At 70.5% G+C, this 56,222-nt stretch carries 48 protein-coding genes and 3 tRNA genes (1 of these 51 cut by a window edge); 28 read left to right on the top strand and 23 right to left on the bottom strand.

Going from position 1 to position 56,222, the window contains the following annotated elements:
* Positions 1 to 34 precede the first annotated feature (34 nt).
* Both asnB and AB3X07_RS08640 read left to right on the top strand, forming a co-directional pair.
* On the top strand, positions 35 to 1,726 hold the full coding sequence (gene asnB, locus AB3X07_RS08635; RefSeq protein WP_369944046.1) for an asparagine synthase B: 1,692 nt from the start codon (positions 35 to 37) through the stop codon (positions 1,724 to 1,726).
* The gene (locus AB3X07_RS08640) at positions 1,723 to 1,869 is read left to right on the top strand and encodes a hypothetical protein (RefSeq protein WP_369944047.1); all 147 of its coding nucleotides are present in this window, start codon (positions 1,723 to 1,725) and stop codon (positions 1,867 to 1,869) included. The genes asnB and AB3X07_RS08640 overlap by 4 nt, the downstream gene beginning before the upstream one ends.
* Positions 1,870 to 1,947: 78 nt before the next feature.
* Here AB3X07_RS08640 and AB3X07_RS08645 read toward each other — a convergent pair whose 3' ends face one another.
* The 4 genes from AB3X07_RS08645 to AB3X07_RS08660 form a co-directional block, all read right to left on the bottom strand.
* Positions 1,948 to 3,018 (bottom strand): sensor domain-containing diguanylate cyclase, encoded by a 1,071-nt coding sequence (locus AB3X07_RS08645; protein WP_369944049.1) that lies wholly within the window; start codon positions 3,016 to 3,018, stop codon positions 1,948 to 1,950.
* A 214-nt stretch (positions 3,019 to 3,232) separates the two neighbouring features.
* Entirely contained in the window at positions 3,233 to 4,327 is a 1,095-nt protein-coding gene (locus AB3X07_RS08650; protein WP_369944050.1) for a GGDEF domain-containing protein, read from the bottom strand.
* Between the two features lie 136 nt (positions 4,328 to 4,463).
* On the bottom strand, positions 4,464 to 5,507 hold the full coding sequence (locus AB3X07_RS08655; RefSeq protein ID WP_369944052.1) for a right-handed parallel beta-helix repeat-containing protein: 1,044 nt from the start codon (positions 5,505 to 5,507) through the stop codon (positions 4,464 to 4,466).
* A gap of 97 nt (positions 5,508 to 5,604) precedes the next feature.
* Positions 5,605 to 7,983, bottom strand: a complete 2,379-nt coding sequence (locus AB3X07_RS08660; protein WP_369944054.1) for a penicillin acylase family protein — start codon at positions 7,981 to 7,983, stop codon at positions 5,605 to 5,607.
* 215 nt (positions 7,984 to 8,198) lie between these two features.
* On the opposite strand from AB3X07_RS08660, the gene bfr reads away from it, so the two are divergent.
* From bfr to AB3X07_RS08710, 10 genes are all read left to right on the top strand, one after another.
* Positions 8,199 to 8,690, top strand: coding sequence for a bacterioferritin (bfr, locus tag AB3X07_RS08665; protein ID WP_369944055.1), 492 nt, complete (start codon positions 8,199 to 8,201; stop codon positions 8,688 to 8,690).
* Positions 8,691 to 9,332: 642 nt separating this feature from the next.
* Entirely contained in the window at positions 9,333 to 9,758 is a 426-nt protein-coding gene (locus AB3X07_RS08670) for a DUF2147 domain-containing protein (protein WP_369944057.1), read from the top strand.
* 118 nt (positions 9,759 to 9,876) lie between these two features.
* Positions 9,877 to 10,770 carry a TorF family putative porin gene (locus tag AB3X07_RS08675; protein ID WP_369944058.1) on the top strand — a complete coding sequence of 298 codons (894 nt, stop codon included), beginning with the start codon at positions 9,877 to 9,879 and terminating at the stop codon, positions 10,768 to 10,770.
* Between the two features lie 3 nt (positions 10,771 to 10,773).
* Positions 10,774 to 12,417 (top strand): xylulokinase, encoded by a 1,644-nt coding sequence (locus AB3X07_RS08680; RefSeq protein WP_369944059.1) that lies wholly within the window; start codon positions 10,774 to 10,776, stop codon positions 12,415 to 12,417.
* Complete coding sequence (locus tag AB3X07_RS08685) at positions 12,404 to 13,045, top strand: class II aldolase/adducin family protein (RefSeq protein ID WP_369944060.1); 642 nt, start codon at positions 12,404 to 12,406, stop codon at positions 13,043 to 13,045. Before AB3X07_RS08680 ends, AB3X07_RS08685 begins: the two co-directional genes overlap by 14 nt.
* Positions 13,046 to 13,094: 49 nt before the next feature.
* The gene (locus AB3X07_RS08690; protein ID WP_369944061.1) at positions 13,095 to 14,543 is read left to right on the top strand and encodes an aspartate aminotransferase family protein; all 1,449 of its coding nucleotides are present in this window, start codon (positions 13,095 to 13,097) and stop codon (positions 14,541 to 14,543) included.
* Between the two features lie 3 nt (positions 14,544 to 14,546).
* Positions 14,547 to 15,185, top strand: coding sequence for a hypothetical protein (locus AB3X07_RS08695; protein ID WP_369944063.1), 639 nt, complete (start codon positions 14,547 to 14,549; stop codon positions 15,183 to 15,185).
* An 84-nt stretch (positions 15,186 to 15,269) separates the two neighbouring features.
* A complete protein-coding gene (locus AB3X07_RS08700; protein WP_369944698.1) occupies positions 15,270 to 16,424 on the top strand; it encodes an MFS transporter in 1,155 nt (384 codons plus the stop codon).
* 122 nt (positions 16,425 to 16,546) lie between these two features.
* Complete coding sequence (locus AB3X07_RS08705) at positions 16,547 to 17,989, top strand: aldehyde dehydrogenase family protein (protein ID WP_369944065.1); 1,443 nt, start codon at positions 16,547 to 16,549, stop codon at positions 17,987 to 17,989.
* A gap of 165 nt (positions 17,990 to 18,154) precedes the next feature.
* Complete coding sequence (locus AB3X07_RS08710; protein ID WP_369944066.1) at positions 18,155 to 18,826, top strand: TetR/AcrR family transcriptional regulator; 672 nt, start codon at positions 18,155 to 18,157, stop codon at positions 18,824 to 18,826.
* Positions 18,827 to 19,020: 194 nt separating this feature from the next.
* Here the strand turns inward: AB3X07_RS08710 and AB3X07_RS08715 are convergent, their stop codons facing one another.
* Entirely contained in the window at positions 19,021 to 19,917 is an 897-nt protein-coding gene (locus tag AB3X07_RS08715) for an SDR family oxidoreductase (protein ID WP_369944067.1), read from the bottom strand.
* Between the two features lie 97 nt (positions 19,918 to 20,014).
* Between AB3X07_RS08715 and AB3X07_RS08720 the strand changes: the two genes are divergently transcribed.
* On the top strand, positions 20,015 to 20,881 hold the full coding sequence (locus AB3X07_RS08720) for a helix-turn-helix transcriptional regulator (protein ID WP_369944069.1): 867 nt from the start codon (positions 20,015 to 20,017) through the stop codon (positions 20,879 to 20,881).
* A 224-nt stretch (positions 20,882 to 21,105) separates the two neighbouring features.
* Here AB3X07_RS08720 and parC read toward each other — a convergent pair whose 3' ends face one another.
* The gene (gene parC, locus AB3X07_RS08725) at positions 21,106 to 23,349 is read right to left on the bottom strand and encodes a DNA topoisomerase IV subunit A (protein ID WP_369944070.1); all 2,244 of its coding nucleotides are present in this window, start codon (positions 23,347 to 23,349) and stop codon (positions 21,106 to 21,108) included.
* A gap of 58 nt (positions 23,350 to 23,407) precedes the next feature.
* Positions 23,408 to 24,292 (bottom strand): helix-turn-helix domain-containing protein, encoded by an 885-nt coding sequence (locus tag AB3X07_RS08730; protein WP_369944071.1) that lies wholly within the window; start codon positions 24,290 to 24,292, stop codon positions 23,408 to 23,410.
* Positions 24,293 to 24,433: 141 nt separating this feature from the next.
* On the opposite strand from AB3X07_RS08730, the gene AB3X07_RS08735 reads away from it, so the two are divergent.
* The 5 genes from AB3X07_RS08735 (at position 24,434) to AB3X07_RS08755 (ending at position 30,853) form a co-directional block, all read left to right on the top strand.
* Positions 24,434 to 24,883, top strand: a complete 450-nt coding sequence (locus AB3X07_RS08735; protein ID WP_369944073.1) for a MarR family winged helix-turn-helix transcriptional regulator — start codon at positions 24,434 to 24,436, stop codon at positions 24,881 to 24,883.
* On the top strand, positions 24,880 to 26,376 hold the full coding sequence (locus tag AB3X07_RS08740) for an efflux transporter outer membrane subunit (protein WP_369944074.1): 1,497 nt from the start codon (positions 24,880 to 24,882) through the stop codon (positions 26,374 to 26,376). Before AB3X07_RS08735 ends, AB3X07_RS08740 begins: the two co-directional genes overlap by 4 nt.
* Before the next feature lie 10 nt (positions 26,377 to 26,386).
* A complete protein-coding gene (locus AB3X07_RS08745; protein WP_369944076.1) occupies positions 26,387 to 27,568 on the top strand; it encodes an efflux RND transporter periplasmic adaptor subunit in 1,182 nt (393 codons plus the stop codon).
* An 8-nt stretch (positions 27,569 to 27,576) separates the two neighbouring features.
* Positions 27,577 to 29,154, top strand: a complete 1,578-nt coding sequence (locus AB3X07_RS08750) for a DHA2 family efflux MFS transporter permease subunit (RefSeq protein WP_369944077.1) — start codon at positions 27,577 to 27,579, stop codon at positions 29,152 to 29,154.
* 151 nt (positions 29,155 to 29,305) lie between these two features.
* Complete coding sequence (locus tag AB3X07_RS08755) at positions 29,306 to 30,853, top strand: GDSL-type esterase/lipase family protein (protein ID WP_369944079.1); 1,548 nt, start codon at positions 29,306 to 29,308, stop codon at positions 30,851 to 30,853.
* A 132-nt stretch (positions 30,854 to 30,985) separates the two neighbouring features.
* Here AB3X07_RS08755 and AB3X07_RS08760 read toward each other — a convergent pair whose 3' ends face one another.
* On the bottom strand, positions 30,986 to 31,336 hold the full coding sequence (locus AB3X07_RS08760; protein WP_369944080.1) for a helix-turn-helix domain-containing protein: 351 nt from the start codon (positions 31,334 to 31,336) through the stop codon (positions 30,986 to 30,988).
* Between the two features lie 281 nt (positions 31,337 to 31,617).
* Here AB3X07_RS08760 and AB3X07_RS08765 point away from each other — a divergent pair, with 281 nt between their 5' ends.
* Positions 31,618 to 31,815 (top strand): hypothetical protein, encoded by a 198-nt coding sequence (locus AB3X07_RS08765; protein WP_369944081.1) that lies wholly within the window; start codon positions 31,618 to 31,620, stop codon positions 31,813 to 31,815.
* Positions 31,816 to 32,002: 187 nt separating this feature from the next.
* On the opposite strand, the gene AB3X07_RS08770 is transcribed toward AB3X07_RS08765, so the two are convergent.
* Positions 32,003 to 32,087: transfer RNA gene (locus AB3X07_RS08770), tRNA-Leu, on the bottom strand.
* 200 nt (positions 32,088 to 32,287) lie between these two features.
* Between AB3X07_RS08770 and AB3X07_RS08775 the strand changes: the two genes are divergently transcribed.
* Positions 32,288 to 32,800: a DUF6265 family protein gene (locus AB3X07_RS08775; RefSeq protein ID WP_369944082.1), complete on the top strand. Its 513-nt coding sequence runs from the start codon at positions 32,288 to 32,290 to the stop codon at positions 32,798 to 32,800.
* Positions 32,801 to 33,017: 217 nt separating this feature from the next.
* Here the strand turns inward: AB3X07_RS08775 and AB3X07_RS08780 are convergent.
* Positions 33,018 to 33,104: transfer RNA gene (locus AB3X07_RS08780), tRNA-Leu, on the bottom strand.
* Positions 33,105 to 33,523: 419 nt separating this feature from the next.
* On the opposite strand from AB3X07_RS08780, the gene AB3X07_RS08785 reads away from it, so the two are divergent.
* The 5 genes from AB3X07_RS08785 (at position 33,524) to AB3X07_RS08805 (ending at position 41,609) form a co-directional block, all read left to right on the top strand.
* Positions 33,524 to 33,610, top strand: a tRNA-Leu gene (locus AB3X07_RS08785).
* 139 nt (positions 33,611 to 33,749) lie between these two features.
* Positions 33,750 to 36,212 carry a ribonuclease R gene (gene rnr, locus AB3X07_RS08790; RefSeq protein WP_369944084.1) on the top strand — a complete coding sequence of 821 codons (2,463 nt, stop codon included), beginning with the start codon at positions 33,750 to 33,752 and terminating at the stop codon, positions 36,210 to 36,212.
* A 272-nt stretch (positions 36,213 to 36,484) separates the two neighbouring features.
* On the top strand, positions 36,485 to 36,955 hold the full coding sequence (locus AB3X07_RS08795; protein WP_369944085.1) for a GFA family protein: 471 nt from the start codon (positions 36,485 to 36,487) through the stop codon (positions 36,953 to 36,955).
* Positions 36,956 to 37,390: 435 nt separating this feature from the next.
* A complete protein-coding gene (gene rlmB / locus AB3X07_RS08800) occupies positions 37,391 to 38,137 on the top strand; it encodes a 23S rRNA (guanosine(2251)-2'-O)-methyltransferase RlmB (protein ID WP_369944086.1) in 747 nt (248 codons plus the stop codon).
* A 475-nt stretch (positions 38,138 to 38,612) separates the two neighbouring features.
* Positions 38,613 to 41,609: a diguanylate cyclase gene (locus AB3X07_RS08805; RefSeq protein ID WP_369944087.1), complete on the top strand. Its 2,997-nt coding sequence runs from the start codon at positions 38,613 to 38,615 to the stop codon at positions 41,607 to 41,609.
* 88 nt (positions 41,610 to 41,697) lie between these two features.
* Here AB3X07_RS08805 and AB3X07_RS08810 read toward each other — a convergent pair whose 3' ends face one another.
* From AB3X07_RS08810 to AB3X07_RS08870, 13 genes are all read right to left on the bottom strand, one after another.
* Positions 41,698 to 42,195 (bottom strand): hypothetical protein, encoded by a 498-nt coding sequence (locus tag AB3X07_RS08810; protein WP_369944088.1) that lies wholly within the window; start codon positions 42,193 to 42,195, stop codon positions 41,698 to 41,700.
* Between the two features lie 228 nt (positions 42,196 to 42,423).
* Complete coding sequence (gene gvpU, locus AB3X07_RS08815; protein ID WP_369944089.1) at positions 42,424 to 42,885, bottom strand: gas vesicle accessory protein GvpU; 462 nt, start codon at positions 42,883 to 42,885, stop codon at positions 42,424 to 42,426.
* A 326-nt stretch (positions 42,886 to 43,211) separates the two neighbouring features.
* Positions 43,212 to 43,856: a ribonuclease T gene (gene rnt, locus AB3X07_RS08820; protein ID WP_369944090.1), complete on the bottom strand. Its 645-nt coding sequence runs from the start codon at positions 43,854 to 43,856 to the stop codon at positions 43,212 to 43,214.
* 155 nt (positions 43,857 to 44,011) lie between these two features.
* Entirely contained in the window at positions 44,012 to 44,758 is a 747-nt protein-coding gene (locus AB3X07_RS08825; protein WP_369944091.1) for a DNA-binding domain-containing protein, read from the bottom strand.
* On the bottom strand, positions 44,751 to 45,608 hold the full coding sequence (locus AB3X07_RS08830) for a DUF692 domain-containing protein (RefSeq protein ID WP_369944092.1): 858 nt from the start codon (positions 45,606 to 45,608) through the stop codon (positions 44,751 to 44,753). Before AB3X07_RS08830 ends, AB3X07_RS08825 begins: the two co-directional genes overlap by 8 nt.
* On the bottom strand, positions 45,595 to 45,957 hold the full coding sequence (locus AB3X07_RS08835) for a hypothetical protein (protein WP_369944094.1): 363 nt from the start codon (positions 45,955 to 45,957) through the stop codon (positions 45,595 to 45,597). The genes AB3X07_RS08830 and AB3X07_RS08835 overlap by 14 nt, the downstream gene beginning before the upstream one ends.
* A gap of 176 nt (positions 45,958 to 46,133) precedes the next feature.
* Positions 46,134 to 46,841, bottom strand: coding sequence for a phosphate signaling complex protein PhoU (gene phoU / locus AB3X07_RS08840; RefSeq protein ID WP_369944095.1), 708 nt, complete (start codon positions 46,839 to 46,841; stop codon positions 46,134 to 46,136).
* Positions 46,842 to 46,981: 140 nt separating this feature from the next.
* Positions 46,982 to 47,809 (bottom strand): phosphate ABC transporter ATP-binding protein PstB, encoded by an 828-nt coding sequence (gene pstB, locus AB3X07_RS08845; RefSeq protein WP_369944096.1) that lies wholly within the window; start codon positions 47,807 to 47,809, stop codon positions 46,982 to 46,984.
* A 19-nt stretch (positions 47,810 to 47,828) separates the two neighbouring features.
* A complete protein-coding gene (gene pstA / locus AB3X07_RS08850; protein WP_369944098.1) occupies positions 47,829 to 48,695 on the bottom strand; it encodes a phosphate ABC transporter permease PstA in 867 nt (288 codons plus the stop codon).
* Positions 48,695 to 49,669 (bottom strand): phosphate ABC transporter permease subunit PstC, encoded by a 975-nt coding sequence (gene pstC / locus AB3X07_RS08855; protein WP_369944100.1) that lies wholly within the window; start codon positions 49,667 to 49,669, stop codon positions 48,695 to 48,697. The genes pstA and pstC overlap by 1 nt, the downstream gene beginning before the upstream one ends.
* Before the next feature lie 239 nt (positions 49,670 to 49,908).
* A complete protein-coding gene (gene pstS / locus AB3X07_RS08860; protein ID WP_369944102.1) occupies positions 49,909 to 51,009 on the bottom strand; it encodes a phosphate ABC transporter substrate-binding protein PstS in 1,101 nt (366 codons plus the stop codon).
* 415 nt (positions 51,010 to 51,424) lie between these two features.
* Positions 51,425 to 52,444: a phosphate ABC transporter substrate-binding protein PstS gene (gene pstS, locus AB3X07_RS08865; RefSeq protein ID WP_369944103.1), complete on the bottom strand. Its 1,020-nt coding sequence runs from the start codon at positions 52,442 to 52,444 to the stop codon at positions 51,425 to 51,427.
* Positions 52,445 to 52,606: 162 nt separating this feature from the next.
* The gene (locus tag AB3X07_RS08870) at positions 52,607 to 53,857 is read right to left on the bottom strand and encodes an OprO/OprP family phosphate-selective porin (protein ID WP_369944104.1); all 1,251 of its coding nucleotides are present in this window, start codon (positions 53,855 to 53,857) and stop codon (positions 52,607 to 52,609) included.
* A gap of 287 nt (positions 53,858 to 54,144) precedes the next feature.
* On the opposite strand from AB3X07_RS08870, the gene AB3X07_RS08875 reads away from it, so the two are divergent.
* The 3 genes from AB3X07_RS08875 to AB3X07_RS08885 form a co-directional block, all read left to right on the top strand.
* Positions 54,145 to 54,480: a hypothetical protein gene (locus tag AB3X07_RS08875; RefSeq protein ID WP_369944106.1), complete on the top strand. Its 336-nt coding sequence runs from the start codon at positions 54,145 to 54,147 to the stop codon at positions 54,478 to 54,480.
* Positions 54,481 to 54,663: 183 nt separating this feature from the next.
* Complete coding sequence (locus tag AB3X07_RS08880) at positions 54,664 to 55,353, top strand: carbonic anhydrase (RefSeq protein WP_369944108.1); 690 nt, start codon at positions 54,664 to 54,666, stop codon at positions 55,351 to 55,353.
* Positions 55,354 to 55,364: 11 nt separating this feature from the next.
* A protein-coding gene (locus tag AB3X07_RS08885; protein ID WP_369944109.1) for a SulP family inorganic anion transporter crosses the window boundary here: on the top strand, positions 55,365 to 56,222 show its 5' portion. 714 nt of this gene lie beyond the right edge of the window; the window shows 858 of its 1,572 coding nt (coding positions 1-858); it begins with the start codon at positions 55,365 to 55,367; the stop codon falls past the right edge of the window.

The following is a 56,222-nucleotide window of genomic DNA, read 5'->3' on the forward strand; positions in this document are numbered from 1 at the left end:
TTGAAACACCATCCCCACGATCAGGAGCTTTTCCATGTGTTCGATCTTCGGCATCTTCGGCCTGCAACCGGGCGACGACCTGCAGGCATTGCGGCGGCAGGCGCTGGACTGCTCGCAGCGGCAACGCCACCGTGGCCCGGACTGGAGCGGCGTGTATGTCGACGACGGCGCGATCCTGGTCCACGAGCGCTTGGCCATCGTCGACCCGGCCGGTGGCTCGCAGCCGCTGCTGTCGGACGACGGGCAACTGGCGCTGGCGGTCAACGGCGAGATCTACAACCACCGCGAACTGAAGCAGCGACTCGCCCAGCCCTACGCCTTCCAGACCGGATCGGATTGCGAGGTGATCAATGCGCTGTATCGCGAAGCCACGCCGACTGAGTTGCTGAACCGCCTCAACGGTATCTTCGCGTTCGCGCTATGGGACAAGGCCGCCGGCCGCGTGCTGATCGCGCGCGATCCGATGGGCGTGTGCCCGCTGTACTGGGGCCACGACACGCAGGGCCGGCTGCGGGTGGCCTCGGAAATGAAGTCGCTGGCCGACACCTGCGCCGACGTCGCCCAGTTCCCGCCGGGCCACTATTACGACAGCGCCAGCGGCGAGCTGGTGCAGTACTACCGCAAGCCGTGGCGCGACTACGCGGCGGTGCAGGGCGTGGAGGTGAGCAAGCAGGAACTGCGCGAGGCGTTCGAGCGCGCCGTGCATCGCCAACTGATGACCGACGTGCCGTATGGCGTGCTGCTGTCCGGCGGGCTGGATTCGTCGCTGGTCGCGGCGGTGGCCGCGCGCTTCGCGCGCAAGCGCATCGAGGAGAACGACGAGGCCGAGGCCTGGTGGCCGCGCCTGCACTCGTTCGCGATCGGCCTGAAGGGCTCGCCGGACCTGGCGGCCGCGGCGATCGCCGCCGAGGCGCTGGGCACCGTGCATCACGGCTTCGAATACACCTTCGAGGAAGGCCTGGACGCGCTGCCGGAGGTGATCCGGCACATCGAGACCTACGACGTCACCACCATCCGCGCCTCCACGCCGATGTTCCTGCTGGCGCGGCGGATCAAGGCGATGGGGGTGAAGATGGTGCTCTCCGGCGAGGGCAGCGACGAGATCTTCGGCGGCTACCTGTATTTCCACAAGGCGCCGAACGCGCGCGAGTTCCACGAGGAACTGATCCGCAAGCTCGACGCGCTTTACAACTACGACTGCCTGCGCGCCAACAAGTCGATGATGGCCTGGGGCGTGGAGCCGCGTGTGCCGTTCCTGGACGTGGAATTCCTGGACGTGGCCATGCGCATGGACGCCCAGTACAAGATGATCGACAAGGCCAGCGGCGGCGCGGCGCGCATGGAGAAAGGCGTGCTGCGCGACGCCTTCGAAGGCTATCTGCCCGAGTCGATCCTGTGGCGGCAGAAGGAGCAGTTCAGCGACGGCGTCGGCTATGGCTGGATCGATGGGCTGAAGGCGCACGCCGAGGCGCAGGTCAGCGACCGCGAACTGGCCGCGGCCAACAAGCGTTTCCCGGTGAACCCGCCGCAGACCAAGGAGGCGTACTACTACCGCAGCCTGTTCGAGCGCGCGTTCCCGAGCCCGGCCGCGGCCGAGACCGTGCCCGGCGGCAAGTCGATCGCGTGCTCGTCGCCAGCGGCGATCGCCTGGGACGCGAGCTTCGCGGCCATGGCCGATCCTTCCGGCCGCGCGGTGGCCGGGGTGCACGCGCAGGCATTGGCATGAGCGCCGCCAGCCTGCCGGTGATCGCCGGCAGGCTGGCGCTCGGCGCGATCAGCTCCGGCGCTGCGGCGCTGGCACGCACGCAGGGCCGTCGACCGGTTCAGCGCAGCGCTGCTGTGGGCATGCGCTTTTGTGGCGAACCGTAGAGCGGCTCGCGCGGTCACCCCTGCGGCGATGCGCGACCGGCGCGCGCGCGTCTGCCGCAGCGCGACGGCGACGCGCCGCTACGGCAGATCCGCCGCCGTGGTGCCGTGGGCGCCGTGCAGGCCCGCCGGCGACTGGCCGCCGTCCACGCGGATGCGGCTCTTGCCGTCGCGCTTGGCCGCGTACAGCGCGCGGTCGGCGCGTTCGAGCAGGTCCGCGACCTCGCCACCCGGCCGCATGCGCGCGACCCCGGCGCTGAAGGTGAAGGTCACGCCCTTGGCGCGGATCCGCTGCACGCGGTCCAGCAGTCGTTGCAGCAGCGCCCCGGTCTGCGCGTCGCTCATGCCCTCGAACAGGATGCCGAATTCTTCGCCGCCGAGCCGGCCGACCCGGCAGCCGTGCTCCGGTCGCGCCAGTTCCGCGGCCAGCGCCAGCAGCACGGCGTCGCCGACATCGTGGCCGTGGGTGTCGTTGACCTGTTTGAAATCGTCGATGTCCAGCATCGCGAAATGCACGGCGCCGGCGTGGCCGCGTTCGGCGGCCAGCGCGTGCAGTTGCGCCATCAGCGCGCGGCGGTTGGCCAGCCCGGTGAGCGCATCGGTCTCGGACATGCGCCGGTAGTCCTCCTTCAGCCGGTAGCTGCTCAGCATGCTGCGCGCGAAGGCCAGGTTCATCGCCACGCCGATCAGTGATACCGCTACCACCAGCAGGCCCAGCAGCGCCGGATCGCCGTGGGCCGCCAGCCGCAACGGTTGCCCGGTCAGCATGATCGTCCAGGTGTAGGCCAGCGCCAGCAGGTAGTCGCGCGTGAACGGGAACAGCAGGTTGATGCCCAGGCACAGGGTGACCGCGACCGGCAGCCGCCAGAAGGCGCTGTGCGTGCCCATCTGCTGCAGTTCGATCTGGTAGGCCAGCGCCAGCGCCAGCACGTACAGCGCGCTGCTCAGCCGCCATTGCCAGAAGCCGCGCGCCAGCAGGGTACTGGCCGCGGCGCCGCACATGACGGCCAACAGCGTCGCGTTGACCAGGTCCCAGGGTTGCGGCAGATAGGGGTTGAACAGCAGCGTCGCGACCCAGATCGACAGGGTCAGGGCGTGGATGGCGGTGGTCGAACGGCCCAGCAGGTGGCGAATGTGCTCCCTGTACGTCATGTCCTGCCCAACGGCGCGTACCGGCCGGTTCGTGATGTGCGGGCGTGGCTGTGCCTGCACGGAGGCGCGCCCTGGATCGATGCGAGGTTATCGGCACGCAGGGGCGTGGACTTGAGCGGTGGTTGCCACGCAAGACGTTGCTGGTGGCGCGCGGCGATGACGTGGCGCGTCGTGCCGCCGCGGCGATGGCAACGCGGCCCGCGCCGCTGCCGGTTCAGGCGTCGTGCGTACCGTCCCGGTGGTCGAGATGGATCCGGCCCTTGCCGTCGCGCTTGGCCGCGTACAGCGCCTGGTCGGCACGCTTGAGCAGGTCGGTGGTCTCGCCGCTGGCGCCCAGCCGCGCGGCGCCGGCGCTGAACGCGAACGCCACGCCCTCCACGCGCAGGCCGCGGACCCGCTCCAGCAGGCCCTGCAACGCCGCGGCGACCTGCGCGTCGCGCATGTCCTCGAACACCACGCCGAATTCCTCGCCGCCCAGCCGGCCGATCCTGCAGCGCGGGCCCAGTTCGCCCAGTGCGGTGGCCAGCGCCAGCAGCACCGCATCGCCGACATGGTGGCCATGGGTGTCGTTGACCTGCTTGAAATCGTCGACGTCGAGCATCGCGAAGTGCACCGTGCCGTGCCTGCGCGCGGCGGCCGCGCGCAGCTGCGTCATCAGCGCGCGGCGGTTGGCGATGCCGGTCAACGGATCGGTCTCGGCCAGGCGCCGGTAGTCCTCCTGCAGCGTGTAGGCGGTGCGCATGGCGCCGACGAACATGCGGTTGATGGCGATGCCGAGCAAGGCCACCACCGTCAGCAGGATCGCCAGCAGCGGCAGGTCCACCGCGGCCGGAACCAGTTGTGCTTGTCCTGCGAACATGAGGGTCCAGATGCAGGCCATCGCCACCAGGTAGTCGCGCGAGAACGAGAACAGCAGGCTGGCGCCCAGGCAGATGATGGCGGTCACCGGCAGCAGCCAGAACAGGCCGTGCTCGCCCATGGCGTGGAGTTCGACCCGGAACGCGGTGGTCAGCGCGATCACGAACAGGAAGCCGCTCTGCCGCCATTGCCAGAAGCGCTTGGCCAGGCTCATGTTGGCCGAGGCGATCAGCAGGGCGACGAAGACCAGCGCGTAGCGGGCGTCGAGCGGCTGCTGCAGATGCGGATTGCACAGGACCGACGCCGGCCACGCCACCAGGGTCAGCAACTGGATGGTGGCGATGGAACCGCCGAGCATGCGCCGGATGTAGTTCCGGTAGGTCGTCTCGTCGGCCGCAGACGCGGCCGCGTCGCGGCGGCGGTCTGCGAGGGAAACGCCATCTGGCTCCATGGATGCGCCTCGGCTGCCCTGATCGCCCGGTCGCTAGCGCCGCGGCCCGTTGCCGCCCGCGCGCACGGCGTGGGTCGGCGCACGCGCCGCAGCCGGCGGCGGCGCGCCCGCGCGCGCCCGTGCGTGGCGCGGCGGCCTATTCAAAGCGCATGCAGCGCCCGTAGCGCTCGGGTTGGATGTCCACGCCGGAGGCGTCGGCCCGGTTGTTCTTGCGCCACAGGTTCTGGCGGAACTCCGCGCCGCTGCAGTTGGCCGCGCGGTCCACGCCGATCGTGTAGGTATAGGGATTGCTCTGGAAGGTGTTGTTCTCGAAGGTGTTGTCCTGGCTCATGCTGTTGTCCCAGCACAGGATCTCCGGGGTGCGCTGGCGGATCGAGCAGGCCAGGTAGATGCCGGCGCCCTTGTTGCCGATGAACTGGTTGCCGACGAACAGGTTGCGCCGCGCATCGGCCAGGTACACGCCCTGGCTGCCGTTGCGCTCCAGACGGTTGTTGCGGATCTCGCTGTCTTCCAGGTGCTCGGTGGTGATGCCGGCGGCGACGTTGTCGTGGATGTAGTTGTCGACCAGCTTGACCTTGGCGGTGCGGTTGAACGAGACCCCGTCCCAGATCGCGCCGGAGACGTCGTTGCGCTCGATCAGCAGGTCGCGGCTGTCGTATTCGCTGAGCAGGCAGGCGCTGCGGCACTTGCTCACGCGCAGCCCGGACAGGCGGATGTTCTGGCCGGCGCGCACCACCACCAGGCTGTTGCTCAGGTAGGGGCGCTCGGGCATGAACTCCTTCTCGGCGCTGCCGCCGACGATCTGCAGCTGTTCGATGCTGACGTCCCGGATCGGCCGTTGCGGGCGCTCGTTCTGGTAGTCGCCGAGCACGATGACCGGCTGCTGCACGCCATCCTGCATGCGCAGCACGGTGGCGTCGCCCTGGCCGCGCAGGCGCAGGCCGTCGCGCTGGATCGACAGCAGCTTGGTGACGTGGAAGTCGCCGGCGGTCAGGCAGACCGTGGCCGGCTTGCCGTCGTTGGGCACGCGGTCGACCGCGGCCTGCAGGTCGTCGCCGGGTTCGGCGCGCACGTTGCACGCGGTGGCCGCGGTGGCCGCGGGCGCCGCCGCGCCGGCGTCGCCGCCGTACAGGCCGGCGGCGAGTGGCAACAACAGGGCGAGCAGGGGGCGTAGCGTCATCGGATACGGGCTCGGCTGGGGAGGGAAGGGCGCAACGCGGTCGCGCGGCCGCCGTGGCGGGCCGCGCGGCGCCGGCAGGCAGCGGCTGTGCGCGATGTCATTGTCGCGCAGGCGGTCGTAACGTCAGCGTAAAGCGCGGCGGACCCGGCAGGAACGGCACGGCACGGCCCTGCACCCAGTCGGCGTGTCCGGCGCCCCAGAACGGCGACAGCGGGTGTTCGCTCTGCCCGCCGGGCATGTGCGCCAGGCCGTCGGCCTCGTGGCCGGGCGCCACCACCATGCGCTCGGAAGCGCCGAAGTCCGGACGTTGTACCCGCGGCATGTCGTTGTCGCCGGGCAGCGCTTGCGCCGGCATGCACAGCGGGCGCTTCAATGGGCCCGGCAGCGCGCCGGCCAGCGGATGGCAGATCGCGGCGATGTTCGCCTCGCCCCAGCGGCGCTGCGGCAGCGGCGTGTCCACGCCCGGCTGGTCGCGCACCTCGGCGGCGGCATCCTCCAGCAGCGCCTGCCAACTGCGGTAGCGGCGCGGCAGCAGGTGCGGCGGCTGCTGTTGCAGCAGCGGCCAGGCCACGCCCTCCAACTGCGGCAGCGGTGGCATCGCGTAGTCGGCGCCCAGGTTGGCGCGCGCCGGCGCGATCAGACCGTCGCGGATCCGGGTCAGCAGCGCCAGACGCCAGGCGCGCACCAGCCGGTAGCTCACCGACTCGGTGCTGGCACGCCCTTCCCAGTGCTTGCTGGCCTGGGCAAGCGCGTGCAGCGCGGGCGTGGCATCGCCGCCGTCGCGTTGCTGCAGCAGCGTCCACCAGCGCTGCAGCAGCAGCGCACGGTCGTCGAGCTGGATCGCCAGCAGCTGGCGCTCGTCCAACCGCGGATGCAGGCGCAGGTCGTCGCGGATCTGCTGCGCGCGCGCGCCCAGCACGTAGCCGCCATCGCCGAGGCGGTCCAGTTCCTCGCCACCGACCACGCGCGCATTGGCGGTCCACAACTGGCCGTCGGCCGGATCGAGGCGCTGCGGCGACTGCGCGGTAGAGACCGGCCAGGGCGCACAACGTTGCGCCGCCGGCACCGCCGCGCTGACGTCGTGGACCAGCGTCGCGCTGGAGCACCCGGGGCCACGCACCGGCAGCGCGCCCAGCACGCGCCAGCCGATGCGCCCGCCGCTGTCGGCCAGCACCATGTTCTGCGCCGGGGTGGCGATGGACCGCGCGCTGGCGAAGGCGCTGTCCAGGGAGTCGGCGCGCGCCAGGTCGGCCAGGCCCAGGTTCAGCGCGCCGGGCAACTGCGCCACCCAGCGCTGCGCCAGCGCGGTGCCGTCCGGCTCGTGCTGCAGGATCGGGCCGTAGACCGTGTCCTCCACGTCCAGCGCGATATCGGGCGCGCCGTCCACCGCGATTCGTTCGCGGTGGTGGACCACGGCGGTGCAGCCGGGTTGCGGGGTGGCCGCGCAGGGCGTCAGCCGGTACCAGTCGCTGGTGTCGGCATAGCTGTTGGTGAAGCCCCAGGCGACGTGGCCGTTGCTGCCGACGATCACCGCCGGCAGGCCCGGCAGCGAAAACCCGCTGACGTCCACGCGGCCGCCCGGCGCCCGCGCGTCGGCGTAGCGCAGGCGCACCCGGAACCAGAGGCTGGGCGCGCCCAGTTGCAGGTGCATGTCGTTGGCGACGATGGCGCGGCCGTCGGCGCTGCGGCTGCCGGCGATGGCCCAGTTGTTGCTGCCGGACGCGGCGTGGTCGGCCGTGCCGCCGTCGGCCGTCGCATCGGGCAGGGTGCGCAGATCGACCTGGCCGGCGCCGGGCAGCGAGGCGTCGCCGCGCGCCGGCGCATCCAGGGCGGCGTCCCAGCTGCTGCCGTCGTGGCGCAGCAGCGCGAACAGCGGTGCCGGCAGATGTTGTTGCAACCGGTACAGCGACAGTTCGCGGTCGCCCTGGCGGCCCTGCAGGTCGAAGTACATCGCATCGCCGGCCAGCAGCGAGTCCACCGGCTGCCAGTCGCGCGGTGCCTTGAACAGCAGCAGGTAGGGCCACGGCCGCACCCGCAGCGCGTGCAGGCCATCGTTGACGCCGGCGCTGTAGGCGTCCAGCGCCGCGGCGTGGCTGCCGCCGAAGCCGGCCAGTTGCGCGCCGGCGCGCGCGCGCAGGCGGTGCGGGCGACGGCCCTTGTCCACGCCCAGCGCGGCGCGGCCGACCAGTTCGGCCAGTTCGCCGGCGGCGGCGCGACGCATCAGGTCCATCTGGAAGTAGCGTTCCTGCGCGTGCACGTAGCCGAGCGCGCGCATCGCGTCGGCCTCGCTGCCGGCGTCGATGGTGACCACGCCCAGGGCGTCGCGCTCGACGCGCACCGGGCCGGCCAGCCCCTCCAGGTCGGCCTGGCCGTCGAGCGTGGCCAGGCTGCCGCGCAACAGCAGCCACCCCAGCAGCAACGCACCGAGCGCCAGCACCGTCAGCCACAGCATTCCCTGTTTCCACTTGCTCCGCATGCGTACATCTCCTGGCCGATGCCCAATTCTAGACAAGGCCGCATGTCGTTTCGGTGCAACCCCCGCTGGCGCGCCTCCGAATCGCGCGCGATGCAGTCGCACGCGGACACGCAGTGCGGATATCGGCTGGAATCGGGATGGTAATGATTCCGATTGGAACGTCGTGCGCGCGGCTCGGGCACTATGGCGGCCTCAGATGCCACGGAGCCCGCCCCATGAAGGGACATCCTGAAGTTGTGCAATGCCTCAAGGAACTGCTGCGCGGCGAACTCGCCGCGCGCGACCAGTATTTCATCCACTCGCGGCGCTACGAGGACCAGGGCCTGCAGGCGCTGTACGCGCGCATCAACCACGAGATGGAAGAGGAGACCGAGCACGCCGATGCGCTGCTGCGACGCATCCTGTTCCTGGAGGGCGATCCGGACATGCGCCCGCATGCGTTCGAGCCGGGGCGCACGGTCGAGGAGATGCTGGAGAAGGACCTGAAGGTCGAATACGAAGTGCGCGCCAATCTGGCCGCGGGCATGAAGCTGTGCGAGCAGCACGGCGACTACGTCAGCCGCGACGTGCTGCTCAAGCAGTTGCAGGACACCGAAGAAGACCATGCCTGGTGGCTGGAGCAGCAGTTGGGCCTGATCAAGCGCATCGGCATGGCGCTGTACCAGACCTCGAAGATCGACGGGCACGTGTCCGGCAAGGACGCCTGAGGCCTGCGCCTCCCGTGCGGGAGGCATGCATCGCGGGGCAGGCATCCCCACGATGGTGGCCGCGCCGGCGCCGCTCGCCCGCGACCGGTCGATCTTGCCGGTTGCTGCGGCAACCGCAGGCGTCATGCCTGCGTCCTTCGTCGATATCCGGCCCTCCACGCGGCGACGTTCGCCGCGTGTGCCCGCCGGGCCATCTACATCACGATGACCTCTTCCTCCCGGCGCGCCCTCGGTCCGAGTCTGCGGGCCGGGTTGGACGCGAGCGCAGGGCGTCTTCCTGAAGCGCGATCTGCGACATCCCTGAGCGCGTTCGCCTGGGCCCGACGCGGGCCAGGCCTCCTTTCCTGATCGCGTCTCGATCCGCCCGCGTCGCCGGTGGCTGGCGCTGCCCGCGCGTTGATCTGGATGGATCCGCGTGTCGTCGCGATCGCCGGGCGCTGCTGCGCCGCCGCAAAACGCGGCCGCCACCGGCCTGAACTCCGTTGCGAAAACCCTTTGATTCCAGGCCCTTGCGCAACGCGCGGCGCGCGCGCCCCGCGCCGTGATGGCAATGCTTGCAAAACGATAGTGATCGCTATACGGTAGTTTTCACTACCTAATTGCACGATGGCGAGGGGGCGTTCGATGCAGGCAAGTGCGGAAATGAAGCGGTACGGCGCGATCGGCGTGGCCGTCGCGGGGTGGCTGCTGGCGCCGACCATTGCAGGCGCCGCGCCGGCCTCGGCGCAGGGGCTGTGGCTGGCCGCGGCCAAGGACGCGGTGGTGGAGTTCGCGCCTTGCGCGGAGGCGGCCACCGCCCTGTGCGGACGCATCGTCTGGGACAAGGACGCCGGCACCGCCACCGATACCTGCGGCGTGCAGATCGCGCGCCTGGGGCGCGAGGACGGCGACACCTGGCGCGATGGCTGGGCCTTCGATCCGCGCAGCGGCAAGCGCTACAAGGCCACGCTGCGCGCCAGCGGCAAGGCGCTGGACCTGCGCGCCTTCGTCGGCGTGGAGGTGCTCGGCGAGACCGAACGCTTCACCCGCGTGCAGGCGCTGCCCAGCACGCCGGTCTGCACCAAGTAGTCCACCCGCCGCGCGTGCAACGTGCCGGCGCCATCGACGTGCGGGGCCAGCGACGGCCGCCGCACGTCCCACCTTCCTCAGCGAACCAGGGGAGATTGAGATGACTGCAGTCCGCTTCATGGCGACCCTCGCGGGCGCACTGGCCCTGCACGGCGCGTGCTGTGCCCAGGCCCACGCCCAGCAGGCCGAACCCGATGGCATGGTCAACTACGAGTTCCAGAACCAGATCAAGCTGATGAGCGAGCAGCGCACGCGCGGCGTGTCCGATTCGCTGATGCGGCCCTCGCTGAAGTGGACCACCCAGTTCGTGCATGCCAGCGGCTTCGTCGCGCTGCTGGAGGTCGCCAAGGTCAGCAAGAAGCAGTTCCTCGACGGCGACGGACTGGGCATCACCGCGGCGGCCGGCTACCGCTTCGGCAATCCCGATGCCTGGCATGCCGGTGTCGGCCTGGCGACCGAGCGCTTCCCCGGCGCCAGCTTCCTGGCCCCGCACCAGATCGATCTGCAGACCGGCACGCCGGGGGACTTCCGCCGCACCGACTACGACAGCAACTTCGGCGTGCTCGAGCTCGGCTACGGCGCGGTCGAAGGCCGCGTGCTGTACGTGTTCTCCAAGACCTACCGCGGTGCCGACACCGGCGGCGTGTGCGCGCAGATCCTGCAGTTCGCCGCCGATCCGACGGTGGCGCTGCGTTGCTTCGCCCGCGGCGAGCACGACTCGCGTGGCACCCTGTTGGGCGATCTCAACTACCAGACCCCGCTGCTGCCGTCGCTGCTGCCGTCGACCACGCTGCGCCTGCACGCCGGCTACCAGAAGCTGCGCAACTTCAGCGAGGGCAGCTTCGCCGACTACCAGATCGGCGTCACCCACAAGCGTTGGGGCCTGGACTGGAACCTGGACTGGGTCAGCACCCGGGTCAACGCCCACGAACTGTACTGGGTGCAGGACGGCGCGCGTATCCGCAAGACCGATGGCGACACCCTGGTGGCCTCGATCGGCTACACGTTCTGACCCATGCGCAGCGAACTGCTCGATGCCGACCGGGGCGGCGACCAGCCGCTGGTGCTGGCGGTGGACCTGGGAACCTCCGGCTGCAAGTGCGCGCTGGTCACCCTGGACGGCCAGGTGATCGCCTGGGCGTTCGAGCCGGTGCCGCTGCACGTGCACGGCGTGTGCGCCGAGCAGGATCCGCGCGACTGGTGGAACGCGCTGCTGGTCACCGCCGCGGCGGTGCTGCAGGGGGGCGAGGCGCTGCGCCGGCGGGTGACTGCCGTGTGCTGCTCGACCCAGGGCGAATGCACGGTGTGCGTGGACCGCGACGGCCGCGCGCTGGGCAACGCCATGCTGTGGCTGGACATGCGCGGGCAGGCCGCGATCGCGCGACGCCTGCGCGGGCGCTTGCTCAACGTGCGCGGCTACGCGCCGCTGAAGTTGCTGCGCTGGCTGCGCCTGAGCGGCGGCGCGCCGGCCGGCAGCGGCAAGGACTGCGCCGGCCACATCGCCTATCTGCGCGACCACGAACCGCAGCGCTACCAGCGCACGCACAAGTTCCTCAACGCGCTGGACTATCTCAACCTGCGCCTGACCGGGCGCTTCTGCGCCACCGCCGATTCGGTGCTCACCACCTGGGTCACCGACAACCGCGACCCGATGCGCATCCGCTACGACGATGGCTTGCTGCGGCTGCTCGGCATCGAGCGCGACACGCTGCCGGACCTGGTGGCCTCCACCGATGTGCTGGGACCGCTGCTGCCGCAGGTGGCCGCGCAGTTGGGGCTGTCGCCGCAGACCCGGGTGATCGCCGGCGCCATCGACAACTCGGCGGTGGCGGTGGCCGCGGCGGTCGAGGACTACGCCGCGCATCTGTACCTGGGCACCTCGTCGTGGCTGGGCGCGCACGTGCCGCGGATGAAGACCGACGTGTTCAGCAACATCGCCGCGGTGCCGTGCGCGGTGCGCGGGCGCTACCTGGCCACCGCGCTGCAGTCCACCGCCGGCGCCAACCTGTCGTTCCTGCGTGACCGCATCCTGTTCCATCCCGACGAACTGCTGCGCGACGAAGAACGTCCGGACGTGTACGAGGTGCTCAACGTCATCGCCGCGCGCGTACCGGCCGGCGCCAACGGCCTGGTGTACATGCCGTGGCTGTTCGGCGAGCGCACTCCGGTGGAGGACCACAGCCTGCGCGCCGGGCTGGTCAACCTGTCGCTGATGCACACCCGCGAGGACATCATCCGCGCCTTCATGGAAGGGGTGGCGTTGAACACGCGCTGGATGATGGAGCCGTTCGCGCGCCTGCTCGGCCGCGATCCCGGCGTGATCGCCGCGGTCGGCGGCGGCGCGCAGTCGGACCTGTGGTGCCAGATCATCGCCGACGTCGGCGGTCAGCCGATCCGGCAACTGCACAACCCGATCCAGGCCAATGCGATCGGCGCCACCTTCATCGCCGCGGTGGGCCTGGGCCGGCTGCGCTTCGCCGACCTGCCGGCGCTGCAACGCGCGCGCCGCGTATACGAGCCGTCGCCGCGCAACCGCGCGCTGTACGACGACCGCTATGCGACGTTCCGCGAATTGCAGCGCACCCTGGCGCCGATCTACCGGCGCATGAATCCCGCTCCCGATTGCGTGCCGGAGGTTCCTCAGCATGTTTGCCCATGAACAACGCACGCGCGTGGTCGCGCTGTGCGTCGAGCTGTCGCGGCGCGGTTACCTGGCCGGCACCGGCGGCAACGTCGCGCTGCGCCTGGACGCCGAACGCTTCGCGGTGACGCCGTCGGCCACCGACTATCTGGCGATGCGCGCCGAGGACATCTGCGTGGTGCGCCTGGCCGACCTGCGGCAACTGGACGGCGCCGCCACGCCATCGGTGGAGACCGGCCTGCATGCGCAGGTGCTGCGCCGCCGGCCCGACGTGGCCTGCAGCATCCACACCCATCAGCCGGTGGCCAGCGCCTGCGCGCTGCTTGGCGCGGCGCTGCCGGTGGAGGACACCGCGTTGCAGGCGGTAATCGGCGCGCGAGTGCCGATGGTCGGCTACTTCCCGTCCGGCACCGGGCTGCTGGCCTGGCTGCTGGCGCGGCAACTGCGCCCGTCGAGCAACGCCTATCTGATGCGCAACCATGGCGTGCTGTGCTGCGGCCGCAGCCTGGAACAGGCGGTGGCGGCGGTCGACGCGCTGGAGCAGGTCGCGCGCACGCACCTGGCGCGCCGCATCGAACGCCGCGCGCTGCACGACACCGGCCTGGCCGCGCCGTTGCGCGCCGTCCTCACCGCACTGGAGGCCTGACCCCATGCACGCCCTTTCCGTTCCCGTTCCCCCGAACCCGGCACCGACCATGAGCCAGACCCCCGCCATTTCGCAATGGCCCGATGTGGACCAGCTGTACGCGCGTTTCCATGCACTGGTGAACCAGCCGATGCGGCCGATCGGCGCCGCCGGCATGGCCAAGGTGATGCGCTATTTCGACGAGCGCTGCCAGGGCTCCAAACGCCTGGGCGAGGCGGCCAAGCAGGTGATCCCCGGCGGCGTGCAGCACAACCTGGCGTTCAACCATCCGTTCCAGCTGGCGATGCATGGCGCCGAGGGCGCGTACCTGACCGACGTGGACGGCAACCGCTACATCGACTTCCTGCAGGCCGGCGGCCCGACCCTGCTCGGGTCCAATCCGCCGGAACTGCGCGAGCACGTGCAGGCGGTGCTGGACCAGTGCGGCCCGGTGACCGGCCTGCTGCACGAGTACGAGGTCAAGCTGGCCGAACTGGTCTGCGCCAGCATGCCGGCGGTGGAGATGCTGCGCCTGCTCGGCTCCGGCACCGAGGCGGTGATGGGCGCGGTGCGCCTGGCGCGGACCCACACCCGCAAGAAATGGATCATCAAGATCGGCGGCGCCTACCACGGCTGGAGCGACCAGTTGGTGTACGGCATGCGCCTGCCGGGCACCGGGCGCATGGAGGCGATCGGCATCCCGCGCGGCGCCACCGCCTACACCCAGGAATGCCATCCCAACGATCTGGACGCGTTGCGGCGCAAGCTGCAGTTCAATCGCCTGCGCGGCGGCACCGCGGCGGTGCTGCTGGAACCGCTGGGGCCGGAGAGTGGCACGCGGCCGGTGCACCAGGACTACAACCGGCAGGTGCGCAAGCTCTGCGACGAGTTCGGCGCGCTGCTGATCTTCGACGAAGTGGTCACGGGCTTCCGGCTCGGCCCGGGCGGCGCGCAGGGTTACTTCGGGGTCCTGCCGGACATCACCGTGCTCGGCAAATGCCTGGCCGGCGGCTACCCGATGGCCGGGGCGATCGGCGGCCGCCGCGAGGTGATGATGAGCCTGGTCGGCGGCATCGGTACCACGGCGCGACGCGCCTTCGTCGGCGGCACGCTGTCGGCCAATCCGCTGTCCTGCGTGGCCGGCTACCACGCCTTGCTGGAGGCGCAGCGCAGCGACGCCGCCGGCCAGGCCGGCCGTGCCGGCGATCGCCTGCGCCAGGGCCTGGAGGCGATCATCCGCCGTCTCGGCCTGCCGTACGTGGTCTACAACATGGGCTCGATCGTGCACCTGCAGACCTCAGGCGTGTTGCTGTTGGACACCGGCAACCTGTACAAGCTGTGGCGCGTGCGCAACGAGGCCAAGGAGCGCAAGCACATGATGGAGGAGATGGGCGCGGCGTATTCGGCGCATGGGCTGATCACCCTGGCCGGCAGCCGCATCTACACCAGCCGCGCCGATACCGACGCGGTGGTCGACGAGGCGCTGAATCGCTTCGACGACGTGTTCAAGCTGGTGTAGCGCATGCCGACCTTCCAGCAGATCGAAGCGCTCTGGCTGCACACCCGCGAGCGGCTGGTGGCCAAGCGCCTGCTCGGCGACGACGCGGCAGCGTTGGCGTTGCGCTGCCCGGGCAGCACGGCAATGTACTGCGGTGCGCTCGACGCCGAGCGGCCGCAATGGCTGGACTGGCGCGACCCGGCGCTGCCGGCGTCGGCGCAGGTGCACGCGCAGGCCTACCTGCGGCGTCCCGACGTCGGCGCCAGCGCCTGGTCGGCCGGCCTGTTCGGCCTGCGCCTGGCCGACGTCGGCGGGGTGTTGCCGCAGGTGTTCGACGAGCAGGCCCGGCATATCGGGCCGATGCCGGCGCCACTGGCGGCCGCGGACGCCTTGGCCGGTGCACCGCCGCAGATCGGCAACGCCCTGCTGCTGGGCGGGCGCCCGCTGTGCCTGGGGACCAGTGCGCAACGGCTGGCGCTGAACGTGGAACTGTTCGAGAAATGCGCCAAGGCCTATGTGCTTGCCGCGGCCACCGGCGGGCAGGTGCGGGAACTGCCATGGTGGGTGCGGCGCATCGCCAACGGGCGCTTGCGCAAGGACCAGACGCGTGCCGCCGCGGCGTTTGCCGCCGGCGAACTGCCGGCCGAAACCACCGGGTATTGAGGAATCGCCGCGATGACCGCCACGCCCTCTCCAACGTCCATCCCGCCCGCGGCCGCGCAGGCGGCGCGGCCGCTCGCCGCGGCCTTGTCGATCGGCGCCATCGCCCTGCTGATCCTCGGCGTGCAGCCGATCGTGCTCGGTGCGCTGGTCGAACAGCACCTGATCACCCTGCCCGGGGTGGGCGTGGTGGCGATGGGCGAGATCATCGCGCTGGGCATCGGGGTGGCGCTGGGCGATGCGCTGCTGCCGGTGTCCTGGCAGCGCAACACGGCCATCGTGGCGGCGCTGCTGGCGGCGCTGCTGAACCTGGCCACGGTGCAGGCGCAGGGCGATGCGGCCTTCGTCGCGCTGCGCGCGGCCGCCGGCCTGGCCGAGGGCCTGCTGGTGTGGGTGGCCACCGTCAGCATCGTGCGCGCGGCCACGCCGGACCGGATCACCGCGGTGTTCATGGTGCTGCAGGCGCTGGCGCAGATCGCGCTGGCGTCGGCGCTGGCGTTGTGGGTGTTGCCGGCGGCCGGCTGGAAGGGCGGTTTCGTCGCCATGGCCGCGGCCTGCCTGCTGGTGCTGCCGCTGGCGGCGGCGCTGCCGGCACCGGCGCGCCTGGCTCCCGCAGCCAATGCCCCCCACTGCGCGGCGACCGCCACCGCCAGATTGCGCTGGTCGCCGGCGACGCTGGCGCCGCTGCTGGTCGCCTTCCTGCAAATGTCGGCGATCGGCGCGCTGTGGGCCTACCTGGAGCCGCTGGCGCTGCGCGCCGGGCTGGACGCGCATGCGGCGCAACTGCAGACCTCGTGGGTGCTGGGCATGCAGATCGTCGGCGGGCTGGCGGCGATCTACTGGGTGCGCCGGCTGTCGGTGACGGCGACCCTGACCCTGGGCAGCGTGGCGCTGTGCCTGGTGGCCGCGGCGATGTACCGGGTTCCTGGTAATGCCGCGTTGGGTTTCGCCGCGGTGTGCGTGGCGTTCGGCTTCGCCTGGATGTTCCTGATGCCGTTCCATGTCGGCCTGGCGTTGCGCGCCGATGCGCAGGGGCGGGTGGCGGTGCTGGTGCCGGCCGCGCAGTTGATCGGATCGGCCTGCGGGCCATTGCTGGCCTCGCTGCTGCTGCACGCCGACGATCCGGCGCCGGTGCCGCTGGTCGGCCTGGGCTTCGCGCTGGCCGCGGCGCTGCTGGCGCTGTGGATCGGCCGGCGGCAACGTCGTCCGGTCGTCGTGCAGGCCGGCTCGCATGCGCGGTGATGGCGGCCGCTCGCATGCGCCGGCCGCCGCCGCGATGCGTGTCCGTGGGCCGCGCGTGGCGCAGGGCAGGGGGATGCCATGTGCAGGGCATTGGCCGACGTCCCACACGCAGGAGAGCGGCGATGGCGCCTGAGCCCGTGCAGGACACCGCGCCGGAAACCATCGCGGCGCTGTTCGCCGCGCAGCAGGCCACCGCGCTGGCCTGGCGCGGCTCCTCGGCGAACGCGCGGCGCGCACGCCTACGTGCGCTGCGCACTGCGCTGCTGGCGCGGCGGCAGGCATTGATCGCCGCCTTCGCCGCCGATTTCGCCAAGCCCGCGCTGGAAGTGGAACTGACCGAGCTGATGCCGGTGGTGGACGAGATCGCCACCGCCATCGCGCAGTTGCCGCGCTGGATGCGTCCGCGCAAGGTCGCGCCGACGTTGCTTGCGTTGGGCACGCGCGCGCGCATCGCGTTCCAGCCCAAGGGCCGCTGCCTGATCATCGGGCCGTGGAACTATCCGGTGGCCACCGTGCTGGGGCCGCTGGTGTCGGCGCTGGCCGCCGGCAACACGGCGTTGATCAAGCCCTCCGAGTTCACCCCGCGGGTCAATGCGGTGCTGCAGGCGGTGCTGGAGGATGCGTTCGCGCCGGAGGAGGTGGCCCTGGTGCAGGGCGGCGCGGCGACCGCGCAGGCCTTGCTGGCGTGTCCGTTCGACCATGTGTTCTTCACCGGCTCGGCGTCGGTGGGGCGGCAGGTGATGGCCGCGGCAGCACGGCAGTTGAGCCCGGTGACCCTTGAACTGGGCGGCAAGTCGCCGGTGATCGTCGACCGCAGCGCCGACCTGCGCCGTGCCGCCGAGGTGATCGTCTGGGCCAAGCTGGTCAACGCCGGGCAGACCTGCATCGCGCCGGACACCTTGTTCGTGCATCGCGACGTCAGCGCGCGCCTGCTCGACCACTGCCGCGCCCTGCTGGCGCAGCGCTACGGCGCCGATGCGCAGGCGGTCGCCGCCAGTCCGCACCTGGCGCGCATGATCCACCCGGCGCATGCGGCGCGCGTGGCCGCACTGATCGACGAGGCGCGCGCCGGCGGCGCGCAACTGCTGGCCGGTGGCGAGCACGACGCGGGGCGGCGCTACGTGGCGCCGACGCTGCTGGCGCAGGTGCCAGCGCAGGCACGGATCGCGCAGGAAGAGATCTTCGGTCCGGTGCTGCCGGTGATCGAGTTCGAACGTCTCGACGACGTGCTCGACCGCCTCGACGCCGAGCCCAAACCGCTGGCGCTGTATCTGTGGAGCCGCGACCGCGCCGGCATCGCGCGGGTGCTGGCGCGCACCAGTTCCGGCAGCGCGGTGGTCAATCACTGCCTGCAGCAGTTCGTGCACAGCGGTTTGCCGTTCGGCGGCGTTGGCGCCTCGGGCTTCGGCAGCGCGCACGGCGTGCACGGGTTCCGCGCGTTCTCGCACGAACGCGCGGTGCTGCATGGCGGGCGCCTGCCGATCGTCAAGGCGTTCTTTCCTCCGTACACCGCCTTGCAGCAACGGTTGGCGGCAGGACTCAGCCGTTGGTTGGCACGGCGCTGAGTGCTGCTGCCGATGCGCCAGGTGCGGGCGCGGTAAGATGCGAGGTCGGCGCGTGTGGCGACGCTGCGGCGTAGTCTGCGCCCCGATTGCCGCGGCGATGCGCGCCGTCGGGCCGGCGTAGTGCCGCCACCGCGGCGCCTGCCGCTTCACCACCATCGAGATCCCATGCCCGCCGACACGTCGCGTCCCACCGCACCGCACCGCCCGCGCCTGACCGGGAACAAGGTGCCGGCCCAGCATCGCGCGACCGAGACCTACGAACAGATCCTCTCGGTCACCGCGCAACTGCTCGGCGACGTCGGCGTGGAGCGGCTGTCCACCAACCTGGTGTGCGCGCGTGCCGGGCTGACGCCGCCGGCGCTGTACCGCTACTTCCCCAACAAGTACGCGCTGCTGTCGGAACTGGGCCGGCGGCTGATGCAGCGGCAGAACGCGCTCATCCCCAAGTGGATCACCCTGTCGGCGATGAGCGGCACGCGCGAGGAGTTGCAGCGCGCGCTGGCCGGGCTGGTGCTGGATACCTACCGCGTCACCAAGGCGACCGAGGGTGGGGTGTGGGTGTTGCGCGCGCTGCGCGCGGTGCCGGCGCTGCAGCAGGTGCGCCTGGACTCGCATGCGCAGGTCACCAAGGGCCAGGTGCGCTTCCTCAGCGAGGCCTTCCCCGACGCCGACCCGCGCCAACTGCGGCTGGTCAGCCGCATCGTGGTCGACCTGATCTACGCGACCGTGGAGTTGCTGTTCGACACCCGCCTGAGCGCCCGCGCGGTAGCCGACACGGTGGCGGCGATGATCGCCAGCCACATCGAGCAACTGCGCGATGGAGCGTCGACTGGATGAGGCCGGATTGCGGCTTCGGATGTGGAGTGCCTGCGTAGCGCACGCGCACCTGCAACGGCACCGCGAGGCGCGGCGGCCGATGACATCGCCAACCAGGCGTCGCCAAACGACCGCTTGAGGCCGGCAGCAAGCGAGGCGTCCGCGCACGAGGCGCGACGCGCGCAACGCGATGCACTTGCCGTCCGCGACCGCGATCAGAGCTCGGTGACGAACCTGCCCTCGTCGAGATCGGCGATCAGCGTGGGGCCGGTCGGCGTCCAGCCGAGCCTGGCTTGCGTCAGCGCGCTCGAGGCGGGCATGTCGAATTGCACGAACATCGCCATCCAGCCGAAATGCGCGGCCGCCTCGCCCGGCGCGATCGACAGCACCGGCAGCTTCAGCCCGCGCCCGAGCGCCTCGGCGATCGCGCGGCTGCGCACGCCTTCCTCGCCGACCGCGTGATAGCGCGCGCCCGGTTGCGCTTTCTCGATCGCATGGCGATAGAGCCGCACCGCATCGGACAGATGGCCGGCGGCCCAGCGGTTGCCGCCGTCGCCGACATAGGCCACCACGCCCTTGTCGCGCGCGATCGCCGCCAGCGGCGTGATCAGCCCTTGCCGAAACGGGTTATGGATCTGCGGCAGCCGCATCACCGAGACATTGACGCCGGCCTCGAGCAAGGCGTTGCCGGCCTGTTCGGAGCCGATGCGCGGACTGGCGTGCTTGGCGTTGAAGATGTCCTCGCTGGCCAGCCCGCCGTGCTCGCCGATGCCCACCGCGGTGCCGGAGGTGATCAGCAGCGGACGATCGGAGCCCTTCAGCGCCGCGCCGAGCGCCGCGATCGCGCGCTTGTCCTTCTCGCAGTTGGCGGCGAAGTTGCTGAAATCGTGGTCGAACGCCGCATGGATCACGGCATCGGCCTGGGCCGCACCCCGCGCCAGGCTGTCCGGATCCTCCAGCGTCCCGTGGTGGACCTCGGCGCCGGCCGCGCGCAGCGCCTGCGCGCCGGTCTCCGATCGCGTCATGCCGAGCACGCGATGGCCGGCCTGCAGCAGTTCGGGAACCAGGGCCGAGCCGATGAAGCCGGTCGCGCCCGTCAGAAAGATACGCATCGTGAACTCCCTTGGGTCGGTGCGAGCGACTCTCCGGCATCCGCGTATCCCGTTAAAGTAGTGATGTCATCCTAGTAAAGCGGCTAACAGGTTCGCCATGCATCCCGATCCGGCCCATTCCCTGGGCGACTTTCTGCGCAGCCGGCGCGCGCGGCTCGACCCCGCCAGCTTCGGCTTCGCCGGCCGCCGGCGCACGCCGGGCTTGCGCCGCGAGGAAGTCGCGCAGCGCGCCAACATCAGCCCGACCTGGTACACCTGGCTCGAACAGGGGCGCGGCGGCGCGCCGTCGGCGCAGGTACTGGAGCGGATCGCAGGCGCGCTGCTGCTGACCGACGCCGAACGCGAGCACCTGTTCATGGTCGCGCTGGGGCGGCGGCCGGAGCTGCGCTATCGCGCGGTGGCGGGCGTCAATCCGCGCCTGCAGCGCGTCCTCGATGCGCTGGAAACCAGCCCGGCCATCGTCAAGACGCCGACCTGGGACGTGGTGGCCTGGAACCGCGCGGCGGCGGTGGTGCTGACCGACTACGCACAGTTGCCCATCGGCGAGCGCAACATCCTGCGCTTCCTGTTCGGCAATCCCGCCGCGCGCGCCAAGCAGCACGACTGGGGGGCGGTGGCCCGCTTCGTGGTGGGCGCGTTTCGTGCCGACGTGGTCCGCGCGGGGCTCGCGTCGGAGGCGGCGGACCTGGTGACCGAACTGTGCGCACTCAGCACCGAGTTCGAGGCGCTATGGCACGACAACGAGGTGTTGAGTCACAGCGAGGGCGGTGGCGTGAAGCGTCTCAAGCATCCGCTGCTCGGCGCGATCGCGCTCGAGTACTCGGCCTTCGCCGTGGATGGGCGGCCGGATCTGGGCATGATCGTCTACACGCCCGTCGATGCCGGCGTGGCCGCGCGCATTCGCGCGCTCGCGTTCGCCCATGGCACGGCCCAGGCCGAGCGCCAGGACCTGCCGATGGTCTGACCAAGCGCCTGGGCATGGCGCAGTCCCCGCGCTCGAAGATCGGCGACGGCGGCGTATCCGGCAAGGACGCCCGCCGCACTGGCGCCGCTCGCGCCGCGCTGCGGCGCGGCGATTCCCGTTTCCGATCGGCATGCGCGCCGGGCTTTCCAAGCAAGCAAACCGGCGCGAAACAGCCGGTTTGCCGTTCGCTCTTTCTAGTCCCGATTCCCGATTCCCGCCTCGAATCACTCCACCGCCAGATCGTCGACCTTCTGCCAGCCGCGCGGCAGCAGCCCGCCGCGGCTGGCGCGGGCGCCGAGGTAGGCGTCCAGGTCCTTGAACGACAGCGACATGGTGCGCTGGCCGCTCTTCACCAGCAGCGTGTTGCCCGGCGCCACCGCGGCGATCGCCACCACCCGCTCGGTGCTGAGCTTGGCCTTGGGGATGTCGATGATCTTGTTGCCCTTGCCCTTGTCCAGCTCGGGCAGGTCGGCGACCGGGAACGCCAGCAGGTGGCCGGCGCTGGTGACCGCGACGATGCGGTCGCTGCCGGCGCCGCTCACCGGTGCCGGCGGCAGCACCTTGGCGTTCGGGGTCAGGTTGAGCATGGCCTTGCCGGCCTTGTTGCGGCTGGTCAGGTTCTCGAAGCGGGTGACGAAGCCGTAGCCGTGCGAGGACGCCAGCACCAGGCGGCTGTCGTTCTCGCCGCTGGCGATGGCCTGGAACGACGCGCCGGCCGCGGGCGAGAAGCGCCCGGTCAGCGGCTCGCCGTTGCCGCGCGCCGAGGGCAGGGTATGCACCAGGGTCGAATAGGCGCGGCCTTCCGAATCCAGGAATGCCACCTGTTGCGTGCTGCGCGCGCGCACCGCCGCCAGCAGGCCGTCGCCGTCGCGGTAGGACAGCGCCGCCGGGTCCACGTCGTGGCCCTTGGCCGCGCGGATCCAGCCCTTCTCCGACATCACCACGGTCATCGGCTCGCTCGGCACCAGCTCGGTCTCGTCGATGGCCTGGGCCGCGCCGCGCTGCACCAGCGGCGAACGCCGCGCATCGCCGAACTTCTTGGCGTCGGCCACCAGTTCGTCCTTGATCAGCTTCTTCAGCTTGGTCTTGCTGGCCAGCACCGCCTGCAGCTGCTCGCGTTCCTTGGCCAGCGCGTCCTGCTCGCCGCGGATCTTCATTTCTTCCAGCCGCGCCAGCTGGCGCAGGCGGGTTTCCAGGATGTAGTCGGCCTGTTCCTCGCTGAGCGCGAAGCGCGCGATCAGCGCCGGCTTCGGCTCGTCCTCGCTGCGGATGATGCGGATCACTTCGTCCAGGTTGAGGAACGCGACCAGCAGGCCTTCCAACAGGTGCAGGCGGCGCTCGACCTTCTCCAGCCGATGGTTGAGGCGGCGCACCACGGTGTCGCTGCGGAAGCGCAGCCATTCCTCCAGCAGGGTCTTGAGGTTCTTGACCTGCGGGCGGCCGTCCAGGCCGATCACGTTGAGGTTGACCCGGTAGCTGCGCTCCAGGTCGGTGGTGGCGAACAGGTGGCCCATCAGCTGCTCGGCGTCGACCCGGTTGGAGCGCGGCACCAGCACCACCCGCACCGGGTTGGCATGGTCGGACTCGTCGCGGATGTCTTCCAGCCACGGCAGCTTCTTGGCGCGCATCTGCTGCGCGATCTGCTCGATCACCTTCGACGGCGACACCTGGTAGGGCAGCGCCGTGACCACGATGTTGGCGTTTTCCTTCTGGTAGGTGGCGCGGGCGCGCACGCTGCCATGGCCGGTTTCGTAAATGGTGCGCAGGTCGGCGGCCGGGGTGATGATCTCGGCGGTGGTCGGGTAGTCCGGGCCGCGCACGTGCTCGCACAGGTCGGCGACGCTGGCGTCGGGGTCGTCGAGCAGGCGGATCAGCGCGCTGACGATCTCGTTGAGGTTGTGCGGCGGCACGTCGGTGGCCATGCCCACGGCGATGCCGGTGGTGCCGTTGAGCAGCAGGTGCGGCAGCCGCGCCGGCATCCAGGTCGGCTCGTCCAGGGTGCCGTCGAAGTTCGGCGACCAGTCCACCGTGCCCTGGCCGAGTTCGCCCAGCAGCACTTCGGCGATCGGGGTCAGCTTGGACTCGGTGTAGCGCATCGCCGCGAACGACTTGGGGTCGTCGGTGGAGCCGAAGTTGCCCTGGCCCTCGATCAGCGGGTAGCGGTAGGAGAACGGCTGCGCCATCAGCACCAGGGCTTCGTAGCAGGCGCTGTCGCCATGCGGGTGGTACTTGCCGATCACGTCGCCGACGGTGCGCGCGGACTTCTTCGGCTTGGCCGTCGCGTTCAGGCCCAACTCGCTCATCGCATAGATGATGCGCCGCTGCACCGGCTTGAGCCCGTCGCCGAGGAAGGGCAGGGCGCGGTCCAGCACCACGTACATGGAGTAGTCGAGGTAGGCGCGTTCGGCGTACTCGCGCAGCGGCAGCTGTTCGAAGCCATGGAAGGCGGGGCGGGTGAGATCGGTCATGCGCGGGGAATACCTGTAGGGGGAACGCGGCGGCGGGCGCCGCAGGTCAGCCGGTCGATTATCCGGATGCGGCCGGCGATGCCAAGCCGCGCGTGCCGCCGGCGCTGGCCAGGTAGCGGGCGGGCGGATGGCCGAAGCGGCCGCGGAAAGCGGTGACGAAGGCGCTGGGGCTGCTGTAGCCCAGCCGGAAGGCGGTGTCGGCGACGCTGGCGCCGTCGCTGAGCCGGCGCAGCGCCTCGGCCAGCCGCGCCTGCTGGCGCCAGCCGGCGAAGCCGAAGCCGGTCTCGTCGCGGAAATGCCGGCTCAGGCTGCGCGGCGACAGCCCGGCCCAGTGCGCCCATTGCGCCAGCGTGCGGTCGTCGGCGGGGGTCTCCAGCAACTGGGTGGCGATGCGCAGCAGGCGTCGGTCGCGCGGCATCGGCAGGTGCAGATGCTCGACCGGCGCGTTGCGCACCTCGTCCAGCAGCACCGCGCACAGGCGCTGCTGCTCGGCATCCAGCGCCGGCGGCACGCCCCATTGGGTCATCCGCCGCAGTACCTCCCGGAACAGGCCGTTCATGCCGATCACGCAGGTCCGCGGCGGCAGGTCGGCGCAGACGTCGGGGCGGATCAGCGCCAGGTAGCTGCGCACCCGCCCGGACACCTGCACCGTATGCAGCTCCTGCGGCGGCATCCAACCCGCGCAGCCGGGCGGCAGCGACCACTGGCCATGCTCGGTGCGGGTGCCCAGCACGCCTTCCTCGACATAGATCAACTGGCCGCGCACGTGGCGGTGCCAGTCCACCTCGCGCCGCAGCGACACCGGCGAATGCGCCATGAACGCCAGCGCGGGCGGGCCGTCGGCGCGTTCGAACCAGTCCATGGCGCGCGGGTCCAGGGCGCTGCCGGAGGCGAGCGCGGACGAGGCGAGGGTGGAGACGGTTGGCTCGATTTCGATATCCATTGTCCGGATTGTAATACCGAGCCAGGTCCGCCCGCCGCTACAGTGCGCTCGCCGTCAGCGTTCTTCTGGTGCAACGCAGCATCTACTTTCTTTGGAGATATTTTCTTGACATATATTTCTAAATGAAAATAATTGGCGCCCATGAACTTCGCTCCCTCCCTCCCGGGCCCGCCCTCGTTCGGCCTGCTGCTGCGCCAGGTGCGTGACGGCCTGATGCGCCATCTCGACCAGGCCATGGCCGGGCTGGAGCCGGATCTGGGCTTCACCCACTACATCGGGATGAAGGCGCTGTCCTACATGGCGCCGTGCACCGCCAACGAACTGGCCCAGGCCATCGACCAGAACCCCAGCGCGGTGACCCGCCTGCTGGACAGGCTGCAGGACCTGGGCTGGGTGCGTCGCGAGGCGCATGCGCAGGACCGCCGCGCCTTGCAGATCGTGCTCACCGACGAAGGCCGCGCGCTGTGGCAACAGCTCAAGCGCCGCGGCGACGAGACCATCGCCAACGCGCTGCGCGACCTCTCCGCCGACGAACGCGAGCAACTCACTTCGCTGTTGATCCGCGTCCGCGATTCCCTCAATTCGCCATGAACCCGCTTATGAACCTCTCCGCATCGTCCCATCGCCTGCGCCCGTTCGCGGTCGCGGCCCTCACCCTGGCGCTGGCCGCCTGCGCCAGCAGCCGCGGCCTGGAACCGCAAGGCCGCCGGCTCGACGCCGATCAGCAGTTGCAGGCCGGCAAGACCCTGGCCGCCGCGCATCTGGCGCCGGCCGCCTGGCCGCGGCAGGACTGGTGGACGGCGCTGGGCGACCCGCAACTGGACGCGCTGATTGCCGAAGCGCTGCAGGGCACGCCGAGCCTGGAGGCGGCCGACGCGCGGCTGCGCCTGGCGCAGGCCCAGGCCGGCGCGGCCAACGCCGACCGCGGCGCCAAACTGTCGCTGTCCGCCGGCTATACCGGCCTGCAACTGCCCAAGGGACTGGCCGGCGACGAGATCGGCGGCAAGTACATCCACAACGAGCAGGCGCTGCTGGATTTCAGCTACGGCTTCGACCTGTGGGGCGGCAAGCGCGCCGCCTGGGAAGCGGCGGTGGACCAGGCGCATGCGGCGCAGGTCGATGCGCAGGCCGCGCGGCTGGACCTGTCGGCGGCGGTGGCCAATGCCTACGCGCAGCTCGGTTACGCCTGGCGGCTGTACGACCTGGCCGGCGAGGAGCTGGCGCGCGCCGACACCAGCCTGAAGCTGGTGCGGCAGCGCGTCGGCGCCGGCATCGACAGCAACCTGCAACTGCGCCAGGCCGAGGCGCGGGTACCGGCGGCGCGTCAGCAGCAGCAGGCCGCGCAGCAACAGATCGACGAGGCGCGCACCGCGCTGGCGGCGCTGCTCGGGCGCGGCCCGGATCGTGGCCTGCAGATCGAGCGGCCGCGGCCGCTGGATCCGATGGCGGTGCAGTTGCCGTCGGTGCTGCCCAGCGACCTGCTCGGGCGCCGTCCCGACGTGGTCGCGGCGCGCTGGCGGGTCGAGGCGTCCTCGCAGAGCATCGGCGCGGCCAAGGCGCAGTTCTATCCCAGCATCAATCTCACCCTGCTCGGCGGCGTCGCCGCGAAGAACCCCGGCGACCTGTTCAAGGGCGACGCGGTGCTCGGCTACCTGGCGCCGAGCCTGAGCCTGCCGCTGTTCGACAGCGGCCGCCTGCGCAGCCAACTGGCCGAGCGCGACGCGCAGTACGACCTGGCCGTGGCCAACTACAACCAGGCGCTGGTGACGGCGTTGCGCGAGGTCGCCGACCAGGTCAGCGCCGCGCGTTCGCTGCAACAGCAGGCGCAGCAGCAAGCGCAGGCGGTGGACACCGCGCGCGCCGCCTTCGACCTGGCGCAGCAGCGCTACCGCGCCGGCATCGGCAACTACCTCGACGTGCTGAGCGTGCAGCAGCAGCTGCTGGAGGCGCAGCAGCGCCTGGCCTCGCTGCAGTCCAACCAGATCCTGGTGTCGGTGCGCCTGAACCAGGCGCTGGGCGGTGGCTACGAAGCCACCTCCGCGGCCGACGCGCCGTCGACCCCTTCCGCTTCCACGCATTCCTGAGACCGCCGCAATGAATCAGACAACGACCCCCGATTCCTCCGCTCCCGCTCCCAGCCGGCGCGGCAAGCTGCTGCGCGGCCTGGCCGTGGTGGTGGTGCTGGTGCTGATCGCGCTGGCGATCTGGTACTTCGTCTCCGGCCGCTGGCACGAGGACACCGACGACGCCTACGTGCAGGGCAACCTGGTGCAGATCACGCCGATGGTCGCCGGCACCGTGGTCAGCATCGGCGCCGACGACGGCATGCGCGTGGAGCGCGGCCAGTTGCTGGTCAAGCTCGACCCGGCCGACACTGAGGTCGCGCTGCAGCAGGCCGAAGCCAATCTGGCGCGCACGGTGCGCCAGGTGCGCGGCCTGTACCGCACCGTGGAAGGCGCGCAGGCCGAACTGTCGGCGCAGCAGGTGACCCTGCAGCGCGCCCGCGCCGACGTCGCCCGCCGCACCAGCCTGGTCGCCAGCGGCGCGATCTCCGCCGAAGAGCTGGCGCATGCGCGCGACCAACTGGCCGCCGCCGAGGCCGCGGTCAGCGGTTCGCGCGAGACGGTGGAGCGCAACCGCGCGCTGATCGACGACAACGGCGTGGCCCACCAGCCCGACGTGCAGGCCGCCGCCGCGCAGGTGCGCCAGGCGTTCCTCAACAACGCCCGCAGCGCCATCGTCGCGCCGGTCACCGGCTACGTCGCGCGGCGTTCGGTGCAGGTCGGGCAGCGCGTGCAGCCGGGCGCCGCGCTGATGGCGGTGGTGCCGCTGGAGCAGGTGTGGGTGGAAGCCAACTTCAAGGAAACCCAGCTCAAGCACATGCGCCTGGGCCAGCCGGTGGAACTGGAGTCGGATCTGTACGGCGGCGCGGTGCGCTACCAGGGCACGGTGCAGAGCCTGGGCCTGGGCACCGGCAGCGCGTTCTCGCTGCTGCCGGCGCAGAACGCCAGCGGCAACTGGATCAAGATCGTGCAGCGCGTGCCGGTGCGCATCGCCATCGATCCCAAGCAACTGGCGCAGAACCCGCTGCGCATCGGCCTGTCGATGAAGGTGGACGTGAACCTGCACCAGCAGCACGGCGGCGTGCTGCCGACCAAGTTCGCCAGCGGTACGCTGCTTGACACCGACGTCTACGCGCAGCAGCTGAGCCAGGCCGATGAGGCCATCGCCCAGATCATCCACGCCAACCTGCCCGACGCCGCCAAGGCGAACTGAGCCCGGCCATGTCCAACCAAGCAGCCACTCCCGCCGCGCCCGGGGCACCGGGCGCCCCGGCCGCCGCGTTCCGCCCGCCGAGCGTGGCGCTGTGCACCGTGGGCCTGGCGATGGCCTCGTTCATGCAGGTGCTCGACACCACCATCGCCAACGTCTCGCTGCCGACCATCGCCGGCAACCTCGGCGCCAGCTCGCAGCAGGCGACCTGGGTCATCACCTCGTTCGCGGTCAGCAACGCGATCGCGCTGCCGTTGACCGGCTTCCTCAGCCGGCGTTTCGGCGAGACCAAATTGTTCGTGTGGGCCACGCTGTCCTTCACCATCGCCTCGCTGCTGTGCGGCCTGGCGCAGAGCATGGGCATGCTGGTGGTGTCGCGCGCGATCCAGGGCTTCGTGTGCGGGCCGATGTACCCGATCACGCAGAGCTTGCTGGTGTCGATCTACCCGCGCGAGAAACGCGGGCAAGCCTTGGCGCTGCTGGCGATGATCACCGTGGTCGCGCCGATCGCCGGCCCGATCCTGGGCGGCTGGATCACCGACAACTACAGCTGGGAATGGATCTTCCTGATCAACGTGCCGCTGGGCATCATCGCCGCGGTCGTGGTCGGCGCGCAGTTGCGCGACCGCCCCGAGCCGACCGAGCGCCCGCGCATGGATTATGTCGGCCTGATCACCCTGATCATCGGCGTCGGCTGCCTGCAGCTGGTGCTGGACCTGGGCAACGACGAGGACTGGTTCAGTTCGGACAAGATCGTGATATTGGCCGCGATCTCGGCGGTGGCGCTGGCGGTGTTCCTGATCTGGGAGCTCACCGACAAGGATCCGATCGTCAACCTGCGCCTGTTCCGCCACCGTAACTTCCGCGCCGGCACCATGGCGCTGATCGTGGCCTATGCCGCGTTCTTCAGCGTGTCGCTGCTGATCCCGCAGTGGCTGCAGCGCGACATGGGCTACACCGCGATCTGGGCCGGCCTGGCCACCGCGCCGATCGGCATCCTGCCGGTGCTGATGACCCCGTTCGTCGGCAAGTACGCCTCGCGCTTCGACCTGCGCATGCTGGCCAGCATCGCCTTCATCTTCATGGCGGCGACCAGCTTCATGCGCTCGGACTTCAACCTGCAGGTCGACTTCGCCCACGTGGCCGGGGTGCAGCTGCTGATGGGCGTGGGCGTGGCGCTGTTCTTCATGCCGGTGCTGCAGATCCTGCTGTCGGACCTGGATGGGCGCGAGATCGCGGCCGGCTCGGGCCTGGCCACCTTCCTGCGCACGCTTGGCGGCAGCTTCGCCGCCTCGCTGACCACCTACCTGTGGTCCAAGCGCACGCAGATGCACCACGCCCAGCTCACCGAGCACATCTCCGCCTACACGCCGGGGATGCAGGAGCAGGTGCGGGCGATGGGGCAGGGCGACCTGCAGACCGGTGCAGCCTTCCTCAACAACACCATCAACCACCAGGCCTCGCAGATGGGCTTCAACGACATCTTCTACCTGCTGGGCTGGACGTTCCTGGGCATCATCTTCTTCCTGTGGCTGGCCAAGCCGCCGTTCGCGGGCGGTGGCGGGGCCGCCGCCGCGGGCGGTCACTGAGTCCGGCGCGCCGGCAACGACGAAACCCCGCCGCGCGCGGGGTTTCGTTTGTGCGCCGGCTGCGCGCGTGGCCCGCGCTGTCGCGCGCTTGCCGTTGCGGTGGCCGGCGGACCAGAATGCCGCTCCCTCGCACCTAGCGGCAGGTTCGGACATGCAGCGTTTTCTGCGCGCCTTGTGGTTTCGCCCGGAGTCCCCGCGGTCGCGTCGCGGCGCTGCACGCGCCCGGTGGTGCGCGGCGCTGCTGCTGTGCCTTGGCGCCCTCGCCAGCGGCGGCGCCAGCGCGCATGCCGAGCCGAACATGGCGGCGATCACGCCGACCGACCGCCTGCACGAAGCCTGGTGGGCGCAGCGCCACCAGCAGGTGCTGGAGCAGGTGCGCGCGCACCCGGACGCGCCGCTGCTGCTGATCGGCGACTCGATCACCCACAACTACGACAAGGCGAAGGCGCCGGACGAGGATTTCCAGCCGACCTGGCAGACCTTCTACGGCAGCCGCGGCGCGCTCAACCTCGGCTTCAGCGGCGACGCCACCGAGCATGTGCTGTGGCGGCTGCAGCACGGCGAAGTGGATGGGCTGCAGCCCAAGGTCGCGATGCTGTTGATCGGCACTAACAACACCGGGTACGAGCGGCACAGCGCGGCGGACACGGTGCGCGGCATCGACGCGGTGGTGGCGACCCTGGAGCAGCGCCTGCCGAAGACGCGCATCCTGCTGCTCGGCCTGCTGCCCAGCGCCGGATCGGCGCAGAAGAGTGCGCGCGACGCCGAGGTCAACCGCGCCCTGGCGGTGCGCTACGGCGACAACCCGCGCGTGGCGTATCTCGACATCGGCGCGGTGTTCCGCAAGGACGGCATGCTCGACGAGAGCCTGTTCTACGACCCGCGGCTGCATCCGCCGGGTGCCGCCCTGCATCCGGACACGCGCGGCCAGCGGCGCATGGCCGAGGCGATCGAGCCGACCCTGGCGCGCCTGCTCGGCGAGCCGCCGCGGGTGCCGCTGGCGGCGATGACCCAGGCCAATACCGCGCTGATCCCGGTGCCGTGGCTGGAACAGGATTCCTACGACTGGTACGCGCGCCACCATGCCGCGCTGGACGTCGCGCGCCAGCTGCAGCCGGAGGTGGTGATGCTCGGCGACTCGATCACCCACTTCTGGGGCGGACCGCCGCAGGCGACGCGGGTCGGCGGCGCGCAGGCCTGGCAGCGCACCTTCGGCGCGCGCAAGGTGCTGAACCTGGGCTTCGGCTGGGATCGCACCCAGAACGTGCTGTGGCGGCTGCGCCAGGGCGAGGTGGACGGGTTGGCGCCGCGCTGGGTGGTGATCAACATCGGCACCAACAACCTCACCGGCACCGACAACGCGCGCGCCAGCACGCCGCAGGAAACCGCCGAGGGCGTGGCCGCGGTGGTCGCCGAGGTGCGGCAGCGGCTGCCGCGCAGCAGGATCGTGCTGATGGGCATCCTGCCGCGCGGTTTTGAAGCCGATTCGCCACGGCGCGAACCGATCGCGCAGACCAACCGCCTGCTGGCCGCGCGTTTCGGCCACGACCCGGCGGTGCGCTGGCTGGACATCGGCGCGCGCTTCCTGCAACCCGACGGCAGCCTGCCGCAGGCGCTGATGCCCGACAGCACGCATCCCAGCGAAGACGGCTACCGGATCTGGGGCGATGCGCTGCGCGAGATCGGCGTGGGCGGCTGAAACGCCGCAGCCGCCGGCTGTTCCTGTAGGAGCGGCTTCAGCCGCGACAGGTCTTGTCGATGGAGTCCGTCGCGGCTAAAGCCGCTCCTACAGGGGGTACAGGGGCTATCGGTTCGCGGATGCGGCGCGCGCTCAGCCCTTGTCCGGCTTGAGCAGCTCCAGCACCGCTTCGCGGCGCCGCGCCGGCAGGTTGCGATAGCGGGTCAGCAGCGCCTGCTCGTGCGTATCGTGCGCCTGCAGCGCGTAATCGGCCGGGCTGTCCTGCAGGCGCGCGCCGCTGTGGCCCTGGCCGCAGATCAACTCGTCCAGCGAACGCTTGAGCACGCCGCGCAGATTGGGCAGCAGGCGGAAGCTCGGCGTTTCGCGATCGTTTTCCCATGCCGACACCGACGACTTGGTCACGCCCAGCGCGAAGCCCAACTGTTCCTGGGTCAGGCCGGCGGCTTTCCTGGCTTCGCGCAAACGGTCGCCGAAGCTTTTCATCGCGGTGGCCTTGCGGAGACGGGGGTTTACCAAGATATGGAGCATCCGTCACCTTGTCGTACAGGCATGCTTGACTCTAGATGTTCGGAAATTCGATACTTTGGCGGTGCGGGACGCGCCGACGCGTGAGGACGCGCACGCCGGACAAGGACGACCGAGGAGTGCATGGTGTTTGGCCCGATCTCCATTGCCGTTGCAACGACGGTGCAGGGCGGCGCTGCGGCGTGGCGCGTCGTTGCCGCGATCGGCCATGGCCGCGACGCCGCGGCGGGAAACGGCACATGGCGACTTACGAAGTGAAACTCAGGCGCGTGGCGCAGCTGGAGCCGGCCCTGTACGTGCTGGTCCATGCCGCCAACGCCTACATCGCCGCGCGCGCCGCCGAGCGGCACAACCCGGGCTACCGTGCGTACATGGTCGCGGTGTGGGTGGATGGCGTGCGTGTGGACATCGGCGCGTTCCGGCCACCGGATCGCTGAGTGCGCGCTGCGGCGAAGCGGGCCGATGGCGGCGGGGTGGCGGCCGACTCTCGGCGCTGCCGCGATGCTTGCGCATCGCAACTTGCGCAGGCGATGCCGGGCGTCGCGCCGTGCGCGGCGCGGCGCGGCGCGGGCAACAAAAAACCCGCCGCAGCGGGTTTTCTCAACTCTGCCGACCTGTCGGTCGTGGTGCCCAGGAGAGGACTCGAACCTCCACGGTTTTACCCGCTAGTACCTGAAACTAGTGCGTCTACCAATTCCGCCACCTGGGCAACTCAGGCGCGGAATTCTGCTGGCGGCAACGGGGGCTGTCAAGCGCTTCTTGCCGTCCGTCGCCGGCGTGGCAGCAGCGGGCGGGGGACGGAGAGCGCCATGTCGTGCATGGGGTCGGCTCGCGTCGCCGCAGCGGTGTCATGCACGGTGCGAGCTGATGGCATGCTGTGCGCTACCTGCATGGTCAAGGAGCATCGGGATGGCCAGGACATCGAAGAAGCGCTGGCGGGCGATATTGGGCATGCTCGGACTTGCGGTGACGCAGTTCGCTGCTGCCCGTCCTCCTGCCACGCTGGACGACGTTGCGTTTCTCGCCGGATGCTGGGAGGGAAGTACCGGCGACGGCGGCTCGATGCGTGAGACCTATACGTCGCCTCGCGCCGGCATGATGCTCGGCAACAGCCAGACGGTCCGTGGCGACCGGACGGAATTCTTCGAATTCATCCAGCTTGTTCAGACCGCCGACGGCGTCGTGTACCGGCCGATGCCCAATGCCAGTAGCGCGGCGAGCTTTTCGCTGGTTGCGGCGTCCGACCAGGACGCGGTCTTCGAGAACGCCGCCAATGACTTTCCTCAGCGCATCGCGTACCGCTACGACGGCGAGCGAACGCTGCTCGCCCGTATCGAGATGCTCAACGGGGACAAGCGGCAGTCGTTCGCGATGAAGGCCGTGCCTTGCGGCGGCGAGGCCCAGCGAAAGGCGCTGCGCTGAGCGTTGCTGCGTGGCCGAGTGGCCGAGTGGCAGACGCGCTGACGCCAGGGTGCGCGCTTGTGCTGTCGCGGCGGCCGATCGGCGGCGCTGGAAGCACTGTCGACCAGGCCTGCGACAGTGGCATGGAGTGGATGTTCGGCATCCGCGTGGCCGGCGTCGCCAAATCAAAAAAAAACCCGCCGGAGCGGGATTTCTTTCGAGCGTGTCGCTGTATCGATGGTGCCCAGGAGAGGACTCGAACCTCCACGAAGTTGCCCCCGCTAGCACCTGAAGCTAGTGCGTCTACCAATTCCGCCACCTGGGCGATACAGGCCGAGGATTGTGTAGGGCGGGTGTGAATCTGTCAAGCAACACGCAACGTGCCGGCCCGCGGCGCGGTGGTGAATCAGGTGCCAACACAATCGTATGGCGGTCGCAGCCGTGCGGTCGGCCGGGCAGGGCGAGCAACGCCGTGCTCAGATGCTGCTCCTGCCCGGATGCACTGCGTGGCGCCATCGGTGCGCCGTCGCGGCGGGCCAGAAAGTGGCGTTGCGATGTTCGCCGAGTGCGCCGCAGCCCGTTGGGAGGCGATGCGGGCGGACGCGTGGCCGAACTGGGTGTGGGTGCGCAGCGGTTGGCGCGCATGCAACGGCGCGCAGGGGCCGCGTCTCGACTGCCGGCGGGCACCCGCGCGCGCCGCGTTGACAAGCGGGTACGTAGCCTGGAGAATAGGCGGCGCCCATCGCCCAGATGGCGGAATTGGTAGACGCACTAGCTTCAGGTGCTAGCGGGGGCAACTTCGTGGAGGTTCGAGTCCTCTTCTGGGCACCAAATGCAACACTGCGGAAGCGCTGGGCTTCCGCAACGACCGGCCCGCTGACGCGGGCTTCGTCGTTTCTGGGGCCGCGGTCGGCGCGCGCGCGGCCTCCGCTTCGCTTGGCGGCAACCTGCATGGGAGTACCATGCGCGGATGACAACTCGCAAAAGCAAGTCCGGCAAGTCCGGCAAATCCGCATCCCACGACACACCCACCAGCAAGGCCGCCACCCCGGCGGCGCCCGCGCCGAAGAAATCCAGGCTGCCGGCGTGGATGCCGAGCCTGCCCAGTTTCCTGCGGCGCACCCCCAAGCCGCCGCTGCAACCGCTGCATCCGCCCGAACCCGCCGCGCCGGCACGCAAGTCGGCGGCCGCGGCGCCGGCTGCCGTGGTCGACCCGTTCGCCGCGCGCGAGGCCCAGCGCTATGCCGAGCCCATCGCCAGCCGCGAGGCGATCCTGCAGTTGCTCGACCGCTGCGACGGCCCGCAGACCCTGGAAGAACTGGCGGCGCAACTCGGCCTGACCGAGCCCTCGCGCATGGAGGCGTTGAGCAAGCGCCTGGGCGCGATGCTGCGCGAGGCGCAACTGGTGCAGAACCGCCGCGGCGGCTACGCGCCGGTGCAGCAGACCAATTTGATCCCCGGCGTGGTGATCGCCAACCCCGACGGCTTCGGCTTCCTGCGCCCGGACGAGGGCGGCGACGACCTGTTCCTGCCGCCCTACGAGATGCGCAAGGTGCTGCACGGCGATCGCGCCCTGGCCAACGTCACCGGCATCGACCGCCGCGGCCGCCGCGAAGGCAGCATCGCGCGCGTGCTGGAGCGCGGCCTGACTCGGCTGATCGGCCGGTTCAGCCTGGAAGGCGGTATCGCCTACGTGGTGCCCGACGACAAGCGCATCCAGCGCAACGTGCAGATCCCCATCGACGCCACCGGCGAGGCCCGCGACGGCCAGTTGGTGGTGTGCGAACTCACCTCGACCCCGGACGGGCGGCGCCCGCCGATCGGCAAGATCATCGCGGTGCTCGGCGACAAGCTGACCCCATCGCTGCTGGTGGAGGCGGCGATCCACGGCCACGAGCTGCCGTACGAATTCCCGCAGGAGGTGCTGGACGAAGCCGCGGCGGTGCCGCTGACGGTGGAGCCGGCCGCGGTCAAGGGTCGCGTGGACCTGCGACAGACGCCGCTGGTGACCATCGACGGCGCCGACGCCAAGGACTTCGACGACGCGGTGTTCTGCGAAGCCAACGCCGACGGCTTCCGCCTGGTGGTGGCGATCGCCGACGTGTCGCACTACGTGCGCCCCGGCACGCCGTTGGACACCGAGGCGGTGCGGCGCGCGACCTCCGTGTACTTCCCCGGTTTCGTGGTGCCGATGCTGCCGGAGACGCTGTCCAACGGCATCTGTTCGCTCAATCCCAAGGTCGACCGCATGTGCTTCGTCTGCGACATGCAGATCGATCGCCAGGGCGAGGTGGCCGGAGCGCGCTTCTACGAGGCGGTGATGAACTCGCACGCGCGGCTCACCTACGACCAGGTGTGGCAGGCGGTGGGCGAGAAGGACGAGCAGGTGCGCAAGGACGTGGCCGCGGTGCTGCCGCACCTGGAGCGCCTGCACCAGCTGTACCAGGTGCTGGCCAAGGCGCGTTCGCGCCGCGGCGCGATCGAGTTCGAGACCTCCGAAGTGCGTTTCGTGCTCGACAACACCGGCGAGGTGACCCAGGCCGGCATGCTGGTGCGCAACGACGCGCACAAGCTGATCGAGGAGTGCATGATCGCCGCCAATGTGGCTGCGGCGCGGCATCTGCTGGAGGCGCGCATCCCGGCCCCGTACCGCGTGCACGAGCGGCCGCCGGAGTCCAAGTACGCCGACCTGCTGGAGTTCCTCAAGGAATTCAAGCTGAGCCTGCCGCCGTGGAACAAGGTGGTGCCGGGCGACTACACCAAGCTGCTGAAGAAGGTGCGCGAGCGCCCCGACGCGGCGCTGCTGGAGTCGGTGTTGCTGCGCAGCCAGAGCATGGCGGTGTACTCGCCGGACAACGCCGGCCACTTCGGCCTGGCGCTGGAGGCCTACGCGCACTTCACCTCGCCGATCCGCCGCTATCCGGACCTGCTGGTGCACCGCGCGATCAAGTACGCGCTGACCCGCGGCGCGCCGGACAAGTATCTGTATTCGCCGCGCGAGATGGCGGCGCTGGCGCTGCAGTGCTCCGAGCGCGAGCGCCGCGCCGACGAGGCCGAGCGCGAGGTCGACGAGCGCTACCGCGCGGCATGGATGGAGAAGCATGTCGGCGGCCAGTTCGACGGCGTGGTCAGCGGCGTCACCAGCTTCGGCCTGTTCGTGGAGCTGGACCAGTCCAAGGTCAATGGCCTGATCCACGTGACCCAGTTGCCGCAGGACTATTACCAGTTCGACGCGGTACGCAAGACATTGACGGGCGAGCGCCGCGGGATGCAGTTCCGGCTCGGCGACCGGGTCCGTATCCTGGTGCTCAAGGCCAGCATGGAAGAGCGCAAGATCGACTTCCGCCTGGTCGTGGAAGGCGAGCCGTTGACCGACATGGCGCCGCCGCCCGAACGCGGGCAGCCGGCCAAGCGCAAGAAAAAGAAGTACTGACGGCGCGGTGCCGCGGCGGGTCGCCGCGCGCGCACCGCGATCGCGCCATCGGCGCGGCCGAGGCCGCGCCGGGGCAGGCGTGCGCCGAACCGGCCACGCTCGGCCGATCGGCGCTGTCCACGGCGGCCCTCGGTCCGGCGTCGTCGCCGGCCGCGGACGTACCGCATCTGCACGAGGATCTGCAGCCGCGGACGTGGCCTGCCGCAGTCGTCACTCGCAACTCTGGTAAAAGGTCGGTGTCACGCAGTGCGCAACCGCATCCGGGAGCAGACATGGAGTACGACCAATACAGCGGCGGTTGCCAGTGCGGCGCGGTGCGCTTCCGGGTGCGTGGCCGGCTCGACGACGCCTCGATCTGCCATTGCCGGATGTGCCAGAAGGCGTTCGGCGCGTACTACGCGCCGCTGGTGTCCACGCGCGGCGCGGAGTTGGAGTGGACGCGGGGGACGCCGAAGCGCTTCCAGTCCTCCAACCTGGTGCGGCGCGGCTTTTGCGCCGACTGCGGCACGCCGCTGACCTACGAGGCGCCGGACGGCGTCGCCGTGGCCGCCGGTGCGTTCGACGATCCGGCCGCGCTGCCGCCGCGCATCCAGTACGGTCTGGAAGGCAAGCTGCCGTTCGTGGACGCACTGCACCGGCTGACCGCGATCCGCACCGACGCCGACCTGGATGCGGCGCCGTTCCTGGCGGAGCTGGTGTCGTACCAGCATCCCGACCACGACACCGAGCGCTGGCCGGACTGAGTCAGGGCGCTGGCCGACCGAGCCACTGCAGCCTCGCTCGCCGCGTTAGCCTGCAAGACGGTCTGTCGCCGCTCGACTACGCCATCGCCGCCCCGGGCCACACGCTGCGCGATGACGTGATGCGGACGATGCCGCTGGCTGCCTGCCGATCCTCCGCCGCACGATGGCGCAGGCGTTCCGATGCGGTTCCGCAGCCGCTGGCCACCCCGAGCCGACGCCTCGTGTAGGAGCGGCTTCAGCCGCGACGCGCGCGGCCCGAGCGCCGCGCCGACGGCCGAGGCGCGGCCGCGTCCTTGCGCGCAGGAATCAACAGGCCACAGACGCCGCACTTCCGATTCCCCATTCCCGATTCCCCATTCCCAGCCCCCCACCCATGTGACGCGAGCAGCCGCAACGCCTACCATGCCCGCTTTCCTTCCTCGCAGTCCCCGCCTCATGAGCAAGCAGAACCAGTGGATCGTCGGCGTCAACGCCGTGGCTTCGTCGATCGAGAACGATGCCGACAACGTGCGCGAGGTGCTGGTCGAGGCGGGCAGCAAGAACCCGCGGCTGGTGGAGATCGAGGAGAACGCGCGGCGCAAGGGCATCGAGGTGCGGCGGGTCAACACCCAGGCGCTGGACGGCGTCGGCGGCGCGGTACGCCACCAGGGCGTGGCGGCGCGCTATGCCGCGGCGCGCACCTGGGGCGAGAACGAGCTGGAAGGCCTGGTCGCCGCCGCCGAGGGCCGCGCGTTGCTGCTGGTGCTCGACGGTGTGCAGGATCCGCACAATCTCGGCGCCTGCCTGCGCAGCGCGGCGGCGGCCGGCGCCACCGCGGTGGTGATCCCCAAGGACAAGTCGGCGCCGGTCAACGCCACCGTGCGCAAGACCTCGGCCGGCGCCGCCGACCGCATTCCGATCGTGGCGGTGACCAACCTGGCGCGCTGCCTGCGCGACCTGCAGAAGCAGGGCGTGTGGATCTACGGCCTGGTCGGCGAGGCCGAGACCTCGCTGTACTCGCAGGATCTGCGCGGCAACGTGGCGCTGGTGCTGGGCGGCGAGTCCGACGGCCTGCGCCGGCTGACCCGCGAACATTGCGACGGCCTGGTCAAGATCCCGATGCCGGGCGACATCGAAAGCCTCAACGTGTCGGTGGCGACCGGCGTGACCCTGTTCGAGGCGGTACGGCAACGCATGGGCTGAGCGCCGCGTCGCCGCCACGGTCGCGCTGCTTCGGTGAGCGGCGACAAGGCAGGCCCCTCTCCCACAGGGAGAGGGGGTGGGGTGAGGGTGGGGCGAAGCCCCTCGCGGAGTGATGGCGACGCTAGGCTTCGCCGGTACCCTGATCCGCTCCGCGGCGGTGGCTTTTTTCATGAGGCTTCGCACGTACCCTCATCCGCCCCCTTCGGGGGCACCTTCTCCCGGGGGAGAAGGGGGGGCGCATGCGGTTCGGCTCGACTGGCGTGAAGTCTTCACGCGACGCTTGCTTCGGTTTTGCTACGGCCCCGCCCGCAACGCCGGTTTTTTGCCTACCATTGGCGATTGCCCCGCGTTCCGTTCGGTAAATGATTCCGCGTCACCCCCTTTTCGTCGATGCCGACCTCTCGTGCCAGAGGCCTGTCGTGCCGCGCCTGCGCCGGATCGGGTCGGGACGGTGAACGCCATCGGGGGGAGGGGGATGATCGGGCGCGCATGCGGGCGCGGGCGCGCGTGGGCGTTCGCCCCGCCGTTGCTGCTGGTCCTGCTGCTGGCGCTGGGCGTGGCCTGGCGCGCCGTCGCCGCCGACGCCAGCGGCCCGCCGCCGCTGCGCGACTACGCGGTGGATGCCTGGACCTCGCGTAACGGCCTGCCGCACAACTCGCTGCGCGACCTGGCGCAGACCGCCGATGGGCGCCTGTGGTTCGCGACCTGGGAAGGGCTGGTGCGCTACAACGGCCTGGAGTTCGCGGTGATCGACCGCAGCACCCGCCCGGCCCTGCCCGACAACGGCGTCGGCTCGCTGTACGTCGGCCGCGACGGCGCGCTGTGGCTCAGCGACTCGCGCGGCAATCTCGGCCGCTACGATCGCGCCGGTGCGTGGCGCTTCTGGGTGCAGCCGCCGGGCTGGCCGCGGGCCTTGATCCACGCCATGACCCAGGACCGGCACGGGCGGCTGTGGCTGCTGTTCGAGGGCAACGGCCTGGGCTGCCTGTGGCCGGACGGCCGCTTCGATTACCAGCCGGCGCCGCCGGACCTGCCGCTGGCGGCGAGCTTTCCGCATCTGGCCGTCGACGACCAGGATCGGGTCTGGATCGGCAGCCTCGATGGGCTGTTGTACCGCGACGCGCAAGGCACGCTGCGGCGCGCGCCGGCGGCGTTCGGGCTGCCGCCGGGCCTGGCCTGGCCGTACCGCGACGCCGACGGCACGCTGTGGCTGGTGGCCGGCGAGAACGTGTACCGGCTTGAGGGCGAGCGCGCGGTGCTGGTGCATCGCCTGCCGGGCTACGGCCATTTCACCGCGATGCTGCGCGACCGCAACGGCGACCTGTGGCTGGGCACCGAGAACCAGGGCCTGCTGCGCATCGGCCCTTACGGGGTCGAGCACATGGCGCCGGGCGACGTGCTGCCCAACGGCCGTGTGGTGAGCCTGCTGGAGGATGCCGAGGGCAGCCTCTGGATCGGCGCCAACGGCGGCCTGTTCCGGCTGCGCGAAACCCTGTTCACCAGCTACACCCGCCGCGATGGGCTCAGTGGCGACTACGTGCGTGCCGTGCTGGAAGCGCCGGACGGTGCGCTGTGGATCGGCAGCGCCGCCGGCCTCGATCGCATGGCGGCCGACGGCCGCGTCGCGCCGAGCGGATTGCGCAACGCCAACGGCAGCGCGCCGTCGGTGCTGAGCCTGGCGCGCGGCGCGGACGGCGACCTGTGGGTCGGCACCTATGCCGACGGCGTCTACCGGATGCGCGACGGCCGCGTGCGCCGCCACTACGGCCAGCAAGACGGGCTGCCCAGCGGCCACGTGCGCGCGATCAGCGTGGACGACGCCGGCACGGTGTGGATCGGCACCCAGCGCGGGCTGGTACGCATCGACGGCGAGCAGGCGCGCGCCGCCGACGTGCCGGGCCTGCCGCAGGGCCTGATCACCGCGCTGGCCAGCATCGAGGGCGCGCTGTGGATCGGCTCGGTCGACGGCGCCGCGGTGCTGCGCGAGGGCCGCGTGCGGCGCTTGCCGTTGGAGCCGCTGGGCGGCGCGCGCAGCGTGTTCGGTTTCCAGGCGCTGGGCCGCGACGTGTGGATCTCCACCGATCGCGGCCTGCACCGCGTGCGCGACGGCCAGTTGGCGCGGGTCGGGCTGGAGCAGGGCATGCCCGTGGATACCGTGTTCCAGCTGGTTCGCGACCGCCTCGGCAACGTCTGGATCAGCAGCAACCGCGGCGTGCTGCGCACCAGCGCCGAGGCGCTCGACGCGGTGGCCGATGGGCGCGCGGGCCGGGTGCAGGTGGCCCGCTACAACGAGATCGACGGCATGGCCAATGCCCAGGGCAACGGCAGTTCCGGGCCGGCGATGATCCTGCGCGCCGACGGCAGCGTGTGGCTGGTCACCGCCGGCGGCGTCAGCAGCGTCGATCCGCAACGTCTGCAACGCTTCCGCACGCGTCTGCCGCCGCCGGCGGCGATCGAGAACGTGCTGCTGGATGGCCGCCCGTTCGCATGGCGGCGGCAGTCGCGGTTGCCCGGCGCCACGCGCATCGCGGTGTCCTATGTGGGGCTCAGCTATCTGCTGCCTGAGCGTATCCGCTACCGCACCCGACTCGATGGCCTGGACAAGGAGTGGGTGGAGCGCGGCCAGCAGCGCAGCGTCGAGTTCGTCGGCCTGCCGCCGGGCGACTACACCCTGCGAGTGGCCGCGGCGCACCCGGACGGCGCCTGGGGGACGCGCGAGGCGGTCTGGCGGTTCAGCGTCGCCCCGCTGTGGTGGCAGCGGCACAGCGTGCAGGCGGCCGCCGCGCTGGCGCTGCTGTGCGCGCTGGTGGGGCTGTACCGCTACCTGATCGCGCGCTACCAGCGGCGCAATCTGCGCCTGGAGCGGCTGGTCGAGCAGCGTACCGGCGCGCTGCAACTGCAGACCGAGCGGCTGTTGCGCGCCGACGCCGACAAGAGCCAGTTGCTGGCGGACCTGCAGCACCAGGCCGACGCGTTCGAGCGCCAGGCGCACGAGGACGCGTTGACCGCGCTGCCGAACCGGCGCCATTTCGACGAGGTGCTGCAGCGCGAAGTGCAGCGCGCGCAGCGCACCGGCAACCCGCTGTGCCTGTTGGTCATCGACATCGACCGCTTCAAGCAGATCAACGATGGCTACTCGCACGCCACCGGCGACGCGGTGCTGCGCGAAGTCGGGCGCCTGCTGGCCGAGGCCTGCCGCGGCTCCGACCTGCCGGCGCGGCTGGGCGGCGAGGAATTCGCGGTGCTGCTCGGCGACACGCCGCTGGCCGACGCCGAGCGCATGGCCGCGCGCCTGCGCGACCTGTTCCATATGCGCGCGCAATGGGCCGACGCGCCGGCGCTGCGGGTCACCTTCAGCGGCGGGCTGGTCGCGCTGCGTGCGGACGAGACCCCGAGCCAATGGCTGGAGCGCGCCGACGAAGCCTTGTATCGGGCCAAGGGGCTGGGTCGCGATCGGGTGTGCGTGGGTTGAGGACCGTGTGCGGCGCGTGCATCGGCGGCGCTTGCGATCTAGTTGTGCGCCTCCTGCGCGGAGGCGATCGCGTGGCGGGGCGGCGGTGTCAGCGCGGGCCGTGGCCGTCCAGCAGTTCCAGGCACAGCTGCGCGGCCTCGCGAATGTCCCGATGCGCCGATCCGGCCGACAGCGCGAGGCCGTTGCGCAAGCTGGGATCCGCGAACGCCGCGGCGACCTGCGTGACCCAGTATCGGCTGCCTTCCGGCAGCGATGGATCTTCCAGGACCTCCCGGATCGCGGCGACGACGTCCGCGCGGTCGCAGGCATGGAACACGTCCTCGACCAGGGGATAGACGCCCCATCCGTCGCCATCGCCATAGGAGCGTAGGAACAACGGCAGCGCTTCGCGATCGGGGGCGGCGACGAACAGGCGTCTCGCCGCGTCGTAGGCGTCGATCAGGCCCTGGCTGAGCTGGGCGTCCGCGGGCAACGGCTGATGGGCGCGCAGGAACGCGAGGGCGTCGGTTTTGTTCATGGCGGTGGTGATCGGTCTCGGCCGGCGTGCGCGTGATCGCAGCGCGATGGAGGTTGGCAGGACCCGCACCGGGCGCCGCGATCCATGTCGCTCGCGGCCGGATCGAGTCCCTCGCGCGCATTTCCGCGCCAGACCGTTGTGCTCACCCTTGTCGGCGGTCGGCGATGGCGCTGAGGCGCAATAGCGACGTTGCAGCGCGCGCCGTGCGGAAGATCCATTGGAAACCGGCAAGCCGACGCGGCATCTGAGGGCGCGGACGGCGCGTCCGCGCCTTCCGCGCACCGCGCGTTTCGTGGATCAGGCGTCGTCGGCCGACAGCGACCCCAGGCTGAAGCCGGAGACGGCGTTGATCTTGCCACGCCACAGCACGCCGCGGTTGTTCGGCAGCGGCTGGCCGCCGGGCGAGAAGTGGCGCGAATCGATCAGGTGGATGAACTGCGGCGGAGAGCTGCTTTGCTCGTCGCTGCCCGCGTCGTAGATCGACGCATGGCTGGCAAAGGCCTGGCGGATGCTTTCCTTGCCGTCCGCGTCGCCGGGATAGGCGGCGGAGAACTCCTGCGCGAAGGCCTCGAAGTAGGTCTTGCCGCTGACCAGCACGCCCGACACGATCGCGCCTTCGACGAACAGGGTGACGCCGAATTGCACGTTGGTGGTGTTGACCACCGTGACCAGCTTCTGCAGGTACCAGTCGACGCTCTGGCCGTCGAACGACAGCTTGATCTGTTCCGGATTGGTGTGGATGTCGCCTTGCGCGGTCATGCGGTTCTCCTCGTGGAGCGGTTGTAGATGGGCCCGGCGCTGGCGGCAGCCGCGCCGCGAGGGCCTGGCTTGCGCGAGGCGCTCGACGGCGGCGATCGCGTTGCCGCGAACCGCGCTCCGGCGTGCGCACGAGTGTGCCACAGCCGCGCGTGAGCGGCGTGCGCCAGCATGCGCCTGGGCCGGAATGACTCCGCGGAGCGGTGCGGCCTTGCCGCTGTCGTCGAAATGCGGGATCCGTCGCCGTTGCCTGGTGGCCGGCGCAACCGCGATCCGTGCGCGACGCGGCGCCGGCGGTTCGGTCGGGCTCCGCGGCGCGCGCGCCGCGCTCAGCCGAGTTGCGGTGCCGGCCAGGCGTTGGCGATCTTGCAGAACAACCGCGCGGTCTGCTCGGTATCGTAGACCGCGCTGTGCGCGTCGGCGGCGTTCCAGTCGAAGCCGGCCGCCTGCACCGCGCGCGCCAGCACGGTCTGGCCGTAGGCGACGCCGGCCAGGGTCACGGTGTCGAACACGCTGAACGGATGGAACGGATTGCGCTTGTGCCCGCAGCGCGCGACGCTGGCGTTGAGGAAGTTCAGATCGAAGTGCGCGTTGTGCCCGACCAGGATCGCGCGCTGGCAGCCGTACTTCTTCACCGCCGCGCGTACCGGCGCGAATATGTGGTCCAGCGCCTCGCGCTCGGGCTTGGCGAAGCGGAACGGATGGTCGAGGATGATGCCGGTGACTTCCAGCGATTTGGGGTCGATGGCGGTGCCCGGCGCGGGCACGACATGCGCGCTGGCGGTCGCGCCGGGGTAGAGCTGGCCGAAATCGTCCATCTCGATCGGCACCGCGGCGATCTCCAGCAGCGCGTGCCGGTTCCAGTCGAAGCCGCCGGTCTCCACGTCCACGACCACCGGCAGATAGCCGCGGAAACGCCGCGACATGGGCGTGATGGCGAGGGGCTGGGAAGGGGCGTCGACGTGCTGGTTCATGTGCGCAGGGTAGCAGAGCGCGGCCGACTGCCGCCCGCGCAGGCCCCGTTCGCGTGCGACGACCGCGCCGGAAACGGCGCCAGCAGGCAACAACGCGGGCCGTCGCAATTCACGTCGCGGCCAAGGCAAAGCCGCGCGCCGGCGTCGTGCCTGCCTCAGCCGGGCACGCGGGTGCCGAGCACGCTGCCTTGTTCGCGCAGGCGCTCAAGCAGGGCGGCGCCTTCGTCCAGCAGGGCCGCAGGGTCCTGCGCGTGGTCGGCCGCCAACTGCAGCAAGGTCGCGCGCCCGCTGCCCGCGCCGTCGTGCAGGCGCTGCAGCAGTGCGTGGACCAGGGGCGCCAGCTCGGCGAAGCGGACCTGGCCGTCGCGATCGCGCCGCGCCAGCAGGCAGGTCGGCTGCGCTGGTGTCGCGTCCGGCTGCCAGGACGGGCCGATGCGGTGCACCGGCCAGTCGTAGCGCAGCAGGCGCAGCCAGGGCGAGAGTTGCGCAATGCCGTCGAGCAGGTCGCCGTGCGGATCGTGCGGCGGCAGCGGCGCATCGTCGATCTGCACTTCCAGTTCGACGCATTCGTAGTGCGCCAGCTCCGCGAGCCACGGCCGCCGCGGGTCGGGCGCGCGCTGCTGCAGGAAGCGCACGAGTTCGCCGCCCACGCGCGGGAACAGCGGCGTCTGCGCCCGGTGTTCGGCGCAGAACGCGCGCAGCAGCGCCTGCCATGCGTCTTCGCCGAGCGTGGCGTGCAGCACCGGAAACTGCGGCGTCAACAACTGTGCGATGTTGTCGAAGAACAGCGTGCGGTACACCTCCAGGCGCCGCGCGTCGATGCCCGGCGGCGGCGCGTGCCGCTGCGGATCGCGCAGGTGCCGGGCCAGCGCCCACTGTTGCGCCTGCAGCGTGTCAGCCATGCGCGGCCTGTGCCTGTGCCTGTGCGGCGCGGATGCGCTGTACCTCGTCCAGCAGCTCCGGCAGCGGCGGGAACTGGCCGTCGCGTTCCAGCAGGGTCGGGCGGACGCCATGCAGGCGGTAGGCGGTGTCGAGCAACTGCCAGACGTCGGCGGCGACCGCGGCAGCGTGGGTATCGATCTTCAACGCGCTGGCGACATCGTCGCGGTGGCCGGCGATGTGATACGAGGCGATGCGCGCGCTCGGCATCGCGGCCAGGAAGGCGAGGGCATCCTCGCCATGGTTGGCGGCATTGACGTGGACGTTGTTGACGTCGAGCAGCAGGTCGCAATCGGCCTCGGCCAGTACCGCCGCCACGAAGTCGGCTTCGCTCAAAGCGCGTACGGGCGCGGCGTAGTAGGACACGTTCTCCATCGCGATGCGCCGGCCCAGCGCGTCCTGCGCCTGCGCGATGCGCGCGCCGACGTGGCGCACCGCCTCGTCGGTGAACGGCAGCGGCAAGAGTTCGTACAAATGGCCGTCGTCGGCGCTGTAGCTCAGGTGTTCGCTGTACAGCGCGACCTGGTGCCGGTCCAGGAATTGGCGGGTCTGCCGCAACAGCGCGGTATCCAGCGGCGCGGTGCCGCCGAGCGACAGCGACAAGCCGTGGCAGCTCAGCGGAAAGCGCGCGGACAGTGCGTCCAGCATCGCGCCGGGACGGCCGCCGACGCCGATCCAGTTGTCCGGCGCGCATTCGAGGAAATCCAGCGCCGCCGGCGGCGCCTGCAGCAGGTCCGGCAGCAGGGCGCGGCGCAGGCCCAGTCCGGCGCTGGCGGCGGCCAGCGCGCGCGGGGGTGGGTCAGTTGCCGCCACCGCACTTGCCTTCGCCGCACTTGCCTTCGGTCATGGCCTTGTCGTCGTGCGTGGCCGCCGGGGCGGCGGCGGGCGTGGCCGGCTGCTGGGCGGGCGTGGCCGCTTGCGCGTGCGCGCCGCAGCTGCCCTCGGCGGCCTTGGCCTCGCGCTGGGTTCTATCGGCCTTGGGCGCGGCTTGTGCCGGCGCGGCGGTGGTGGTCGCGGCTGCGCCGGGCGGGGATGCGGCCTGCGCGCCGAGCGCATAGCCCTGGGCCAGGTCGGTCATGGCCAGCGCGGACGCGGACAGTCCCAGGCCGCCAAGCAGGACGGCGCCGACGAGGATGGGGGACGGACGCGACGGAATCGACATGCGGACTCTCCAGGCAGCGGGCGCGGTGCCGGCGTGGCGACGCCGGCGGTGGTGCGCAAGCCTATCCGTTGCCGCCGCCGCGCGCATGTGGCGGTGCGGCGCGCAGACAACGCGATGCCGGCCAGGGGACGTGGCGCGCACCGCATGCGGCCGCTTGCCACGCCACCCCACCGGGATCACATGCCGGGCGTGCTGGTCTCGTCGCGCTTGTCGCGCGGCGGCAGCGGCTGGTCGCCGTGCACCAGGAACCACACGTTCTCGGCGATGTTGGTGGCGTGGTCGCCGATCCGCTCCAGGTTCTTGGCCATGAACAGCAGGTGCGTGCACGGGGTGATGTTGCGCGGATCTTCCATCATGTAGGTGAGCAGTTCGCGAAACAGCGCGGTGTACTGCGCGTCCAGCGCCGCATCGCCCTGGCGGACCCGCAGCGCGGCGTCGGCATCGCCGCCCTGGTAGGCGGCCAGCGCCTCGCGCACCTGTTGCGCGGCCAGCGTGCCGAGCTGGCGCAGGCCCAGCGTCTGCGGCATCGGCGGCGAGGTGTTCAGCGCGATCGAGCGCTTGGCCACGTTCGCCGCGTAGTCGCCGATGCGCTCGATGTCGGCCGGAATGCGCAGCCCGGCGAGGATCTCGCGCAGGTCGCGCGCCATCGGCCCGCGCAGCGCCAGGCGCATCACGTCGTGGCTGATCGCCTGTTCGAGCGCGTCGATCGCTTCGTCGTTGACCACGATGCGCAGCGCGGCGTTGTCGTCGCGACGCTCGACCACGTCCAGCGCCGCTTCCAGCTGCGCCACCGCGGTCTCGCCCATGCGCACGATCTCGGCAACGAGGCGGTGCTGTTCTTCGTCGTAGCTCTTCACGATGTGCTCGTTCGGCTGGGTATTCATGTCGTAGGTCCGTTGAATGCGTGAGTGTCGCCGCGGCCATGCCTGGCCGCGCGGGGCTGGCCCCGGCGCGTGCGCCGCGGCCGTCCCTGGCCGGGCGCCGGCGTCCGCCGGTGCCGATCGGGCAGTGCCCGAGCGGCCGCCTAGCCGAAGCGGCCGGTGATGTAGTCTTCGGTCTGCTGCTTGCTGGGCTGCGAGAAGATGATCTCGGTGCGGTCGTGCTCGATCAGGTCGCCCAGGTACATGAAGGCGGTGTAGTCGGACACGCGCGCGGCCTGCTGCATGTTGTGGGTGACGATGACGATGGTGTAGTCGGTCTTCAGCTCTTCCACCAGTTGCTCGATGCGGCTGGTGGAGATCGGGTCCAGCGCCGAGGTCGGCTCGTCGAGCAGCAGCACGTCCGGGCGCAGCGCCACCGCGCGGGCGATGCACAGGCGCTGCTGCTGGCCGCCGGACAGGCCCAGCGCGCTCTGCCCGAGCTTGTCCTTGACCTCGTCCCACAACGCGCCCTGGCGCAGCGCGTGCTCGACGCGGTCGGCCATGTCGGCCTTGGACAGCTTCTCGTGGTGGCGAATGCCGTAGGCGACGTTCTCGAAGATGGTCATCGGGAACGGCACCGGCTTCTGGAACACCATGCCGACCTTGCTGCGCAGGCGGTTCATCGGGTACTTGGGCGAGAGGATGTTCTCGCCGTCCAGAATCACCTCGCCACGCGCTTCCAGCTTCGGGTACAGCGCGTAGATGCGATTGAAGATGCGCAGCAGGGTGGACTTGCCGCAGCCGGACGGGCCGATCAGCGCGGTGACGCGCTTTTCCGGCACCTCCAGGTTGATGCCCTTCAGGGCGTGGTACTTGTCGTAGTAGAAGTCCAGGCCGCGCGCGGCGACCTTGACCGGCGACGGCGCCAGCGCGGTGTGCCCGGTGGGCATGGCGATGCGGTGCATCGGGGCGGCGTTGTGGTGATCGTTCATGGCCGGTTCCATAGGGGACTCAATCGTTGGATGTCTTGTAGCGGCGCAGGATGGCGCGCGCGCCGAGGCTGACCAGCAGCACGAACACGGTCAGCACCAGGGCGCCCGACCAGGCCAATTGCTGCCAGGTGGGGTAGGGGCTGCCGGCGAAGGAGTTCATCACCACCGGGACGCTGGCCATCGGCTGCATGATGTTGTTGTTCCAGTACTGGTTGCCGAACGCGGTGAACAGCAACGGCGCGGTCTCGCCGCTGATCCGCGCCAGCGCCAGCAGCACGCCGGTGACGATGCCGGCCGAGGCGCTGCGGTACAGCACCTGGATCGTCACCTTCCACTGCGGAATGCCCAGCGACAGCGCCGCCTCGCGCATCTGCGCCGGCACCAGGCGCAGCATCTCGTCGGTGGTGCGCACCACCACCGGCAGCACGATGAAGGCCAGCGACAGCGCGCCGGCCATGGCCGAGAAGCGTCCGCCGGTCTGCATCACGTACAGGGTGTAGACGAACAGGCCGAGCACGATCGACGGCGCCGACAGCAGGATGTCGTTGACGAAGCGCACCACCTGGCCGGTCTTGCGCGCGTTGCCGAACTCGGCCAGCCAGGTGCCGGCGGCCACGCCCAGCGGGGTGCCGATCAGCAGCGCCAGGCCGCACATCACCGCGCTGCCGAAGAACGCGTTGGCCAGGCCGCCTTCCTCGCCGGGCGGCGGGGTCATGCGGGTGAACAGGTCCACGTCGATGCCGGAGATGCCCTTGGCCACCAGGGTCCACAGGATCCAGCCCAGGAACACCAGTCCGAACAGCGCGGTGAGACAGGACAGCAGTAGCGCGAACACGTTGACCACGCGGCGGCGGTTGTACAGGCGATCGGCGATGTCGGCGGCCATCAGTTGCCCTCCCTGCGCGCCAGTTGCGCCAGCATCAGGCGGGCGATCGCCAGCACGATGAAGGTGACGATGAACAGGACGAAGCCGAGCAGCAGCAGCGCCGAGCGGTAGGTCTCGGTGGCTTCGCCGAAGTCGTTGGCGATCAGGGCGGCGATGGTGGTGCCCGGCTCCAGCAGCGACGGCGACAGCCGCACCGTGTTGCCGACCACGAAGGCCACCGCCATGGTCTCGCCGAGCGCACGGCCCAGACCCAGGAAGATGCCGCCGATCACCGCCGAGCGGGTGTAGGGCAGCACGATGTCCCAGCTCACTTCCCAGCGCGTGGAGCCCAGCGCGTAGGCCGACTCCTTGAGCCTGGTCGGCACGGTTAGGAACACCTCGCGCATCACCGAGGAGATGAACGGGATCACCATGATCGCCAGCACGAAGCCGGCGGTGAGCAGGCCGATGCCCAGCGGCGGGCCCTGGAACATCGGGCCGATCAGCGGCAGCGTGCCGAGATGGTCGTTGAGCCACGGCGTGCCGTATTCGGTCATCACCGGCACCAGCACGAACAGGCCCCACATGCCGTAGATGATCGAGGGAATGCCGGCCAGCAGCTCGATCGCGGTCCCGACCGGGCCGCGCAGCCAGCGCGGCGACACCTCGGTGAGGAAGAAGGCGATGCCGTAACTCACCGGCACCGCGATCAGCATCGCGATCAGCGCGGTGACCAGGGTGCCGTAGATCGGCGCCAGCGCGCCGTACTTGTTCTCGACCGGATTCCATTCGCTGGAGTAGAAGAAGCTCAGGCCCTGCATCTGCAGGGCGTGGCGGCCGCCCCACAGCATCGACAGCGCCGCGCTGGCCAGGGCGACGAGGACGAACACGACGGTGGCGGTGAGCAGCCAGCGGAACAGACGGTCGGCACGGGCGTCGCGCAGATCGCGTCCGCGGGGCGCGGTGATCGCTTCGGGAATGACGGTGGCGTTCATGGGCTCGGTGTGTGCCGGAGCGCGCGGCGGCGCGATCCGATCGTGGCCGCGGCGGGGGTGGCCGCGCGCGGTGGGTGGGGCTGCGTCGCTCCCGCGCAGGCGGGAACCCGAAAGTCCGGATTACGTGAGTCCGATGCGGCACCGGCGCTGCGTGGCGCGCGCCGGTGCCGATGCGCGCGCGACGCCTCCCGCGTGCGCGCGCGTGCTTCCGCCGGGGGAGGGCGGAAGCGGTGTCGCGCTTACTTGAATTCCTTGGCCCAGTACGCCTCGATCTGCTGCACCAGTTCCGGCGGCAGCGGCACGTAGTGCAGGTCGTTGGCCTGCGCCTGGCCCTTCTCGAACGCCCACTTGAAGAACTCCAGGGTCGCCTTGCTGCGCGCCGGGTCCTTGGCCTGCTTGTGCATCAGCATGAAGTTGGTCGCGGTGATCGGCCACGCCTGCGCGCCGGCGGCGTTGGTGATGACCAGGTTGAAGTCCTTGGCGTTGGCCCAGTCGGCCGACGCGGCGGCCGCGGCGAAGCTCTCGGCGTTGGGCTGCACCCAGTTGCCGGCGGCGTTCTGCATCGAGGCGTAGGGCATTTTGTTCTGCAGCGCGTAGGCCAGCTCGACGTAGCCGATCGAGCCCTTGATCTGCTGCACGTACGAGGCCACGCCTTCGTTGCCCTTGCCGCCGACGCCGCCCGGCCACTGCACCGAGGTGCCTTCGCCGACCTTGTTCTTCCACTCCGGGCTGACCTTGGACAGGTAGTTGGTGAAGTTGAAGCTGGTGCCCGAGCCGTCGGAACGGTGCACCAGGTTGATCTTGGTGCTGGGGAGCGTGGTGCCGGGGTTGAGCGCGACGATCGCCGGATCGTTCCAGGTGGTGACCTTGCCGAGGAAGATGTCGGCCAGCACCGTGCCGGTCAGCTTCAGCTTGCCCGCATCCATGCCTTCCAGGTTGACCACCGGCACCACCCCCCCAATCGCCGAGGGGAACTGGCCGAGGCCGGCGGCGGCCAGCTCGGCGCTGTCCAGCGGCTTGTCGGAGGAGCCGAAATCGACCGTGCCGGCCTTGATCTGGGCGATGCCGCCGCCGGAGCCGATCGACTGGTAGTTGATCTTGTTGCCGGTGGCCGTGTGGTAGTCGGCCGACCACTTGGAGATCAGCGGGTAGATGAAGGACGCGCCGGCGCCGGAGATCTCCGCGGCGGTCTTGGCGCCGTCGGCCGGGGCGGCCGCGGGTGCGCCGTTGGCTGCGTCGGCGCCTCCCTGCGGCTTGTCGCCATTGCCCGGCTGGCAGGCGGTGACGGCGAAGGCGAGGGCCAGGGACAGGACGGCAAAGCGCGCCGGCTGCAGTTTCATGGGGTCACTCCGTAGCGAAGAGGGCCGGATGGTCCGGCGGATGCAGGCTATGAAATGATGTTTTTGTTACAGCCTCATGACGGGGCTGCCCGTGCGTGAATTTGATCAAGAAAAACAAGCGCTTCGCTTAGAAAGCAGAGGCGAGTGCGGGAGCGAGGGGATGCATGCGTCGATGGGCGAAATCGCCGCGCTCGTGCTCGCCCCCCGTGGCTACGCGGCGACGCCACGCTGGACTGCGGCGCGTCCTCGCCAGGCACGCCACGCGTCCTGCATCGACCCTTGGTCCGCCCGAAACACGCAGGGTTCCTCCGGATGGAGGAGGGCAATGGTGCCCGGGCCGAGCCCGTGGAGAAGGACAAAAAACGCGGGCCCCGTGAGGGGCCCGCGTCCGGGTAGCGATCGGGGAGAGGGCCGATCAGTACTTCAGGTTGGCGCTCCAGTAGGCGTCGATCTGCTTGACCAGCGCGTCCGGCAGCGGCACGTAGTCCAGCTGCTTGGCCTGCGCGTCGCCATTGGCGTACACCCACTTGAAGAAGTCCTTGGTGGCCTTGGCGCTGACCGGGTTCTTCGGCTGCTTGTGGACCAGGATGAAGTTGGTCGCGGTGATCGGCCAGGAGGCCTCGCCCGGGGCGTTGGTCATCACCAGGTAGAAATCCTTGGCGCTGGCCCAGTCGGCGCTGGCGGCCGCGGCGGCGAAGCTCTCGTCGCTGGGCTGCACGAACTTGCCGGCCGCGTTCTTCATCGCGGTGTAGGACATCTTGTTCTGCAGCGCGTAGGACAGTTCGACGTAGCCGATGCCGCCCTTGATCTGCTTGACGTAGGCGGCCACGCCTTCGTTGCCCTTGCCGCCGATGCCGACCGGCCACTGCACCGCGGTGCCTTCGCCGACCTTGCTCTTCCACTCCGGATTGACCTTGGACAGGTAGTTGGTGAAGTTGAAGCTGGTGCCCGAACCGTCGGAACGGTGCACCACGGTGATCTTGCCGTCGGGCAGCTTCACGCCCGGGTTGAGGGCGACGATCGCCGGATCGTTCCAGGTCTTGACCTTGCCCAGGAAGATGTCGGCCAGGGTCTTGCCGTCCAGCTTCAGCGCGCCCGGGGCGACGCCCTGCACATTGACCACCGGCACCACGCCGCCGATCACCGACGGGAACTGGGCCAGGCCGGAGGCGGCCAGATCGTCGGGCTTGAGCGGGGCGTCGGACGAACCGAAGTCGACCGTGGCCGCCTTGATCTGGGCGATGCCGCCGCCCGAGCCGATCGACTGGTAGTTCACCTTCTTGCCGGTGGCGGCGTTGTAGTCGGCCGACCACTTGGACATGACCGGGTAGATGAAGGACGCGCCGGCGCCGGTGACATCGGCGGCGTTGGCGGCGAACACGAACGACGCGGCGACGGCGGCGGCCGCGACGCGGGATTTGAGCGAGAGGATCACGGAGAGAGCTCCTGGAGGGTGGTAGGCGGGGCGCCGCAGACGGTCATTACATAACCGTTCCATGACGGTGCCGGGGCTGCTACATGACGGAAACATGACGCGATGGCGCGTGGCGCCGGTGCAGGCGCGGCCTGCGCCGCGCGCTGCGCCGGGCCGCGGCGATTACCAGTAGAACTGCGCGCGCGCTTCGAGGATGTTCGGCTTGTCGCTGACGTTGCCGCGCACCGCGCTGCTGTACTTGCTGCTGTCGACCATGACGTAGTTCAGCGCCAGCTTGAAGTTCGAACGCCAGTACCAGTTGGCGCCGACCGTCCAGGTGCTCATCTTGCCGCCGAGCACGCCATCGACCAGCGGCGCGCCGACCGGACGCGCGACCAGGCTGCCGTCGTTGAGGTCGATGCTGTCGTAGCGCACGCCCAGCTGCCACATGCCGCTGGCCGGCTCGTTCGGCAGCGGGGTGGTCGGCACGCCGGCCTTGTAGCCCCATGTCTCGCCGGTGACGTTCCACACGCCGCTCACGTACCAGCCGTCGTTGCTGTAGTTGTCGCTGGCGCCGTAGCGCTCGACCTTGGCGCTGTAGTACTCGCCCTGCGCCTTGAACGGGCCGGTGACCCACATCGCCTCGCCGCCGATCACGCCGATGCGGTCGGTGTTGGTCAGGTTGCCGCTGTCGACCAGGCGCACCGAGGCCAGGTCGGCGTCCGGACGCGCGCGCAGGCGCAGCGTGTCGGCGTCGGTGTCGTAGTTCACGTAGCTCAGGCCGAAGTGCAGGATGTTGCCGGACTCGTTGATCGGCGCGAAGGTGCCGCGCACGCCGTAGCCGCTGCCATGCGCCAGGTTGCGGGTCAGCTCGCGGCCGAACACGCTGCCGACCACGCTCCAGTTGTTGTCGCCGTAGCCGAGCGCGGCGCCGAGCCGACGCGACACCGCGTAGGTGTTGGTGACCGAGGCCTTGGAAATGAAGTCGTTGTTCTTGGTGCTGGACAGCTCTTCCAGACTGTTGGGCTGCTTGTACTGGCCGATCTGCAGGAAGTTGTTGGCGTTGCCGCCGAACTTGTACTTGATGTTGGTGTCCAGGAACTTGCCGGTGCTGCGCACGGTGGTGCCGTTGTTGGACGCCTCGCGCAGGGTGCTGGCGTCGTAGCCCAGGACCCACTCGAAGTTGCCCGGGCCCTTGCCCTTGGCGACCAGCTCGGCGCGGCGGATGCCGAACTCGGAGTTCTTGCCGTTGTTGCCGGTGCCGCCGTTCAGATCCTGGACGTCGTTGTCGTACCAGTTGCCGTCGGCCTGGACCAGGCCTTCGAAGGAGATTTCCGAACCGCCGATCACGTCGATGGCGATCTCGGCGTGGGCGGCGGGCGCGATCATCGCGGTGAGCACGGCTGCCGAGAGGAGGGTGCGGGACAGTTTCATGGGTTGCCTGGGCGGTGAAAGATGCGCGCAGGCTAAGGTGTGAAGATTGCGTAAATATGACACTTGGCGGACATGCCCGACGCGGGCGATCGCCCGACACCGTGGCGTCTGCGCCATTGGACGCGCGGCATGTTGCGGTCCGATGGCGCGCAGATGAAACGCGGCATGCGCAATAGCGCACGACGCGGATCACAAAGCGCGGCATCGTCTCGCCATCGCGCCGCCGATTGGCTCTTTTGTGCGCTGCAACACTTGTCGCTGCCGCACACGCTGGGTAGCGTGGAGTCATGAACTCGCATGCCCGCAAACGGATGTCGATGCTCGCCGCGCTGTCGTTGCTCGCGTCGCTGCTGCTGCTCGCGACGTTGCGTTCGACAGAAGCGGCGGTGGGGTTGCCGCCGGCGCTGTCCGAAAGCAGCGCGGCGGCTGCGGCGGCGGATCCGCAGGCGGCTAATACGCATGCCGACTCGCGCAGCCTCGCCGATCAGGCCTACGACGACACGCCGGTGCTGCCGGCCGTGCCCTGGTGGCCGGCGCGCGTTGCACCGGCCTGGCCGCAGCCGACGCCGCGGCATGGTCACGGCACCCGCCCGCAGCCGCGCTTGCGACCTCCCAGCGCCTGAGTCGCTGATCCGAGCGCGCCCGGCCCACGACCGCGTCGCGTTCGATCCCGTGCCCTCAGTGTCCGCACCCGGCGCGGATGCGATGGCGCGCCGCCGCCAGTGCGGCCTCCACGTTGCGTCTTTCCTTCTCGTTCTGCGGCATCCGCCGCGGCGACGCCTTTCCCTTGTCCCGAGGTTTCCCCCATGCAAAGTCTGCTCGATGGCTTCCGCCATTTCCGCAAAGAGGTCTTCCCGCGCCAGCGCGGCCTGTTCCGGCAACTGGCCGGCGGCCAGACCCCGCATACCCTGTTCATCACCTGCGCCGATTCGCGGGTGATGCCGGAGTTGATGTTCGCCGCGCAGCCGGGCGAATTGTTCGTGTACCGCAACATCGGCAACGTGGTGCCGCCGTACTCGCAGCACGTCAGCGGCGTGGTCGCGGCGATCGAATACGCGGTGGCGGTGCTGCAGGTGAAGCACATCGTGGTGTGCGGGCATACCGACTGTGGCGCGATGAAGGCGGTGCTCAACCCGGATGCGCTGCAGGACGTGCCCAACGTGGCCGCCTGGCTCAAGCACACCGACAGCGCACGCCAGGTCGCCGCGCAACACGATCGCGCCGGGCATCCGGAGGACGCGCTGCATTGCCTGACCGAGGAGAACGTGGTGGCGCAACTGGACCACCTGCGTACCCAGCCGGTGGTGGCGGCGCGGTTGGCGCGCGGCGCGCTGCGTCTGCATGGCTGGATCTACGACATCGCCCACGGCGAGATCCGCGCCTTCGACGCCGAGCACGGGCGCTTCGCGCCGCTGTTGCCGGAAGACGGCCGGCGTCCTCCCGAAGCCACCCCGCGACCGCGGCTGGCGCCGCCGCTGCGCAACGTCGCGGTCTGAAGGAGACGAGCATGCGAACCATGACGGACCCCGCGTTCGCCGGCGCTTCCGCGCTCGCCGGCTACCTGCGCAACGGCGCGTTCGGCCGCGACCTGCTGGCCTCGGTGGTGGTGTTCCTGGTCGCGCTGCCGCTGTGCATGGGCATCGCCATCGCCTCGGGCATGCCGCCGGCCGCCGGGCTGATCACCGGCATCGTCGGCGGCCTGGTGGTCGGGCTGATCGCCGGCTCGCCGCTGCAGGTCAGCGGCCCGGCCGCCGGCTTGGCGGTGCTGGTGTTCGAACTGGTGCGCCAGCACGGCGCGGCCGCGCTGGGCCCGGTGATCCTGCTGGCCGGCGCGATCCAACTGGTCGCCGGGCTGTGCCGGGCCGGGGTGTGGTTCCGCATGACCTCGCCGGCGGTGGTCGCCGGCATGCTGTCGGGCATCGGCATCCTGATCGTCGCCTCGCAGGCGCACGTGCTGATGGATGCGGTGCCGAAGGCGCGCGGGCTGGAGAACTTCGCCGCGTTGCCGGCGACGCTGTGGCGCGCGCTGGACGACGGCATCGGCCGCGCCGCGCTGCTGGTCGGGCTGGGCACCATCGCGATCATGCTGGCCTGGGAGCGGCTGCGCCCGCAGCGGCTGCGCTTCGTGCCCGGCGCGCTGCTGGCGGTGGTGGCGATGACCGCGCTGGTGCAGTGGCAGGAGTTGGACGTGCGCAAGGTCGACGTGCCGGCCAACCTGCTCTCCGCGATCCAGATCCCGACCCTGGCGCAGATGCTCGGCGTGTTCGACGCGACGCTGCTGCTGTCGGCCTTCACCTTCGCCTTCATCGCCAGCGCCGAGACCTTGCTGTCGGCCGCGGCGGTGGACCGCATGCACACCGGCCCG

It is taken from the genome of Xanthomonas sp. DAR 35659 (assembly GCF_041242975.1).
GTDB lineage: Bacteria > Pseudomonadota > Gammaproteobacteria > Xanthomonadales > Xanthomonadaceae > Xanthomonas_A > Xanthomonas_A medicagonis.

Excerpts from the sequence above, each read along its gene's own strand:
- bfr (WP_369944055.1), top strand. The coding sequence starts at position 8,199 with ATGAAGGGACATCCTGAAGTTGTGCAATGCCTCAAGGAACTGCTGCGC.
- pstA (WP_369944098.1), bottom strand. The coding sequence starts at position 48,695 with ATGGCCGCCGACATCGCCGATCGCCTGTACAACCGCCGCCGCGTGGTC.
- AB3X07_RS08795 (WP_369944085.1), top strand. The coding sequence starts at position 36,485 with ATGGAGTACGACCAATACAGCGGCGGTTGCCAGTGCGGCGCGGTGCGC.
- pstC (WP_369944100.1), bottom strand. The coding sequence starts at position 49,669 with ATGAACGCCACCGTCATTCCCGAAGCGATCACCGCGCCCCGCGGACGC.
- AB3X07_RS08805 (WP_369944087.1), top strand. The coding sequence starts at position 38,613 with ATGATCGGGCGCGCATGCGGGCGCGGGCGCGCGTGGGCGTTCGCCCCG.
- AB3X07_RS08650 (WP_369944050.1), bottom strand. The coding sequence starts at position 4,327 with ATGGAGCCAGATGGCGTTTCCCTCGCAGACCGCCGCCGCGACGCGGCC.
- AB3X07_RS08880 (WP_369944108.1), top strand. The coding sequence starts at position 54,664 with ATGCAAAGTCTGCTCGATGGCTTCCGCCATTTCCGCAAAGAGGTCTTC.
- AB3X07_RS08760 (WP_369944080.1), bottom strand. The coding sequence starts at position 31,336 with ATGAAAAGCTTCGGCGACCGTTTGCGCGAAGCCAGGAAAGCCGCCGGC.
- AB3X07_RS08745 (WP_369944076.1), top strand. The coding sequence starts at position 26,387 with ATGAATCAGACAACGACCCCCGATTCCTCCGCTCCCGCTCCCAGCCGG.
- AB3X07_RS08735 (WP_369944073.1), top strand. The coding sequence starts at position 24,434 with ATGAACTTCGCTCCCTCCCTCCCGGGCCCGCCCTCGTTCGGCCTGCTG.
- phoU (WP_369944095.1), bottom strand. The coding sequence starts at position 46,841 with ATGAATACCCAGCCGAACGAGCACATCGTGAAGAGCTACGACGAAGAA.
- AB3X07_RS08730 (WP_369944071.1), bottom strand. The coding sequence starts at position 24,292 with ATGGATATCGAAATCGAGCCAACCGTCTCCACCCTCGCCTCGTCCGCG.
- AB3X07_RS08640 (WP_369944047.1), top strand. The coding sequence starts at position 1,723 with ATGAGCGCCGCCAGCCTGCCGGTGATCGCCGGCAGGCTGGCGCTCGGC.
- AB3X07_RS08670 (WP_369944057.1), top strand. The coding sequence starts at position 9,333 with ATGAAGCGGTACGGCGCGATCGGCGTGGCCGTCGCGGGGTGGCTGCTG.
- AB3X07_RS08715 (WP_369944067.1), bottom strand. The coding sequence starts at position 19,917 with ATGCGTATCTTTCTGACGGGCGCGACCGGCTTCATCGGCTCGGCCCTG.
- AB3X07_RS08765 (WP_369944081.1), top strand. The coding sequence starts at position 31,618 with ATGGCGACTTACGAAGTGAAACTCAGGCGCGTGGCGCAGCTGGAGCCG.
- AB3X07_RS08875 (WP_369944106.1), top strand. The coding sequence starts at position 54,145 with ATGAACTCGCATGCCCGCAAACGGATGTCGATGCTCGCCGCGCTGTCG.
- gvpU (WP_369944089.1), bottom strand. The coding sequence starts at position 42,885 with ATGACCGCGCAAGGCGACATCCACACCAATCCGGAACAGATCAAGCTG.
- rnr (WP_369944084.1), top strand. The coding sequence starts at position 33,750 with ATGACAACTCGCAAAAGCAAGTCCGGCAAGTCCGGCAAATCCGCATCC.
- AB3X07_RS08775 (WP_369944082.1), top strand. The coding sequence starts at position 32,288 with ATGGCCAGGACATCGAAGAAGCGCTGGCGGGCGATATTGGGCATGCTC.
- AB3X07_RS08750 (WP_369944077.1), top strand. The coding sequence starts at position 27,577 with ATGTCCAACCAAGCAGCCACTCCCGCCGCGCCCGGGGCACCGGGCGCC.
- AB3X07_RS08755 (WP_369944079.1), top strand. The coding sequence starts at position 29,306 with ATGCAGCGTTTTCTGCGCGCCTTGTGGTTTCGCCCGGAGTCCCCGCGG.
- parC (WP_369944070.1), bottom strand. The coding sequence starts at position 23,349 with ATGACCGATCTCACCCGCCCCGCCTTCCATGGCTTCGAACAGCTGCCG.
- AB3X07_RS08870 (WP_369944104.1), bottom strand. The coding sequence starts at position 53,857 with ATGAAACTGTCCCGCACCCTCCTCTCGGCAGCCGTGCTCACCGCGATG.
- AB3X07_RS08645 (WP_369944049.1), bottom strand. The coding sequence starts at position 3,018 with ATGACGTACAGGGAGCACATTCGCCACCTGCTGGGCCGTTCGACCACC.
- AB3X07_RS08655 (WP_369944052.1), bottom strand. The coding sequence starts at position 5,507 with ATGACGCTACGCCCCCTGCTCGCCCTGTTGTTGCCACTCGCCGCCGGC.
- asnB (WP_369944046.1), top strand. The coding sequence starts at position 35 with ATGTGTTCGATCTTCGGCATCTTCGGCCTGCAACCGGGCGACGACCTG.
- rnt (WP_369944090.1), bottom strand. The coding sequence starts at position 43,856 with ATGAACCAGCACGTCGACGCCCCTTCCCAGCCCCTCGCCATCACGCCC.
- AB3X07_RS08835 (WP_369944094.1), bottom strand. The coding sequence starts at position 45,957 with ATGTCGATTCCGTCGCGTCCGTCCCCCATCCTCGTCGGCGCCGTCCTG.
- AB3X07_RS08720 (WP_369944069.1), top strand. The coding sequence starts at position 20,015 with ATGCATCCCGATCCGGCCCATTCCCTGGGCGACTTTCTGCGCAGCCGG.
- AB3X07_RS08705 (WP_369944065.1), top strand. The coding sequence starts at position 16,547 with ATGGCGCCTGAGCCCGTGCAGGACACCGCGCCGGAAACCATCGCGGCG.
- AB3X07_RS08695 (WP_369944063.1), top strand. The coding sequence starts at position 14,547 with ATGCCGACCTTCCAGCAGATCGAAGCGCTCTGGCTGCACACCCGCGAG.
- AB3X07_RS08680 (WP_369944059.1), top strand. The coding sequence starts at position 10,774 with ATGCGCAGCGAACTGCTCGATGCCGACCGGGGCGGCGACCAGCCGCTG.
- AB3X07_RS08690 (WP_369944061.1), top strand. The coding sequence starts at position 13,095 with ATGAGCCAGACCCCCGCCATTTCGCAATGGCCCGATGTGGACCAGCTG.
- AB3X07_RS08675 (WP_369944058.1), top strand. The coding sequence starts at position 9,877 with ATGGCGACCCTCGCGGGCGCACTGGCCCTGCACGGCGCGTGCTGTGCC.
- pstB (WP_369944096.1), bottom strand. The coding sequence starts at position 47,809 with ATGAACGATCACCACAACGCCGCCCCGATGCACCGCATCGCCATGCCC.
- AB3X07_RS08740 (WP_369944074.1), top strand. The coding sequence starts at position 24,880 with ATGAACCCGCTTATGAACCTCTCCGCATCGTCCCATCGCCTGCGCCCG.
- AB3X07_RS08825 (WP_369944091.1), bottom strand. The coding sequence starts at position 44,758 with ATGGCTGACACGCTGCAGGCGCAACAGTGGGCGCTGGCCCGGCACCTG.
- pstS (WP_369944102.1), bottom strand. The coding sequence starts at position 51,009 with ATGAAACTGCAGCCGGCGCGCTTTGCCGTCCTGTCCCTGGCCCTCGCC.
- AB3X07_RS08685 (WP_369944060.1), top strand. The coding sequence starts at position 12,404 with ATGTTTGCCCATGAACAACGCACGCGCGTGGTCGCGCTGTGCGTCGAG.
- AB3X07_RS08660 (WP_369944054.1), bottom strand. The coding sequence starts at position 7,983 with ATGCGGAGCAAGTGGAAACAGGGAATGCTGTGGCTGACGGTGCTGGCG.
- rlmB (WP_369944086.1), top strand. The coding sequence starts at position 37,391 with ATGAGCAAGCAGAACCAGTGGATCGTCGGCGTCAACGCCGTGGCTTCG.
- AB3X07_RS08710 (WP_369944066.1), top strand. The coding sequence starts at position 18,155 with ATGCCCGCCGACACGTCGCGTCCCACCGCACCGCACCGCCCGCGCCTG.